Origin of the sequence: Lyngbya confervoides BDU141951 (assembly GCF_000817775.3) — a bacterium.
GTDB lineage: Bacteria > Cyanobacteriota > Cyanobacteriia > Thermosynechococcales > Thermosynechococcaceae > Lyngbya > Lyngbya confervoides.
In genome coordinates this window covers 1-48,530 of the sequence record NZ_JTHE03000045.1, presented here as the reverse complement: position 1 = coordinate 48,530, position 48,530 = coordinate 1, and the positions used below count along the sequence as shown (strand labels likewise).

The following is a 48,530-nucleotide window of genomic DNA, read 5'->3' as shown; positions in this document are numbered from 1 at the left end:
TAGAACTCGGATTCAATTTGACAGAGTGCTGGCCTTCTAAGCTCTTTAGCTACCTTCGACTTTTCTGCACCACTAAGGAAGGCACCCTGAAACAGCCGGTGATGATTCGCTTCCAACTTTTTGCAAGTGCTGAGGAGAACTTCCACGAATCGTTACGTTGTTTGAAGTTTCCAGACTCGGTTGTGCTGTAGGTAAAAACACTGCTGTACACTTAATCTCGATATAGCACCTAGACATTCCGTCACCCTTGAAAGCATCCAACGGTGACAGTTAGCCGTTTCATCTCAGATTGGAGCTTTTATTAATGTCTCATTCTGTCAAAATTTACGATACTTGCATTGGCTGTACGAACTGCGTTCGTGCTTGCCCAACGGATGTTCTAGAAATGGTTCCTTGGGATGGCTGCAAAGCTGGCCAAATCGCATCTTCACCGCGGACGGAAGATTGCGTGGGTTGCAAACGATGCGAGACTGCCTGTCCCACTGACTTCCTGAGCATTCGAGTTTATCTGGGTGCTGAGACGACTCGCAGTATGGGTCTAGCTTACTAGGCCAGTGAACCCGCGTCCCGACTGCTGACCCTGACGTCATTGATCCATCAAAAAATCACCTTTGAGCGTGCTGAAGTCTTGAGGATTTCAGCCTTAGTAGAGGGCTAACTCAAGGGTGATTTTTTGTGAATTCACGTTGCCAGAATTTTGATTGCTCGAGGAGGTCGTTCTAAACTGGAGGAATCGAACTGCACGTGGTGTAACCGCACCAAGGGAGAAAAAGATGGCACCGTCCGGAACGATTTGGGTCAACGAGCAGCTAGATCCCTCAGGGTTACTCTACGCCTGCATCGCCTGTCATGATCAATCCCAAGCCCAGGATTGTCATCAGTCCTTTGTAAATAATCTCACCGATAGTCAGAGAGCGGCAGGGTGGACCGTCCGCATGCGCACCGTTGAGTCTTGGGACGAGGTACCCGTGAGCGCTCTCAAACTTAGCTTCTAGGAAAATCGAACCCTACAGGATCCAGGCAAAAGGATAGAATCGGTACGTTGCTTCTTGCGATCGCTGTTCCTATGCCTGCTGATCCTGATTTTTTGAGTCATCTCAACCCCTCTCAGCGCCGATCTGTGGAGCATTTCTGCGGTCCGCTGCTGGTGGTCGCTGGGGCAGGGTCAGGCAAGACCCGAGCGCTCACCTTTCGCATTGCCAACCTGGTGCTCACCCATCGGGTTGCACCAGAAAACATTCTTGCGGTTACCTTTACCAATAAGGCCGCCAAGGAAATGAAGGAGCGCATTGAGCGACTGTTCGCAGAAAGACTAGCCTTGGAGGACGGCGGAAAGGCGCTGGATTTGCTATCGCCCTACGAGCAAACCAAGCTGCGATCGCGGGTTTACAAAACCATTACCAAACACCTGTGGATTGGCACCTTCCACAGCCTTTGCGCCCGGATTTTGCGGCTGGATATTGAAAAGTTTAAGGACGGCCAGGGACGACAGTGGCAACGCAATTTTTCTATTTTTGATGAATCGGATGTCCAGGGGCTGATGAAGGACATTATTGTCAAGCAGCTGAACCTAGACGATCGTAAATTTCAGCCGCGATCGGTTCGATTTGCGATCAGCAACGCCAAAAATCAGGGATTAGGCCCCGAAGACTACGAAGCCAGTCAGCCTAATTATCGAGGCCGGGTCATTGCCAATGTCTACAATCTCTATCAGGATGCCTTAGCGGCCAATAATGCCCTCGATTTTGATGATCTGATCCGGATTCTGGTAGATCTGTTGCGGCAGAACGACGCTATTTTGGATTACTGGCATCGACAGTTCCATCATTTGCTCGTGGATGAATATCAAGACACCAATCGCACGCAGTATGAGCTGATTCAGATGCTGGCCACTAACGGGGTGCATCCCCAACAGTTCCAGGGTTGGAACTATCGCTCGGTGTTCGTCGTTGGAGATGCGGATCAGTCCATTTATTCCTTCCGGGCCGCAGACTTCACAATTCTGATGGATTTCCAGAAGGACTTTGGCGATGGGCTCCCGGATGACGACACTCGCACCATGGTCAAGCTAGAGGACAATTACCGATCTACGGAAACCATCCTGCAAACGGCAAACGAACTGATTGAAAACAATACCGAGCGCATTGACAAAATTTTGAAGCCGACGCGGGGAGCCGGGGAGCCGATTACCTGCTTCCGCGCCGATGATGAGCTTCACGAGGCAGAATTTGTAGTCGAGCAGATCCGCAACCTGGAGATGCAGCATCCCGAGATCACCTGGGGCGATTTTGCGATCTTGTACCGGACCAATGCCCAATCCCGTGCCTTTGAAGACATGCTGGTGCGCTGGAACATTCCCTACACGGTGGTGGGGGGCCTCAAGTTTTACGATCGCCGTGAAATTAAGGATGTGCTGTCCTATCTCCGCCTGGTGATGAATCCTGCTGATTCGGTGAGTCTGCAGCGAATTATCAACGTTCCCCGCCGCGGCATTGGCAAAACCACCCTGGACCGCCTCAGTAGCGCCGCCCAGGAGTTGGGGGTGCCCCTGTGGGAAATTATTCGCGATGACACCTCGGTCAAGACCCTCGCGGGTCGCAGTGCCAAATCAATTTTAAACTTCGCCCAGATGATTCAGCACTGGCACACAGCCCACGAAACCCAGGCTGGAGCGGAGATTATTCAGGGCATCCTAGAGCAGTCGGGCTACGTGGATAGCTTGAAAGCCCAGGGTACAGAGGAGGCCGACGATCGCCTGCGGAACGTCCAGGAGCTGTACAACGCCTCAATCCAGTTTGCGGAGGAAAACGGAGACCCTTCCCTGACGGCCTTTTTAGCAAGCACCGCCCTGGCCTCGGACCTTGACAACCTGGAGGAATCCTCCACGGTGTCACTGATGACCCTCCATTCCGCCAAGGGTTTAGAGTTTCCCATTGTGTTTCTCGTGGGCCTGGAACAGGGGCTGTTCCCGAATTTTCGATCCCTTGACGATGCTGCGGCCCTGGAAGAGGAACGACGGCTGTGCTACGTTGGCATCACCCGCGCCCAGGATCAGCTGTTTATTTCCCATGCCAGGGAACGACGACTCTATGGATCTCGCGAACCTGCCATGCCCTCGCTGTTCCTGTCAGAGTTGCCCAAGGAACAACTTGAGGCTCGATCTCCCTTAGCCATTCCCAAGCGGCCCCCGAACATGGCGGCGCCATCGCCACCGGTGTCTCCCCACCCCAATACCCACGCTCAGGATTGGGGGGTGGGCGATCGCCTTCTACACAAGGGTTTTGGCCTGGGGGAGGTCACCCACGTCTTTGGGGCTGGCAATAAGATTTGTTTGGCGGTAAAGTTTGCGGGAGTCGGGCAAAAGATTCTCGATCCGAAGGTCACACGCCTCGATCGCGTTGATTGACATCCTCTCCCTCTGACCTGTCAGGTTGAACTTTCCGGTATAGAGAGAGATTCCTGGGGTCGCCCCAAAGATTTCCTGCTTCAACAGGTGACAGCCAGACGGAGTAACCCCAGTCCCCGCCCCAGTCCCCGCCCCATCCCCTCCACGCGCCATCGAGCTTCCTGAGACCTTGCTGAAGCACCTGAGCATTCACGGTCTTGAGCCTAGGGAAATCGGCCGTTGCTGCGGTTAACGACTTGCACTGCCGAGCACACCTAGGGAAGGGCGCATCCGCTGACCAGATAAACGCTTGCTGAATCAAACAAGCATTCACGGGTGACTTGCGAGAATCGAGCCAGTCTTTGCACTCCCGCAGGGCAAAGTTCCAGACATTGCGGCCCAGACATTGCGGCCCCCATCCAGAATGTGCTCAACTCTGAAATCTGCTCAGCGGTTGGTTCTAGCTTGAATTTCCAGGTCATGTTTAGCATGTCTACACTATACAAAAACCATGTAGACTGCTCTTTGTGGTCGCGCTCCGCTACACCCCCAGCTAAGTTTGCAGTGCTGGCTGGTGTACTGCGAAGAATTTCGATAGAGTCAGATCATGATCCATTCCTCCACGGTCCCAGCCGCTTCGCCCCAAGCGATTTTAGACTTTTGGTTTGGTGATCCAGGATCACCCGATTACGGCCAGCCCCGTAAATTCTGGTTTATGAAGAATCCAGATTTTGACCAAAGCATCCGCGATCGCTTTCTGGCCGTTCACCATCAAGCCATGGCGGGGCAACTGGATTTCTGGGGCGATCACCCTGAGGGATCTCTAGCCCTCCTGATTGTCTTAGACCAGTTTTCGCGCAATCTCTACCGGGGCCAGCCCCAGGCCTTTACCGCAGACTCCAAGGCCCGAGCGATCGCGCAACAGGCCCTCGAACAGCAGTTTGATCAACGGCTGCTGCCCGTGCAGCGCTGGTTTATTTACCTGCCCTTTGAGCACAGTGAGGCCTGGAGCGACCAGCAATTGAGCCTCCAGCTCTGGCAAGGACTTAAGAATCATCTGCCAAGCAGCGATGCCCTTCGCTATGCCCAAAAACATGCCGAGGTCATCCGGCGATTTGGTCGCTTTCCCCATCGCAACTCCATCCTGGGACGCCCCAATACACCAGCAGAGCAAGACTTTTTGCAGCAGCCAGGATCTGGGTTCTAGAAGGCGTCCGCCAGAAAAATTAAGCTCCTCATACCCGCATAAAACAGAAATAACATCAGCCAGACTGTTTATATTTTCACATAGAAAAATAGGCCACCGTTTTACTTTACAAAAAAATAAATTACCCCCCAGCTTAGGAGACAACCCATTGCCTGGGCTGATAGGTGTGCTGCTTAAAAAACTGGGTAAACTAAACACTAAAACCTCGTGCTCTAGAGACGGAAGCGTCGGAATGGGCATCCCCCCTGAAACAGGGTTAGAGTCCCTCAAGATCAACCGCCTAGAGGTCAACGTTTGGATGAGTTTTGGGCAGGATTTATCTCAGTGACGCGAAGTAAAATTAGACGCGAATAAACTTAAAAGCTCTACATTTTAACCGCCTAAGGATAGCTGCTCCGAGCTCGCCATGCTTCACCCAGGAACTACGCTGTTATGTCCGCCTCCGCAACTTTCAAAAGAAGAAGCCGCCTGTTCCTTTGGGGATTATTTTGTTTTTGCTGGTTGTCTTCGCTAGCTATTGGCGCAACGCTGGCTTGGGGTCAGCCATCGAGCCCGGCTGAGATTAGCGCAGCCATTGTGCAAAATCCTCCCCCCCAGTCTCAAGTCACCACAGAACAGGCTCCTCAGAGTTTTGCCATTGAGGTGATGAACGCCATTGCAGAACGGACAGACCTCCAGGTCACCTACGTAACGAAGCAAAGCTGGGCCGAGGTGATTGAAGCGCTCCGTTCTGGGGAGGTCGATGTGATCCCTAACCTTGGGATTACCGAGACACGGGCCGCAGAATTCAGCTTTAGTGCCCCCCTGGAAACCTTTCAGGTTGTTCCCTTTGTCCGAGAGTCCAGCAAGCTAGAGCGCTTTCAAGACTTGGACAACCTGTCCATCGCGGTTGTGCGGGAAAGTGCGGGACTGCAGCTGCTCCAAAACCAGCCGCTGAACCTGGTGATTTATGATCAGGCTGAATCAGCGCTGTTTGCGCTGCTCTCCGGCGAAGTGGATGCCCTGGTTTATGCTGAACCCAGGTTGAAGGCCATTGCCCGCGGTATGGGCCTTGAAGATCGCCTTAAAACCCTGGAACCGCCGCTCCAGGAAATCAAGCAAGCCATCGCCGTTCGCCCAGACAACCCAGCCTTAGTGAATCGCTTAAACCAAGGCGTCAGGGAATTTCTAGCGTCGCCGGAATACCGCCGTCTCTATCTGCAATGGTACGGCGCTGAGCACAGCCATTGGGTCTATGAATGGATAATTTCTGGGCTGTTAGTGGCGCTGATCCTGGGATTGATGGTGGTTTCAGTGTGGCGCCTGTATATCCGTCGACAAATTCAGGCAATGCGTCAAATCCAGGCGCAGTTGCGAGATCGGGAAACTCAGTATCGAACCCTAGTAGAAGCCAGTCAGGACCTAATCTGGAGCGTTAATCGAGAGGGCAAGATCACCTTCATAAATTCCGCCTGCAGCGAAATTTATGGTCAGACTCCCGAAGCGCTGATGGGTCAGTCCTTTCTAGAGTTTCAACCCGAGTCCATCGCCCTGCAAATGCAGCAGTTTTTGAAGCGAGTGATGGCGGCAGAGTCCTATCAGCAGCTTAAGATTAGCCATAAAGGGAGACAGGGACGGATGGTCTGGCTCCAATTCAGGGCGGTGCGGATTCAGGATGAGGCTGGAAGCGTGCTCGGCGTCACGGGTACCGCAGCGGATGTGACTCAAATTCAAGATTTAATGCGACAGAGCGAGCAGTTCTTTTCAGAGTCCCCGGACCTGAACTGCATTGCCGGGTTTGATGGCATGTTCAAGCGCGTGAATCCAGCCTGGACCCTTGCCCTGGGATATGAAACCCATGAGCTGCTCGGACGCCCCTTTATCGAGTTTGTACAGAGTCAAGATCACGCCTCAACGCTAGCTGCAGCTCAAGCCCTGAGACAAGGTGAGCGGGTTAAGGAATTTGAAAATCGGTATCGGAGCAAGGATGGTCAGATTCGCTGGTTTCTCTGGAATGCGATCGCTTCGGTGGAGGATGAGCTGATCTATGCCACCGCCCATGATATTACGGAAAGAAAGCAGCTCGAACTGGAGCGACAGCAGCTCAATCGGTACCTGGAGCGCCAGGTTCGCAAACGCACCCTGGAGCTCTCTCAGACCAACCACAAACTGCGGCTAGAAATTACCGAGCGGCAACAGCAGACCCAGGAGCTGACCCAAACCCAGGCCTTCCTGGAGGGAATTATTGAGCATCTCCCCATGGCACTTTTTATCAAGGATGCCAGCGCGGAACGTTTTGGCCAGCTGACCCTGGTTAACCCGGCCTGCGAGGGGCTCTTTGGGCTTCCCAGAGAGCAGCTCATTGGAAAAAGCGGTTGGGATCTTTTTCCCCCGGAGCAGGCCAGGGTTTACGAACAAAAAGATCGTGAGGCCATGGCCCAGGGACAGATTATTGACATTCCCGAGGAGAAAATTCTGAGCCACAGCCTGGGACCTCGCAGTCTCCACACCCTCAAGGTTCCTATTCCCGGAAATACCCATCATCCACCCTTTCTTCTGTGCCTGGCCGAAGATATTACAGAACGGGTGCAGGCTGTGGCTGCCTTAAAGAAGAGTGAAGCGAAGTTTAGCTCCCTGACCAACGATGTGCTGGAAAAATCCACCGTTGGCATGTTTATTCTAGATGCAAGCTTCCGGATTGTTTGGATGAATCAGGCCCTGGAGACCTTTTTTGGACTGGAGCGCCGAGCGCTGATTGGCAAACCCAAAAAGGATCTGATTCAAACTCAACTGTGTCATCTCTTCGCCAATCCACAGCGGTTCCAAGAGAAGGTCCTGGCCACCTACGAGAATAACACCTACATCGAAAACTTTGAGTGCCACGTGCTGGCCGGAGACCATCGTCAGGAGCGCTGGCTGGAGCACCTGAGCCAGCCCATTGAGTCAGGCCTCTACGCCGGGGGGCGCATTGAATATTACTCTGACATCACCGCGCGCAAGGTTGCGAGTGAATCCATTGAACAGTTGGGAATTGCTGTTGAAAATGCCATGAGCGGCATCTCCAAGCTCGACACCGAGGGAAACTTTGTCATGGTTCGTCAGGACTATGCCCGGCTGCTTGGCTATGAGCCGGAGGAGCTCGTGGGCCGCCCCTGGACCCAGACGGTGCCCCAGGGAGATTATGCCCTGGCCCTGGCGACCTACCGACAGATGCTGGAAACGGGGCGGGCAGAAAAGGAACTGCAGGCGCTGCGTAAAGATGGCACCCGCTTCTATAAGCAGATTCTGCTGGTGAAATCGGTGAATGCGGATGGAGCATGGGACGGGCACTATTGCTTTATGCGGGACATTACCGACCGCAAGCGCACCGATGAGCGGCTGCGGCTGCTAGAAGCGGCGATTGCCAATGCCAGCGATGCGGTGCTGATCACGGCAGCAGAACCCATTGATGAAACCGGACCTGAGATTGTTTACGTCAATGAAGCCTTTTGCCAGGCGACCGGGTACAGTTTGGCGGAGGTGAAGGGTAAAACCCCAAGAATCCTCCAGGGACCCCGGTCAGATCGCGCCACGCTCAATCAGCTGCGTCAAGCCCTGGAGCATTGGCAACCCTTTCGCGGTGAGCTGCTGAACTACCGCAAGGATGGGTCAGAATACTGGGTAGAGCTAAACATTAGTCCGGTGGCCAACGAATCCAACTGGTATACCCATTGGGTGGCGATTCAACGAGATATCAGCGATCGCAAGCGGGCCGAGCAGGAGATTCTCGAAACCCGCAACTTTCTAGATAACGTCATTAACCACCTGCCGGTGGCGGTGTTTGTCAAAGATGCCACACCGGATCGGTTTGGGCAATTTATGCTGTGGAACCAAACCAGCGAAACTCTGTTTGGTCTCCCGGCCTCCCAGACGCTGGGCAAAACCGTCCATGATTTGTTCCCGCAGCCCGAGGCAGACTTTTTTGAGCAAGAGGATCGGACGGCAGTCACCTCTCAACAAATTGTCAGCGTGCCCGTGGAAGCTATCGAAAGCCCTCACCTGGGCCAGCGCTATCTGTATACGGTTAAGGTTCCGGTCTTTAGCGATTCCGGGGATCCGAAATACTTGCTGTGCTTCTCTGAGGATATTACGGAACGTCGAACCGCAGAGAGGGTTCTTCGCGATAGCGAAGCCACCAATCGCGCCCTACTTCAGGCTATCCCTGATCTGCTCCTCCGCATTCAAGCCGATGGGACCTATAAACAGGTGTTCTCCTTCATGGACAGCCCCAGTGAGCCAGGAATCGGGGGCCGGGGAGGCAAAATTCAGGATGTGCTGCCCCCGGAAAAAGTGGCGGAGCGCTTGTTTTACATTCAGCGGGCCCTGACCACCCGTCAGCTTCAGGTCTACGAATATCAAATCGAACTCCAAGGGAAAGTGATCGAGGAAGAGGCCCGCATCATTGCCATTGGCGATCAAGAGGTGCTAATGATGATCCGAGATATCTCCGATCGCAAGCAGGCCGAACGTCAGCTCCGCTTTGCAGCACTTCACGACGAACTGACCGGGCTGCTGAATCGCAGCGCCTTTTTCAACCGGGTCGATCACTGTCTGAAGCGACTCAAGCGCCATGAAGACCATAGGTTTGCCCTGCTGTTTATTGACCTGGATCGCTTTAAGGTGGTTAACGACAGCCTAGGGCATCAGGTGGGAGATCAACTCCTCATTGCGATCGCAACTATTCTCCGCAATGCTGTGCGAGAAACCGATACCGTTGCCCGTCTCGGCGGCGATGAGTTCACGGTTCTCGTGGAGGAGTTTCAGGCCCTAGAAGAGGTGATCCAGGTGGTGGAACGGCTGCTGGATCAGTTAAATCTACCCATTCAGCTGGAATCCCATCAGCTGTATACCAGCGCCAGCATTGGCGTGGTCCTGGGCAACCCAGACTACGAGTCCAGTGAGGATTTGATTCGGGACGCGGACATTGCCCTGTATCGGGCCAAGGATAATGGGCGATCGCGCTACGAAATTTTTAATCGCGCCATGTATCAAGCCGCATCCCGCCGTCTCTCCCTGGAAAATGACCTGCGGCAGGCGATACAAAACCAGGAGTTTGAGGTTTACTACCAGCCCATTATCTGCTTGCGCCAGGGCCATATTGTGGGCTTTGAAGCCCTGGTGCGCTGGCACCATCCTCAAAAAGGTATGATTTCTCCAGGAGACTTTATCCCCATTGCAGAAGAGACAGGGCTGATTGTCCCCCTGGGATATTGGGTACTCAGAACCGCTTGCCACCAGATGAAAACCTGGCAAAGCGACTATCCCCAGGCCACAACAGCGCAGATATGCGTCAATTTGTCGCCCCAACAGCTCCGCGATCCGCAGATCCAGGAACACATTCGGCTTAGCCTCAGCGAAACGGGCTTAGCCCCTCAATGCCTGGAGCTGGAAATTACGGAAAGCATGCTGATTGAATATACCGATCTGGCAGTTGATCTGATCCAGTCCCTACGAAATCAGGGCATTGGCTTTAGTTTAGATGACTTTGGGACCGGGTACTCCTCCCTGAGCTACCTCCACCGCTTTCCCGTGGATACCCTCAAAGTGGATCGATCCTTTGTGCAGAGGCTGCAGCCCAACAGCGAGAACTATGAGATTATTCAAGCAATGATCGCCCTGGCCCATACCCTCTCCATTGAGGTTGTTGCAGAGGGGATTGAGTCCCCTGAGCATGTGGAGCTCTTGCAAAATTTGGGGTGCGAATTTGGTCAAGGATTTCTATTTTCTCGACCGGTAACGGCTGACCGAGCGGGAGAATTGCTTGGGCAATATCGTTTGCTGAGGGCCGATGGACGCGACACCGTTTCCAGCGATAATGATCCCCAGCGATAGCTATTTCCAGCAATAGTCCGCCTGCCCTTGTCCGCTTCCCAGGCTTCAGTCCGGTGGAGCTTGTTTTAGTTTTGACCCTCATTACCCTACTCACCGATTTTGGATTGCACGATAGCTACGTGGGCATTATGAAGGGCGTGATTGCCCAAATCAGCCCAGCGGCATCGGTGATTGATCTCAGCCACGATGTTTCCCCCCAGGATATTCAAGGCGCCAGCTTTCAGCTGGCCATGGCCTACGCCCATTTCCCCCAAGGGACCATCCACGTGGTGGTGGTCGATCCCGGCGTGGGAAGCAGCCGGCGGGCAATTGCCCTGCGCCATCAAGGCTATGGGTTTGTGGGACCCGACAACGGCGTGTTTAGCCCCCTGCTGAAGACCCTCTCTCAGGTGCAGGCGGTGGAGCTGAATAACCCAACCTACTGGTATCAGTCCCAGCCGAGCCGCACCTTTCATGGGAGGGATATTTTTGCCCCCGTTGCGGCCCATCTCAGTGCGGGAATTGATCTGTCCTGCCTGGGTCAACCGGTGCTACCCCAAAGCCTGTGCCGTTCTCTTCTCCTGTCTTGGACACGCCAGCCTCAGGGCGCAAGGGGCCAGGTTCAAGCCGTTGATCGGTTTGGCAATTTAATTACAAACTTGCCAGCCGCACTCCTGGAGGATCTGCCCCCCACCCAACCCTGGACCTTGGAGATTCAGCACCGATCCATTCCGGGTCATCCTGCCTACAGTACCGTTAAGGTGGGCGATCTGCTAGCCCTGGGGGGAAGCCACGGCTGGCTGGAGATTGCCGTGAATCAGGGTAGTGCCCAATCACGGCTGCAGGCGAAGGTGGGCGATCGCGTGGACTGGGTCTTTGATCCCCTGAAGGAAGAGAAGCGCTAAAGTAATCCTAGGCTTGTTAACAGCTTTAGAAAAAAATTCCCATGCTGCAATTTCTTGAACCCACCGGAGAAATTTACGAAGGACAGTTTGGATCCTTTACCGTGGACCGGAGCGATCGCCTTAGCGTGGTGGTGTATCGCGGGGGCATAGTCCTCAGCGCGGTGGCCCTGGTAAGCGGAACGCTACTCTGGTTTCTCCTGGGGACTGCAAGCCTCACCCTGCTGGGGCTGCTCTACGGCCTCTTTTGCCTGGGATTGGGCCTCAGCCTGTTTACCATTCACATCTATTTGAAACCGCTGCATCGTGCCCTCCAACTCTGTTGGGGCATCGGCTGCCTGGGCTCTGTGTGGGTGGCCACCCACAGTTCAACGCCCTTCCTGCAATCCCTTTACGATCGCCCCGAAGCGCTGCTGCTGAGCGGCTGGGTGTTTGTGGCCCTGACGGGTATTTTCTTCAAAGAGGCATTTTGCTTTAATCGTTGGGAGACTAAGTTTCTCACGTTCCTATTACCGCTGCTTCTGGGCGGGCACTGGCTTAACCTCCTCCCTGCGCCCCTTGAAGGGGGACTGTTAGGAGCATGGTGCATGCTGATGCTGATTTTTGCCCTCCGCAAGTTAATCCAGCCCATTCCCCCAGACCTCGGCGATAAATCTGTGTTTGAATATTTAGCCCAACAGTCCTAGGCAGTTATCGGTCCGTTTTGTGGCATCTCAAAAATATGGAATCCTTGCCCCATCCAGAGTTCACCCCGCCTCTCCCGCACAAAAATCGGACCGGCCAGGAGATGATGGAGGAGGGAAGGCGACGAGATCCCCTCTAGATCACGCCAACAATTTAAAAAACTACGATATACTAATCCAGATTTCAGGGAAATCATCTTTTACGAATTACCTTGTGAGGAGAAAATCATGAAAAAGCTATTGGCTCTTTTTTTGGCATTGAGCTTCACCACCATCCTGGGTGCATGCTCCGGATCTGAGACCACGGACCCGGCAACTGAAGAGTCTCCGGCGACCACTGAGTCCCCGGCTGCGACCGAGTCCCCAACTACGCCGTAGATCTTGGCCTTTCGCCGCTGACCTTAGGGCGGCTGAGTTCAAAGAAGTGGGATAGAGGCTATCCCACTTTTTTTACGCCTGCACCAGATAATAAGGAGTTGAGGACTTTTTCTGCCCGTCAGATGTTTTCACCAAATCCGCGCCAGCACTGGGGAATCCTTTTAGGACTGAGCGGACTGTTCACCCGCTTCAATGCCGTCGCACTCGCCCAATCCTTGAACGCATCGCCCCACCCCACCCCCGATATTCCCGAAGAGATTTTACAAACGCAAGTCATCCTGGAGGCGCGATCGCCCCTGGATGGAAGCCCCATGACAGCGGCCAGCTATGCTCAATTGCAGGAGGCGCTGGGGCCACCGCGGGAGGAGATTCCGGCTCGCCTGTCTCCCAAGCTACATCGTGCCGCAACCCTCCTGCGCCTTCGCAAGATCCTTCGCACCATCCTTCCTGTTTTCTTACTCCTCCTCCATGCGCCAGTTTGAGAATTTTCAGCCGCTCATTGCGATCGCAACCACAGCACAGGCGGCTCGAACTCTCACCCCCCTGAGTCAAAATGGCCTTTTGACCCTCTGGGTTCCCGCCAGCCTCGGGCCGCTTCCCCACACCCAAGCCTATCGCGGGTCCCTGCGAGATCATTTGCAAGCCCAATGGCCCCAAGTACGCGGGGTAATTTTTGGGCTTGCCCTGGGGGCCACGGTGCGGCTCATTGCCCCGCTCCTGCGCGATAAGGCCACCGACCCAGCCGTTTTAGTGGTAGATGCCCAGGGCCGCCACGTCCTCAGCGTGTGTGGAGGACACCAGGGCGGGGCCGATCAGCTAGCGCAAACGGTGGGCGCCCTGCTCCAGGCACAGCCCATCCTCACCGGCGCTTCGGCCTGTGCCCAATGGCCCGGCCTAGATACCCTGGGACGGCCCTTTGGATGGCATCGCGGAGAAGGAGATTGGCTTGAGGTCAGTGCGGCCATTGCGAGAGGACAACCGGTCCAAGTGCAGCAACTGGCCGGATCGCAACTGTGGAGATCCACCTTGCCCACGTCCCATCCCCTAAACGACCCAGGCGATCCCGACGCTTCTGCGACCCCGGCCGCCATTGTGTGGATCCACTGCCAACCCGCCCCGCCTTTGCCCGGTCCCACAGTCGCCTGGTACCCTCGGGTGCTGTGGATTGGAGTCGGCTGCGAACGGGGCAGTTCCGCCGCCCTGATTCACCAGGCCATGGAATCTGTCCTGGCCGATCACCGGCTGCATCCCCAGGCGATCGCCGGGGTTGCAAGCCTGGATCTCAAACAAGATGAGGCGGGGTTACAGCAGGTCTGCGCAGATCATCACTGGCCGTTGCAATGCTTCAGCGCCGACACCCTAGCCGCCATCGCCGTCCCCAATCCCTCCCCCATCGTCACCCAAGCCGTGGGAACCCCCAGCGTTGCTGAGGCCGCAGCCCTCCAGGCCGCCCAGCAAGCTTCCCAGGGATTGACGGATCCCCCCCCCCGTCTGCTTGCCCCTAAGCAAATCTTTCGACAACCTGGGGAATCTGGCGCGGTGACCGTAGCCATTGCCCAGGCCAGCCGAGAATGGATTGGACGCCCAGGCCAGCTTTGGCTCGTGGGCTGCGGACCCGGCCAGATCGATCAAATGACCCCCGCCGCCCAGAGCGCCATTACCCAAGCAGACGTGGTCATCGGCTACACCCTCTACCTGGATTTAGTGCGATCGCGGTTTCGCCCCGGGCAAATTATTGAAGGCTCGGCGATCACCCAGGAACAGGCCCGAGCAAAACGAGCCGTGACCCTTGCCCAGTGGGGACTGCAGGTAGCTGTGGTTTCCTCCGGAGACGCAGGGATTTACGGCATGGCCGGCCTGGTCATGGAGGAGTTAGAAACTCAGCGATGGGACGGCCAGGCGCCAGGGCTGGAAATCTTCCCAGGCATATCCGCCCTTCAGGCCGCTGCGGCTCGGGTGGGAACCCCACTCATGCATGACTTCTGCGCCATTAGCCTCAGTGACCTGCTGACGCCCTGGCCGGTGATCGAGCAGCGCCTGGAAGCAGCTGCCACCGCCGACTTTGTCACCGCGCTCTACAACCCCAAATCCAAAACCCGCCAGACCCAGCTTCAGCAAGCCCAGAATATTTTCCTGGCGCACCGGGATCCAGACACCCCAGTGGCTGCCGTGCGGGCAGCCTATCGAGATCAGGAATCCCAGCAATATTCAACCCTCAGCCAACTCCACACCTTGGATGTCGATATGCTAACGCTGGTGCTCATTGGCAATCAAAGCACCCGACGCTATGGAGATTGGATAATTACACCTAGAGGGTATTCCGGATTTCAGTAAACTAGACCTGAAAACATCGGAGATTTCAGGATGGCTGGCCATAGTAAATGGGCAAATATCAAACGACAAAAGGCAAGGGTCGATGCCAAAAAAGGCCAGGTTTTCGCACGGCTATCACGGGCCATCATTGTGGCGGCTCGTCACGGATTGCCCGATCCCGATGCTAACTTTCAACTGCGCTCCGCCATCGAAAAGGCTAAGGCAGCGGGCATCCCTAACGAAAACATTGATCGAGCCATCGCGAAAGGCTCTGGACAGTGGGGGCAAGACGGCGATGACTGGGAAGAAATTCGCTACGAAGGATACGGTCCGGGCGGGGTCGCGGTCCTGATTGAAGCCATGACGGATAACCGCAATCGCACGGCTGCGGATTTGCGATCCGCCTTCAGCAAGCAGTCAGGGAACCTGGGGGAAACGGGTTGCGTTAGCTGGATGTTTAACCAGATGGGAGTGGTGACCCTACAAAGCCCCCCCCCAGAAGAGGCCCTACTGGAGCTACTGTTAGAAGTGGGTGCCAGCTCCTACGAATTTTTCGCTACGGAAGCAACCGCGGAAGTTTACACTGAGGTGAACCAGCTAGACACAGTAGCCCAAACGCTCAAGCAGACGGGATGCCTGGTTGAAAACGCCGAACTGCGCTGGATTCCGCAGTCAACGGTCACCCTGGAGGACCCAGAGACGGCCCAGCAGTTTGTACGCCTGATGGAGGCCCTGGAAGATCTAGACGATGTTCAAACCGTCACGGCCAACGCCGAGCTGGATCAAGATTGGATTGAGGCATCGGATTCGCTTAATTTCAAGGGCTGACAGGGCAGATGCCCCTTAGGTTCCGTGAGTTATGCCAAGATTCATTTCGCCTTCACGCTGCACAATAGTTTCTTTACAAGACCCATGCCTGACTACGCCACACTCCTCAAACAGGGTTCTAAGGTCTGGAATGAATGGAGAATGGACCATTTAGACCTGTATCCCGACTTATCAGGACTGGATCTGCAAGGTTTAAACCTGGAATTTATTGACCTGCACGGTCTTAACCTCAGCCACAGTCGTCTGGACGGGACAAACCTGCGCAATGCCAATCTTCGCCAGGTTAAGCTGACCGGAGCCAGTCTTAGCCTGGTGGATTTAATTGGGGCTACCCTTGAAGGCGCTGATCTCTTGGAGGCCAATCTGGAAGGGGCCGACCTTTACAAAACCAACTTTCACCAAGCCAACTTCCAGGGAGCCCAGCTCTCCAAAGCCATTGTGCGTCGGTCGGATTTATCCGAGACAAATTTGACCGGTGCCACCTGTCGGCAAACAGATTTTCTCCAATCCAACCTGATGCGTAGCTCCCTGCATCAGGCCAATCTTCACAAGGCCAATCTCAAGGGCGCCAATCTGATCGAAGCAACCCTTACCCAGGCCAATCTTCGGGAAGCAAACCTGAACAAGGCCAATCTGTGCCGGGCGAATCTTCAAGAGGCGAATCTCACCCGGACCAATCTTTATGAGGCACTCCTCAACGGCGCCTTAATGCCCGACGGGAGCGTGGGACTCTAGGCTCATGGGCTGCCCTAGGCTGTGAAATGTTAAGGTAAAACTCTTTAATGTTGCGGGACGCGGCATTTTTGCGGGACACTTTTTTCAAAATTCCTCGTCATAGCCTGCATGGAAGAATCCACTGCAGAGACCGAGATGATTTTCTGCCTGCTTAGCTTAAAGTTGAATTGGGGTCAATCCATTCTAGGAATTGTCACAACTTTTCAGGCGAAGATATCCACGCGTTGCTAGGATACTGTTTAACTCCACGCTTTTAATCTTTGGCTGTTTGCTTATGTCTCCGACTCACACTTCAGTTCGCAAGGCGCTGTCTGCCCTTCTTTTCTCGGGGCTTTTGATTGGAGCGGTGCCCGTTATTTCAACTGCGCAAACGAATCCAGGGTTTAGCTTGATCTGGGGTGGAAGCGATCGCCAGCCCCAAAAGCAGCTGAGCTACGTGCTTCAGTACGGGACCCCCAAACACTTAAAAGAGCGCTGGCGGCTCAGTCTGGGACGGCAAGAGGTAGCCATGTCCATGATTCGCATTACCCTTCCCAGCTATTTTGACGGAAAAATTCACGCCGAGAATATTGAACTGCGCCAGGCTCCCAAGAGCCGCATCTTCAGTCTTAAGAAAGGCAAGGAGATTGAAGTTGCTGATGTTTCCGTCGACCCCGATAACGGAGTCATTGAAATCATTCCTGCTGCTCCCATTCCCGCTGGCCTAAAGGCAGAGGTTGTAATCGACAACGTGACGAACCCCAGCAGCGGCATGTATTTTGTGAACTGTAGCATCATGTCTCCTGGAGATGAGGTCCCCCTTCCGAAAAACGTGGGCACCTGGGTGATGAGCTTTTTTAGAAGCTAGGGGAGATCTCGACCCCCAGCCTCTTGGCATCCTATATGGATTCAAGTCCGTGTTTGATTGCAGAAGCCTTGCTGACTCAAGGCTTTTTTACTGGTTGGCTGAGCAGGCTGTGCTCCCGCGGCGTTAAAACAGTCAAGTTATTAAAATTGTGACAGTTGTTTTTCTGTCTATTGGGGCGCGGGCGAGTTTTCACCCCCTTTTAGAGTGAAAAAGACGCGGACAGAAAACTTATTTTCCGGGTTTGATTCTGTCATCAACATCGCTGTAACGTCTCTTTGTGAACTTCAAGCCTTCATGATGACCGTCCCTGCGCCTCCCCAGATTGACTGCGCCTCTGAGATATCGCCGATTTTAACCTCTCTGCTTTACCCGCTTGGGAACCGGGTAGTCCTACCCAGTTTTTTTAAGTCCCTGTCCATCCAGGGACAGTCCCATTTTCCCGCCTCCGGACCCTTGATTATTGCTCCCACCCATCGGTCACGCTGGGATGGCTTAGTGGTGGGTCACTGCATGGGGAGACCCGCCACGGGTCGAGATTTACGGTACATGGTCAGCTGTAACGAAATGCAGGGACTTCAAGGCTGGTTGATTCGTCAATTCGGCGGGTTTGCCATTGATCCCGATGAACCCTCAGTGAAGGTATTGCGCCATGGCGTTGAGCTGTTGCTCAATCACGAAGCGTTGGTTATTTTTGGGGAAGGAGATATTTTCCAACATCGCCAGGTTAACTGGATTAAGCCTGGCTTAGCGCGGATCGCGCTCCAGGCGCAGCGACAGCTTCTGCGTCGATCTTCAGAGGCTCCTGCCGTGAAGATTCTACCCGTGGGACTCTACTACAGTGACCTCGTACCTAGACGAGGCAGCTGGGTGGAGGTCCGAATCGGTGCACCCATGTCCATGGATCACTATTTGCAAAGGCCCATGAAGGACGCGGCCCAAGCCATTACCCAGGATCTCAAGAGTCGTCTCAATCAACTCATGCTGCGTTCCCGACGCGCTCCTCTGCCAGAAATTTCTGCCCAGGCGGGTTAGCTGCAACCCTGAGGTTTGGGGCTAGATCAAATCCGAACGGGCGGGTAGGCAGCCCGATTCTCCGCCAGCCACCCACACAGATCCAGCTCGGCCAGAAATGTTGGGGGTTCGCCTCCAGGAGGGAGATTGCTATATGATGGTGGGGCAATGCCGCCCTTGATCGACTTGAGAGTTCATGTGCCCCTCTGCTTTTGACCACGCCACCTCCTCAGAATCCACAGAGCCAGTCACGGTCACGGTGCCTGCGGAGTTTTGGTCATCGGTGCAGTCCTTGGCCCAATCAGCGAATGTATCCCCGGAAGCCGTCATTGCCGCCGGAACTTCGCTCTATTCCCTGGCCCTAAAAGCCAAGCAGCAGGGGCGGAAGCTGGCAGTCATTGAATGGGACCAGCCCTGCATCATGGAAGTGACGGGATTATAAAGCGGGATTCCACAGCCTTGATCCTATTTCATCTTGCGGAGCTAGACTCATGATGGAGCGGATTCCTGAACCTGAACTCATGGACGATCATGATCAGGCTATGGCCTATTCAGCGGCGGATTTTGCGGCACCGCACCAGGCCTTTATTGAGCAATTGTGTTGCTGCTTCCCGGAACTGCCTCCCCGGGGGCTGGCCTTGGATTTGGGCTGTGGGCCCGGCGATATCGCGCGGCGGTTTGCCCTGGCCTATCCTGGCTGGACCCTGGATGCTATTGATGGAGCAGAGGCGATGCTGAACTGTGGCCGCCAACAGATCCAGAGCGAGGATCTAAAGCGTCGCATTCGCTTTTCGAAGGTGTTTCTTCCCCAAGACTGTCCGCCCCACAATGGCTACGACTTTATTTTTTCCAACAGCTTGCTGCACCATCTTGCCAATCCGCTGGATCTATGGCGATCGCTCCAGCGCTGGAGTCATGCCGCCACCCCTGTGTTTGTGATGGACCTATTGCGGCCCGAGTCGGTGGAGGCAGCTCAATCCCTGGTGGAGCAATATACGGCGGGGGAACCCGACCTTCTCCGTCGGGATTTTTATCATTCGCTGCTGGCAGCTTATCGCTTGGAGGAGGTGGAGTCTCAGCTCCAAGCTGTAGGCCTGAGCAGATTGCAGCGATCCATTATTAGCGATCGCCATTGGATTGCTTGGGGATACCTCACCCATAACTCCGCCAAGGATCTAGGCTAAGGGACGGAGTTTAGCCTCTAGGTCTGCCGGAGCAACTACCCCATGTTCAGTGATAATGCCCGCGATCAGATCGGCAGGGGTAACATCGAAGGCAGGATTATAAAATTCCACCCCCTCTGGACAGAGGCGAACGGACCCCACCTGAAAAATTTCCGCCGGGTCCCGTTCCTCAATGGGAATTTGACTGCCATCGGTCAGGGAAAAGTCAATGGTAGAGAGGGGCGCTGCCACAAAAAACGGAATGTGATGGGCCTGGGCACAAATAGCCACACTATAGGTACCAATCTTATTGGCAGCATCTCCATTGGCTGCGATTCGATCGGCTCCCACCACCACCGCATCAATCAGTCCCCGCTGCATACAGTGGGCGGCCATATTGTCGGTAATGAGGGTTACCGGAATCTCCTCCTGCACACATTCCCAGGTGGTCAGCTTTGCCCCTTGGAGACGCGGTCGAGTTTCATCGGCAAAGACCCGTTCCAGGCGACCGGCACTCCAGGCAGAGCGAACCACTCCCAGAGCAGTGCCATAGCCTGCCGTTGCCAGGGCCCCGGCATTACAGTGGGTTAGCAGACGCAGCCTCTCAGGGGTAGGGGGCAGAGCGCTCAGTCCGTGGTCTCCAATCGCTTGACAGGTACGCAAATCATCCGCAGCAATCCTCTGGGCTGTTTCCAGCAGCAGCTGCCGGATCTGGTCCACAGCTGCGCCACTCGTTTGGGCTGCTGAGCGCATTTTCTGAATCGCCCAAAACAAATTGACAGCCGTGGGACGGGTAGCAGCCAGCCGATCCCCCACGCGATCCAGGGCCTCCAGAAACGCCTCGCGATCGACCGCCGAAATTTCTAACGCCCCCAGATACATCCCGTAGGCTGCCGCAACGCCAATGGCCGGAGCCCCCCTCACAATCATGGTTTGGATGGCTAAGGCCATATCCTCGGAACGACGAATTTCCACGTAGGTAAACTCACCGGGTAAGCGAGTTTGATCAATGAGCCGAACGTGATCACCATGCCAGGTGACGGGATAAACAGGATTCAACGCAATACTCCTCTAAGGAACAACCCCCATCATCCCATAGGAGAAGAACTCAGCCCTTTCAACGCCCCAAAAAGGAGATTAATGGGTTAGCGAAGGCTGCGGTTTATTCAGAACGCTCAAAATTCGCTCACTAATCTGAGGAGCCGTCAACCCTAAACTCTGCTTCGCTTGATCTGGAGTAGCATGCTCCACCAGCTGATCGGGCACGCCAATGCGGGTGACTGGAACCACCACCTGATGATCCATGAGCGCCTCTAACACGGCCGACCCAAAGCCCCCAGGTAAACAGCCCTCTTCCAAGGTGACCACATGGCCCGTATGCTGGGCAAGGGGGGCGATGGTATCCAGATCTAGGGGCTTAACAAACCGCGCGTTCACCACCGCCGCGCTTAAACCATGCTCCGTGAGCAGATCAGCGGCCTGAAGCGCTGGGTTAACCATGGTGCCATAGGCAAGAAGCAGGACATCATCACCGTGGCGCAGCACCTCTGATTGACCAATTTCTAAGGGTTCCCATCCCTCCTCAAGCAGGGGAACCCCGTATCCACTGCCGCGGGGGTAGCGCATTGCAATGGGACCGTCGATGTAGTTAATCCCAGTAACCAACATCCGCTGCATCTCAGCTTCATCCTTCGGTGCCATAATCACCATGTTGGGAAGACAGCGCAGATAGGCGATGTCGTACATCCCCTGATGAGTAGGCCCATCGGCTCCGACAATTCCAGCCCGATCCATGCAGAAAAAGACCGGTAAATTTTGAATACAGATGTCGTGAATAATTTGATCGTAGGCACGCTGGAGAAAGGTGGAATAAATCGCGACCACCGGCCGCATTCCCTCACAGGCAAGCCCTGCGGCCAGGGTCACCGCATGCTGCTCGGCAATACCGACATCAATGTACTGCTTAGGCAGCTTTGCCTGCAGTTTATCCAGGCCGGTTCCCGTTGCCATGGCAGCGGTAATTCCCAGCACGCGCGGGTCGTTTTCAGCAATTTTAACCAGGGTGTGGGCAAAAACCTTGGCATAGCTGGGCGGCTTTGGCTTACTGGCTGGGATAGCCTTTCCCGTCGCCAGGTTAAACGGCGACTGCGCATGGTAACCCACCTGATCCTGTTCGGCGATCGCATAGCCCTTCCCCTTAGTGGTCGCCACGTGCACGAGCACCGGTCCAGGATGCTTATGGGCCGACTCAAAGGTGGTGATGAGCTCCTCCAGGTTATGGCCGTCCACCGGGCCAATGTAGGTAAAGCCCAGCTCCTCAAACACAGCTCCCACCTTTGAAACCGCCAGTCGCTTCATGCCCCCCTTCAGGTTCACCAGCTCCTGGGGAATCTTGTCATTCATGAAGGGCAGATGCTTAATTTGCTCCTCCAAATTGTCCGACAGAAACTGCATCGGCGGACTCAGGCGAATCTTATTGAGATAGCTAGAAAGGGCACCCACATTGGGTGAGATTGACATATCGTTGTCGTTCAAAACCACCAAGAGACGGGTATTTGGCAAATGGCCCGCATGGTTAATGGCCTCTAGGGCCATGCCACCTGTTAACGCACCGTCTCCAATGACGGCAGCCACCTTAAAGCTTTCACCCTTGAGATCTCGCGCCAGAGCCATTCCCAAGGCTGCGGAGATGCTAGTGGACGCATGACCCGCCCCAAAATGATCAAAATGACTCTCGCGTCGGTTTAGGTACCCAGCTATCCCGTCCTTCTGACGAAGGGTGTGGAAGCGATCAAAGCGCCCGGTAATCAGTTTATGGGGATAGGCTTGGTGCCCTACATCCCAGATCACCTTGTCTCGGTCAAGATCTAAGGTCTGGTACAGGGCCAAAGTCAGTTCTACAACTCCCAAACCAGGACCCAAATGTCCCCCGCTAGCTGCCACCGTCTCCAGATGTTTATCACGAATCTGGCGAGCAATTTGATTGAGCTGATGGATGGATAATCCGTGCAGTTGGTTCGGATGAGTAATTTCGCTCAGGTGCATAGCGCCGGCAACCTACCAGTGACGACTTGGTTAAGTACCCTCCACTGTATACTCTTTTTCTTAACCATTGCTATAAATCTTGACGGTTCAGCCTCAGTCCTGAAGTTTCTTTAAGTAATTCCACCATTGTCGCAGGGGCCAAAAGAGGGCAGGGGTCCAGATCGCGCTCAACAGGGGAGAAATCCAAAAAACGGAGGCCTGTTGATCCCAAATCACCAGGGGCGATTGCCTCAGAAAGAGGGAAAACTGGAGCAGCAAGATCGCTTGGGTCAAACCCACCATCGCCACCACAATGACGGGCGTGGCTATTAAGTCGGTCTTCCAAAAGCGCCGACTGTAGAGTTGGGCGCAGACTCCACCGACCAAGGCAAGCCCCAGAGCATGACTGGGCCAGTGGGCGGTTAATCCATCTTGAAGCCAGCCCAGGGCTATCCCCGCTATCCCCCCCTGGAGCACAGTTCGATCAATGGACCAGATGACCAGCCAGATGACAAACCACTCTGGCCCTGTGCCGTTGAGAGACATGCCCGGCAGGCGAGTCATGGAAAGCCATGCAACGACGCAAACCGTGCCCACAATCACCAGTGGGTTGTAAATCCTAAGGGCAGGCTGACGTTGCAGCCTGCGAACCTGTCTGCGTTTTCTCATACTGATACAGTCTCACCCATTCCAACTGTGCAAGGGGAACGTTAAAGTCTACTGTTGCTTCCAGTGCAGCCTTTTTAGATCGGTCAATGGACTTCACCGTCCCCACAGGAATCCCTGGCGGAAACAAGCAGCTGAGCGGCGAGGTGACCACCGCATCCCCCACTTTGACATCTGGATCTGGGTCAAAGAACTCCAGGGTGCCACCGAACTGTCGCGCCCCACGCAAAATGCCGACGCTGCGACTGCGCGTGAGCAGTACCGCCAATCGACTGCTCGGATCGCTAATTAAGAGCACCTGACTGGTGGAGGGGGTAACCTTGACCACCCGTCCCACCAAGCCCCCTTCGGCTTCGACAACGGCGTCAATCCCTAGGTCCCGCAGGGAGCCCTGGTTGACCTGAAGATGCTGCCACCATTGATCGGCACTGCGCCCGATCACCGTCGCTGCGATCGCCTCACCCCTTTGAATTTTGGGAAGCTTGAGCAACGCCGCCATGTCTTGATTCCGCTGCTCTAATTCTTGCAGGCGCTGCTGGGTCTCCAGAGTACTGGCGCGCTGCTGCTGCTGTTGCTCAGCCAGCGTGGGCTGAAAGGGAAGCCGGATCCAACGGTACAGCTCTCGAATGGGCAACACGTCGAAGGATCTGAGCGCAGCGAGGGCAGCCAAGGTGAGGCCGCCAACGATAACCGTAAGCCGGTGGCGGACCCACCATCGATTAAAAGTATGCATGGACTAGCAAGGATGGGCAAAGTTAGTAAGCATCGGAATTTTGCTGAAAAATTCGGCTGTATTCAGCAAACTGTTCTAGCCCTCGGCCCATACCCAGTGCGGTGGCATTCATGGGATCATCAGCAACATGAACCACCAGCCCTGTATCTTTACTAATGAGCTGATCGATCCCCTTGAGCAGCGCACCACCGCCCGTGAGCATCAGCCCTCGCTCATAAATATCCGAAGACAGCTCCGGGGGCATCCGCTCCAGGGTCCGCTTGACCACTTCCAAAATGACCGACAACGGCTCCATCATGCTCTCGCGCACCTCGGCACCGCGCAACATGACCGTGCGGGGTAATCCCGAGAGGGTATGAAGTCCCCGAACCTCCATGCTGACCTCATCATTCGCCTTGCTGGGATAGGCAGAGCCTATTTTAATCTTGATCTCCTCCGCCGTGCGCTCGCCCACCTCCAGTTTATGCACGTTTTTCAGGTAAAACAGGATTGCTTCCGAAAGTTCGTTGCCAGCCACGCGGGCTGAATCGGCAAATACAATCCCATAGAGACTCAGTACCGCTGCCTCTGTGGTCCCGCCGCCAATATCTACAACCATACTGCCCGTGGGCGCATCAATGGGGAGGTTCGCCCCAATGCCTGCTGCTAGCGGTTCATCAATGGTTAACACCTCCCTGGCTCCGGACTGCTTGGCTGCCTCCCGAATCGAGCGCTTCTCCACCCCAGCGGTGTTGACGGGAGTTCCCACCACCAAGCGAGGCGCCATCAGGTTTTGTCCACCATGAACCTGCTGCATAAAGCGCTTGAGGATTAGCTCGGCACTCTCCACATCTGCAATCACACCATCTTTACGAGGACAGATTGAGGCCACGTTACCTGGCGTTCGACCCAGCATTTGTTTAGCCTCTTCCCCCACCGCTAGCGCCTGCTGGGTCAGCTTGTCCATGACCACCACCGAAGGCTGATTGAGCACAATTCCTTTGTGAGCCATGTAGGCCAAGGTATTAGAGGTCCCTAAATCAATAGCAATATCTTTAGAAAATCGACTAAATAAGCCCACAAAACTCACCCTTTCTGCATAAAAATAAACAACGAATTCGCAAAAACGCGAGACTTAGTCCTGTCCCAGCTAGCTCAATCCTACCCATATTTGTGTGGGTTATATGCGCCGACGCAACCAGAGATTGAGGACCGAGAGGCTGAAGATAATCAAGTAAAGCACCAAACCCATGGCACAGGCATAGCTGATGTCTAAATTCGGACCGAAGGCCTGTTCGTAGAGGTAGTAAACAATCGTTTTTGAGGAATTGAGCGGCTCCCCCCGCGTCATAATATAAATTTCCTCAAATACCTTGGTGGCGGAAATGGCTGAAATGACAGCCACCAGCATCAGGTAGGGCGTCATGAGCGGCACAGTGATGTCCCAGTGACGCTGCCAGCCCTGGGATCCGTCAATGGCGGCGGCCTCGTAAAGATCCACGGGGATAGCCTGCAATCCCGCCAGGTAAATCACCATGTAGTACCCCAAGCCTTTCCAAATGGTCACCGCCATCACGCAAAACAGCGCCAGATTAGGATTCGTCAACCAGGGAATCCCCTCTTCAGAAAGATTGAGCCAGCCCAAAAAGGCTTGAAAGGCGGCGCTATTCTCGGCCAACCAGTTCAAGATCGGGGCCATGCCAGGGATATGACCGTAGCCCCAGCGTCCCAGTTGATTCAGTAGACCATTCTGGGTATAGAGCCACTTCCAGGCAATGCCCGCCACCACCATTGAAATGACCACGGGGGTATAGTAGGCGGTACGAAACCACTGAATGCCTCGCAGCTTTTGATTGACCAGGATGGCCAGGCCCAAAGGGGCCACCACCAGAATCGGAACGGCAAAGATCAGATAGAGAACTGTATTGGCGAGGGTTTTCCAAAACACCGGATCGCCCCACAAACGCCGGAAGTTTTTCAGACCCACCCATTCCGGCGCCGCGGTTATATCGTAGCCAAACTCAGAAAAGCTGAGAATAAAGGCCTGGATTGCTGGCCAAAACACCGCAAGTCCCAGGACCGTCAAGGCTGGCAGTAGGAATAAATAGGGGGTGATCTGACCTTTGAACTGGCTCCATTGGGTGGAACTTGAGGCTTTCAGGAGAGGTTGAGCCATAGATGTATTGCGCGATTCGACGTGTCCTCGGAGGAAAACTAACTGGGCTTGAAAGACAACCGACAACCACTAAACCTACAGCAGATATCGGCCGTTGCGGGATCACCCATTGTCCTGGATTTGTGCCCCAGGACCGGAAATTTTCCTGGAAAGGCTGAGCTAGAATAGCAACCTGGGCTAAGGGCGATCGCCGTTTAGCCCGGCTGGATTGAAAATTGCAAATACCTCTCGGCAGATGCGCTTGAGTTTATCTTGAAACTCGGGGGCTGGGGGAGAGCTACCCAGAAACCTCCAGCTTCCAATGGTGGAAAACTTCCAGCGCTCGTCTCCAAACGGACCAAAGCAGGAGGCGTCCACTCCGATCAGCCGCTGCCCCTGCAAGCGCAGCTGGAGCAGGGTGTGTCCCGGTGGCAGGTTAAAGCCCATGTCAATGGACTCTGGATCCATCCATTCCAGGGTCTCTGGATCATTAATCCAGGGCCGCAGATTGACCTTCACGCCAGGAAATTCACGCTTCATCAAGTTCACAAGGGCAGCAATTTTGTTGGCAGTCTCTAAACTTGTCGCTTGGTCCGCTGCATTCATCCGATATACTCCTGACCCAAGGCTCGATATTGGTATATCACAAACCCTAAAACTATGGGATATCGCAATCGCCCCAGCCCTGGCGGCACCCCCTGGGACCCCCATCAACACTCCTGGCCTGTGAGGCATGGCAAGCAGCCGCCCCTCCCTCTGCGATCGCCACAAACTCATCAGCCCTGGGGACGATGGCTGCTCCTGAGCCTATTATTGGGCCAAGGGCTGTTGGCAATCCCCAGTTCTGCGCAGGTGCCGCAAATTCCACGGGCTATTATTCGCGTTCCGGACCTAGTACAGCGTCTTCTCCAGGGACCCCGCCAACCCCCCGCCGTCTCATCCAGTCAACCATCCCAGAGGGGATTGACGCCGCCCAGCCTCTGGTGGGTTGACCAACAATTTGGCGATCAGGCGCTGATCAAGTGGGTTGCCTATCCCAGTGCAAACCTGGCAGATCAGCAAGTGCACCTGTATCTCCGTCCGAGCACCTGGCGGGAGATGACTTACCTGAAGCGATATGCCTTTGCGACCCATTTTGGAGCCGTTGCCCGCACCTACGGCTACCAAACCCTGGTGCTGGACAACAAGGGCTATCCCCTGGGCGCTTATCTGTGCGACTTTAGCCAGGCCACGCCGAGACTCGTTGGGGGCACCCAAGACTACCAGCAGCAACCGGTGTTATTCTTCGACCAACCCGAACAGCTAACCTGCGATCTATGGCTAAATCCCGCCTATCCCAGAACAGCCTTTTAGGCCGCGCTGCGCATCTGCTGCCAAAGCTGTCCATACTGGGCCAGGGTAGCTGGCGGCAGCGGATATAGGGGATCGCTCTGGGCCAAACCCCTGGCCTGGGCAGCCAGCAACTCCTGGGTGGGGCCAGCCGGATCGCGGATCTCCTGGGGAATGACCGATAGGGCAAAGGTGAAGGAGGAGAGTGCCTTACCAATCTCCGGTTGCCACCAAAAGTTTACCCAGTCTGTGACCCAATCCGTAGCAGGAGACTGACGGGCCTGAACCCAACAATCGGCCCAAACGGCGGTTCCTGACTCGGGAAAAACCACCGCTAAATTGGCGTCCCGATCCAGGGCCGCCAGCCCATCGGTGGACCAGCCCATCGCCACCCAGGTATCCCCCAACAACAGGGGCTGGAGATAATGATTGGAACTGTAGAAACGCACCTGCTGATCCAGCAATCGCAGCTGAGTTTCGAGGTTTTGCACTGCCCCAAGATCTACGTGGTTATAGGAATAGCCCAGGGTTTTCAGAACCATACCAATCACCTCTCGGGGCTGATTCAGCAGGCTAATGCGTCCTTGCAGTTGGGGGTGCCACAAATCACGCCAATCCCGCAGGGTCAAGTTGAGATCCTGCAATTTATCCCGCCGATAGACGAGCACCGTCGCACCCCAGCGGTAGGGTGCGGCCCAAAGCGGCCCCTGGGAATCCGGCAAACCCCGATCATTGCGCCTGACCAACTGCTGCCAGGGATCCCCAAGGGGCCACGCAGCCTCGGTCTGCGGGGAGACCAGCGGATCAATGAGCCCCTCCCGAATAGCCTGGGTGAGCCAATAATCCCCCAAGCTGACCAGGCGAGGATGGTCCGGAGCTAGGCCATCCTGTTGCCAGCGCTGAAGCAGACCAAAAAGTCGAGCCGGACTTGTTTCTAGAGCCAGATCCACATTCACGGGCTCCGTTTCCTGCTGAAAGCGTCGAAGTAGTTGGGGGGGCAAAACCTGACGCATCGCGTAGATCTGCAATCGCGGTCCTGGGGAAGACTGGCAACCCGCCAACAGCGAACTGACGGTGACGCCCCCGAGGGCGCGCAAAAAAGTGCGTCGATTCATTACAAAAACAGAGCTTCATTAAAACAGTCGATCCTGGCGAACGGCGTTTGTGATTCCTTTAGGTCCGCCATTAGTTCACCAACCGGTGTTGTTCAGCATTTTTCCGGCCAATATCTCGATCTTGAACCATTGTTTTTTCCAGTATCCCCAATACCCCAATATATAGTTGTCTGTTGACCTCGTTGGTTGATTTCCCCCAAGGACACCCCCAGACCCAGGCTTCGTGTGGGGCCAAGGAGAACCTTCCAAAGAATCTGCATGATTGAGCAGGCCGCTTCGGCAAAATATTTAGACTTTTTTAAAGCTTCTAAAAAGAAACGGAATTTTAAGGTTTAATTCAGGTTTATGGGCAATTCACCCCCTGCGTTTTAGGTAGAAATTCGTACTATGGAACAAAGTATCTCATTCCCTAAGACACCATCGTGAGTTCACTCGATCAACAAAGTTCACTCGATCAACAATTGTTAGCCCTATCCCACAAAGTGGATCAGCTATATACAACGGTTCAGGGATTAAGCACCCATCTTGGGGATATGCTCATGTCCCAGCGTCAGGCCTCCAACAGCAGTGGGGGGTCTAACGGCCATTATCAAGCGTTTAATCAAGACCTCTCCAACCATAAGGACGTGATCTCCGATGATTCGGAGGGAATGCCGGGGCAGTCGGAGAAGTCCGCCCATCTGGGTTCAGAAATTCAGATTCAGCGCCTGACAGCTCAGCTAACTGCCGCTTACAGCCGCATTGCAGCCCTGGAGGAGCAGTTAATGACCAAACGAGAACGGCAGCGTCAACATTTAGATCTCTAGGAGCGGCCACGAGATCTCCAGGAGCCTCCCCTCACATGCGAGCCGATCAGGTTTTAGACATGTTTGACGGAAGAAATGTTTGACAAAAGCTGCATCGGTCTGCACAATAGAAGTCGCACTTGCAAGGGACTGTAGTTCAACTGGTTAGAGCACCGCCCTGTCACGGCGGAAGTTGCGGGTTCGAATCCCGTCAGTCCCGTTCTTCTGGAATTTAAACGCTTAGGGTTCTAGATCAAACCGAGCGAATTCACCGCTATACTTGTTGGGTTTGGATTTAGCAATAGGAATAGACATTCAGTGACCGTTCGAGTTCGGCTGGCACCCAGCCCCACGGGGAACCTTCATATCGGCACGGCCCGTACTGCTGTATTCAACTGGCTTTTCGCCCGCCATCACCAAGGAAGCTATGTGCTTCGGATTGAAGATACGGATCTAGCGCGATCGCGGCCGGAGTTTACGGAAAATATTCTAGAGGGGCTGAAATGGTTAGGACTGGACTGGGATGAAGGCCCTTTTTTTCAATCCCAACGCATGGCACTGTACCAACAAGCCATTCAGTCTCTTCTTGAGCGCGGATTGGCCTATCACTGCTACTGCACTCCCCAAGAGCTAGAGGAGATGCGAGCCTCCCAGAAGGCCCAGGGCAAGGCGCCTCGCTATGACAATCGCCATCGACATTTAACCCCCGAAGCACGGGCAGCCTTTGAAGCCGAGGGGCGATCAGCAGTGATTCGGTTCAAAATCGAGGAGGAACGCGAAATCACCTGGAAGGATATGGTGCGTGGCCCGGTCACCTGGCAGGGGAAGGACCTGGGGGGAGACATGGTGATTGCCCGTGCCGCCTCCAGCACAGACATTGGGCAACCCCTCTACAATCTGGTGGTGGTGGTCGATGACATCGACATGCAAATTTCCCACGTAATTCGGGGCGAGGATCACATTGGCAACACGCCAAAGCAAATTTTGCTCTATGAAGCGCTCGGGCAGTCGCTTCCCACCTTTGCCCATACCCCCCTCATCCTCAACGAAGCCGGCCAAAAGCTCTCGAAACGAGATGGTGTCACCTCCATCTCTGAGTTCCGCAGCTTGGGGTTTGTGGCGCCGGCCCTGGCAAACTACATGACCCTACTGGGATGGTCTGCCCCGGATGCCACCCAGGAGATCTTTTCCTTGTCGGAGGCCGCCGAGATTTTTGGATTCGATCGCGTTAACCGCGCCGGGGCTAAATTTGACTGGGCCAAGCTCGACTGGTTAAATAGCCAGTATCTACACGGGTTACCGGTGCCGGACCTGACAGATCTGCTGATCCCCTTCTGGCAAGAAGCGGGTTACGCCTTTGATGCCCAGGGCGATCGCTCCTGGTTAGAGGCCTTAACTGCCCTAGTGGGACCCAGTCTAGTGCGCTTAACCGATGCCGTCCCCATGTGTGAATTCTTCTTCGTGACCCCTCCCCACTGGACCGATGAAGCCACTGCCCTATTGAAACAGGAGGGGGTTTTGCAGGCGCTGAACAGGATCCTAGCGGGGGTAGAAGCTCAATCCGATTTCTCCCCAGCCTTGGCCCAAACTCTCATTCAAGAGGTGGTCAAGACCCAAGGAATCAAGAAAGGATTGGTGATGCGCGCTCTACGTGCCGCCTTGACAGGCGATCTCAAGGGGCCAGATCTGATGGAATCTTGGAATCTCCTGCATCAGCGCGGTCAAGATACCCTGCGTCTGCGCCTAGTCCAGGACATTGCCTAAGATCTCGTTTCCCTTTCTTGCCGTTCCTGCGGTTGTCTCGACCCTAGTTTGCCCATGCATGACGATATTCCGGAGGCTCGTCGCCAGGCGGTTGCTCCCTCCCCATCTCAGCCTCCGCTGAAACGTTCCCTCGGAGGACTGATCCTTGGAACAACGGTGCTGATTTTAGGAGGAGTACTGCTCTTTAGCCTTTGGACCGGGCGTAAGCCAGCGGCCAATCCGCCCCGTGAGCCATCGCTTCCAGCCGCAAGGTCCGATGGAACCGTGCTGGGACATTTTCCCTACGATGAGGCGCCCCCCACGACCCTGGTTCCCCTGGCAGACAACCCAGAGGTCCAGCTGCGACAAGCCGCTGCCCAAGCCTACGAGGACATGGCCGCTGCGGCTCGCGGGGATGGTATTCGCCTGGTGCCTCTTTCGGGCTTTCGATCGCGCGAAGATCAAGAGTACCTGTTCTTCGAGGTGAAAAAAAAGCGCAACCAGCCCACCCAAGAGCGCGCCGAAGTGAGTGCACCGCCCGGCCACAGTGAACATCACACGGGCTATGCCATTGATATTGGAGATGCCACTGCACCCGAGACCCACGTGGAAGTGTCCTTTGAATCCACCCCCGGCTTCCTGTGGCTGCAGGAGAACGCAGCTCGATTTAGTTTCGAACTCTCCTTTCCCAAGGACAATCCCCAAGGAGTGAGCTATGAACCCTGGCACTGGCGTTTTGTTGGCGACCAAGAGAGCCTGGAAACCTTTTTTAAGGGGCGAGAAAACGCCCGTCCATCGCCAAATCCCTAGGAGAGTGGCATACTGCCTACAGGCTATATTTTCTCCCTATGTCTAAGGTCGCCCTCAATACCGCTGCCCTGTTTATCTTTGCAATTACCTGCATGATTCTGGTGGGTCCCCTGGTTCATTTACCCAGCCAGGTCCCGGTTCTCTGTGTTTTAGCAGCATTAACCATTACCACCCTGGACACCCTAAGTTTTCAAGGCAAAGGGGCCAACCTTTTTTTAGACTGGTTTGCCCAGCAATCCTCTGCCTATCGGGATCGCGTGGTCCATCATGAGGCGGGGCATTTTTTAGTGGCCCACCTGCTGGATATTCCCATTACAGGCTACACCCTGAGCGCCACCGAAGCCTTGAAGGCCGGATATTCGGGCATGGGGGGAGTGCAGTTGAAAGGGGTCGATTTGAACAGCCTCAAGGCAGACCGTCTCGGAGACTACTGCACGGTTTGCGTAGCCGGGCGGGTTGCAGAGCAGCTCTGTTTTCAATCGGTTCAAGGGGGGGCCGACGATCTGGGCTGGCTGCGATCGCAGCTCAGGGCCTTAGGTCTCAAAGTTCAGCCCTACGAACAGCAGGCGACTCTGAAGGCCCGAGGTCTGATTCAAGAGCAGTGGGAGGCCTATCTTGCCCTGGTTGAGCAAATGAAACAGCACACCCCAATTCAGGACTGTGCTCAGGTCATTGAAGCCCATCGAGTCGCTTCCCAAGGGTGAGCAGCCGGTCCCAGGGCTGACCCCACCCACCCACTTTCGCGTAAGCCGCGGCTCCAGACTGATTCCTAGCCCAAGAGAGGAGAGAGGACAGCTGTGACATCTATCACGGCTCAGGGCGATGGAAATCCGTAAAATCAATGACATCCCACCCTGGGACAAGTGTCAAATACCCCGATGCCCATGAACGATGCCCATGATTCGATTACTGTCCTGCAGCTATCGGATATTCATCTTTTTGAAAGCGCGGAGCAAGATCTTCTTGGCCTAAATACATACCAGTCCTTAGAGACTGTTCTCGAAAAGATCCAGCAACAGCACCCCACCCCAGATCTCTTTTTACTCACGGGAGACTTGGCCCAGGATAAGTCCTTAGGCGCCTATCATCTGCTCTATCACAAGCTATCTCCCCTCTCGAGTCCCATTTACTGGATTCCAGGCAATCATGACGATCCAGCGGCCATGCTCAAGGTTTTAAATCAGGACCCCTTTGACAAATCTCGCAGCTTTCGTCAGGGCAACTGGCAGTTCATCTTGCTGGATTCCTCTGTTCCCAACCAAGTTCCAGGCATCCTCAGTGATCACGAATTAAACCGCCTAGAGCAGGAACTCACCGCCACCGCTCCCGCTCCCACTGTCGTCGCGCTCCACCATCCGCCTCACTCAATTTCTTCGGACTGGCTCGATCCGCTATGCCTGCAAAATCGGGAGGATCTCTGGGCAGTCTTAGACCCGCATCCCCAGGTTAAGCTGGTGCTGTGTGGTCATATTCACCAGGACTTTTGCTATGAACGCCAGGGGGTGCAGTATCTCAGCACCCCCTCTACCTGCGTGCAGTTTACCCCTCGCAGTCACTCCTTTGCCCTGGATGAGCGTCATCCAGGATATCGTGTCCTGCAGCTGGAAAAGTCTGGGCAATTTAAAACCTGGATTGAACGGGTGCCCGTGAAACCCACGATGGATCTGGCGGCCCAGGGCTATTAACCCAGGACCAGTCGGGCCCCTTGATCCAAATCGCGACACTGACCGTTCTTGCTGCCCTTTTATCGCCCATTCTTCTCCATGCCCCCACCTTGGTGTCCCCTTGTCCTCCCGCGCCGCTATCGCCGCGCCCTGCTCCTGGGACTGATGAGCGTTGCCTGTTTGTTCTATGCGGCGGTCCTTGAACCCAACTGGCTTGAGATCAAGGCCTTAGAGGTGACGCTTCCCCACCTGCCCGCCGCCTTTGAAGGCTATCGACTGGTGCACCTGACGGATATTCACGCTGATGCCTGGATGACACCGAAGCGCCTGGAAAAACTTGTGCAGCAGGTTAATCACCAAAATCCAGATTTAGTGGTGCTCACGGGAGATTTTGTCACCAATCAGGCAGAGGTGTATGGACCCACCCTAATGCAGCTTGCCGCACTCCGGGCAACCGATAAGGCGATCGCGGTGTTGGGCAATCACGATGTTTGGTCCAATCGGCCCCTCGTGGCCCAAACCCTGCAAGCAGCGGGAGTCAAGGTCTTAGAAAATTCTCTGGTGGTCATTGAGCATCAGGGGCAATCCCTGGTGGTGGGAGGCATAGGGGATGTGTGGACCGGGCGCGATCGCCTGGAGGATCTGCTGCAGCAACTTCCCACAGCGGGGTGCCAAATTTTATTGGTGCATGAACCCGATTTTGCCCACCAAAGTGCCCCCACAGAGAAGTTTGACCTTCAGCTTTCGGGGCATTCCCACGGTGGGCAGGTCAAGATCCCTCTGCTGGGGGCACCCAAGCTGCCCCCCTACGGTCAGGACTATCCCTTTGGGCGCTATCAGGTGGGAACCATGATTCAATACACTGGACGCGGAGTGGGCATGGTTCGGCCACGCGTGCGGTTGAATGCCAGACCAGAACTGACGGTTTTAACGCTCCATGCCGGTGCTTCCCCCACTGAAGGATAACAGATGAGTTTCATGCGGCGGCAATCTTGGGCGATGGCCAGCTGGGCACTAATGGCCATCGCTATCCTACCGGCCCAAGCCGCATTTCGCCGTTTAGAAATTACCGAGGTTGAACCTTGTAATTTGAAGCTGGCCCGCCTCAAGGATGTCCCCTACACCTGCTGGCAATTTCAGGACCGGCAGGCCCGACTCCCCCTGTGGAAGACCGCCATCGGATTTTCCTTGGGTCAGATCAGCCTCGACCAATGGCAACGGATCGCTGCGGCCTACTCCGGAGACTGGAGAGCATCCTTACCAGAACATGATCCGACCCAGCACTACTGGCTTATGGATTTTATGCCACCGTTGATGCAGGCGCTCAATCGCCATCGTTTTGAGAGTCAGCAGCGCTGGACCAAGCCCCGTTTGTCCGGCCCCTTAGATCCCGCGGTTCCCCCTCCACAGGAAGTGGTGGCCAACTGCTGGGGAACGCTCTACGAACTGTTGCGCCTGCGGCAATCTTCGGATCAAGATCAGCCATTTTTATTCATGGTGGACGCCCATCAAATGCTGGCCAAATTTCAGCAGATCTCTGATCCGGTGAAGTCAGCCCAACCGGGAGACTTTCTGCTCATTTCCCACCGCCATGGCGATCGCGTCTATTTAGACCATGGGGTTTGGATGATTGATGAGGGGCTCGTCTTTGAAAAAGCTGGATCTGGCGATGCGGTTCCCTATCGCGTCACCGACCTAGCCACCCTAGAGAAAATTTGGCGCCCTGGGGTCTTTGACTACGAGTTGCGGCGCCTCAAGCCAGGAATCGTCCTGGATCACCCTGCCCAGTTTGGAGCAAAGCAAACCTCCATCTCAGCGTCGCCGGAACGATGGACCGAGATTGACCTGAGCAGCCGTCCCTCCAAAACCCGAAAGCAGTATTTTTCAATTTTTCCCTTGCCCTTGATTGAACGGACGGAAGACCGCTTTCACTTACCCGCAGCCGCCTACGATCGGGGACATTTTCAGAAATCACCCATCCCCACAGGGGTTGTGGAACAGTGAACCTGGGCGGGAGGAGTCACACCTGCAGGACCCTTTATTGCGAAAGCTGAGTAATCTGATTTTGGGCTTTTTGATACCATTCCTCATTGCCCTGGGATTGATAACGCGTAGCCGCCGCCCTAAAGTTAGAAAGGGAGGCTTGAACATTTCCAAGGGACTTGTAAGCAAGGCCTCGATTGTAGTAGGCATCTGCATCATCGGGCGTAATTTCAAGGGCCTTGTCGTAGTCTGCAATGGCGCCAGCATAATCCCCAGAATCTTGACGCGCTAGCGCCCGATTGAAGTAAGCATCAGAATCCTTGGGATCGAGTTCGATGGCTTTATTATAGTCGGCGATCGCGCTGGAGTAATCCTTTTCAACCTGCCGCGCCAGCCCTCGGACGTAGTATGCATAGGCATAGTCTGGCTTGATCTGAATCGCTTGATCATAGTCGGCAATGGCGCCGGAATGATCACCCGTGGCTCGTCGAGCCACTCCCCGGTTAGTATGGGCGACCCAAGGCCCCAGCGATCCCCAGTCTTTGTTAATCTCAAGCGCTTTGTTATAGTCCGCGATCGCACCCACATTATCGCTCGATAGGCGTCGCGCAAAGCCTCGGTTGTTGTAGACCAAGGAAGAGTCTGGATTGAGATCAAGGGCTTTGGTGTAGTCTACAATGGCCCCGCTGTAGTCGCGAGCGAGACGTCGCGCAAAACCTCGGTTAATATAAGCCGACGTCCAGGATGGGTTGAGCTCGATGGCCTTGGTGTAGTCGGCGATCGCGCCTTCGTAGTCTTCCTGGTCAGCCTTCTCGTTCGCCTGATCAAACCAGTCTTGGGCGGTTCGCTCCGGCGTAATTTCCGCCGTGGGCAGGGGAGGGGGATCCGCCTTAGCAGTGGTGCTATCGGTGGTGATCCATCTAACCACGACACGAGTCACCATAGCACCGCCCACGACAAACCCTAGGGCCGCGATCGCCACCACGGTGATCATGGCGATCATCTTCGTTTTGGGTCTTTGCCAAAGATCTCTCCATTTCCCGCGATGGGGCGATGGTCTGGGGGCCAGTTTGGCAAGTTCGGCCTGTTTTTGGTGCCAATGTCGATATCTTCCCCACCAGGCTTGAACGTTCTGGGGACGATCGCCCACCTCAAGCCGCAGGGCATCGTTGACCATAGAGCACCAGGGTTCGCAGAGGGAACAATGCCAGGGATCAACGGGATGGAGCACCCGATGAATAGAGGAGGGCGGCAATGTGCCGGTCAAGAGCTCGTGGAGCATCATTGCCAGCTCAAAAATATCAGTGGCGCTGTTTAATCCCTCTGCTGCCATCAATTCAGGCGGAGCATAGTTTTCCGATAGGGCTAAAGAGCTGTATTTTGACTGCCCTCTAGTTCTAGACACCTCCTGACGCGCTGCCCCAAAATCTAAGAGCACAATGCGCCCATCCTGGGTCACCATGACATTGGCAGGCTTGATATCCAGGTGAAAGAGATTGCGCTGATGCACCACGGAGAGGGCAGCGGTGAGGGCATCCATAATGGCAACCACCCGTTGTTCAGGCAACCCCCGGCCCCCGAAACTGCTCAGTTCCTCCCCCAGGGTTCGACCGGTAAGCAGTTCCATGACCAAATACACAGTATTTCGCTCCTCGAACAGGTTCTGTACCCGCACAATATTGGGATGGCTGAGGTCGAATAAAATTTGACCCTCCCGTTTAAATCGGGCAAGCCAGCGTTCATAGGAGTCGTGTCCCGTGGTCGGCGTAATCAGACTCCCTGAACTCCCCTCCCGGTGCGCAAAGTCCTGGGGAAAGTATTCCTTAATGGCAACACTGCGGCTAAACCCCTGGTGGTATGCTCGATAGGTAATGCCAAATCCACCCCGACCCAGGGCATATTCAATGCGATATTTGCCCCCATCCAGTTCAGTTCCTGGGGCTAGTAAATCCCGAAATAGACCCGGCAAATAGACCCCGCAGGTGGGGCAAACCACCAAATTATCGGGGAGATCTCGGGTTCCACATTTGATACATAGCATAGGTCCCGATCCTTCACGCTCCTACCGTGGCTTGGGAGATTGTCCTTTGCAGATACATCAAGGTTCGCTTAAAGTGCTCTGCCCTGGCACGAAAGTCTTCCCCTTTCCCCAGTTCAAAGGCCAGGCCTTTTCGGCCCTGAAACAGCTGCAGATAAACCTGACTGGCGTCTTCCTGGGTATGGATTACCGGATAAAACTGGTGAATTCCAGCGTGATCAAAGGCCTGAAGAACCTGATCCAGGGTCTGCACCTGTCGATCAGGAAGGTGTGGTGGCGCATCGGTAATAAGGACAATCACCTTTTTAGCCTCTGGGTCAAAGGGCTGCTGGGTGGCATAGAGCAGCGCGTCTAGGCTGCTTTCTGGGCGATCGCCGCCGCCGCCAGCCTGAATCTGAGCAATCTGCGCCTGGAATGCTTGTGCCTGCCGCGTAAACACCTCACCATTAATTAGCGCCCGATGATCTTCCCCGCAGAAGCGATCGCGAAACTCAATCAGGCCAACCCGCGACTGCACCCCATCCTGTGCAATGGCCTCCACCACACTCACAATGGCCTCGCGAATGGCGTCAATCTCGCCCTGCATACTGCCGGTACAGTCGAGAACAAACAAAATATCGGCTTTGGCCTGGGATCGCTGGGCAACAAAGGCCGCCATTTTAGCGCTGAGCTTGTCTGTAATGGATTGGCCGGTTTGCTGGAGGGGAACGGCCGCGTCCTGGGGAAATTTCAGGCCGCATTGGCTGCAAAACCTGGCAGCCTGGGCATTCGCCGCCCCACAGTCTGGACAGTTTTTCATCATGGTGGGCTATCCTCCCTAAACTCAACGCGCAAAAATACATCTCCGAGTTTCAGGTGATCGCCATGCTTGATCCACACACTTTGGCCCTTCGCAAGGATGCGGCCATTATGCAGGGTGCCATTGGTGCTGCCATGATCTCCTGCGCAGTACTGAGTCCCATAGCGGCGGACAAACAGATGTTTCCGGCTGATACTGACATCATTACCGGCAATCTCACCTCGACCGATGCTGCGGGTTTCACCATCGGCGAGGTTGATCGGCAGGCAAGCATCGCGGTTACTGCCCGATTCAACCCGCAGCAGGGGAAAGCCAAGCCGAACCTTTGTATCCCGGATCTCAGTGGGATCAGGGTCATGGAGACCCAGCAGGGTCAAAATGGCCTCCACAGAGTCAATACGCTGCGCCACCTGGGTCTTGACCATTAAGGCGATCGCCTCGCGACTGTTGGGATACATCTGCCCTCTAAAGTCGCGTAGATCAATGGCCTCGGTGGGTTCTGGAGTCTGGTGCAAATATTGGGTAAAGAAATGTTCCAACCGGCTCCAGCCCTGTCGTCGCCAAAAATGCTGGCCCATTTCTAGCTCATAAAGGATGTGGCCAATTGCGTAGATATCAGTGCGAGCATCGGCCAGAAGCGATCCCTGCAGGAAAGCCTCGGGGGGAAGATAGGGGGGAGTGCCCATCACTTCGCCGGTGCGGGTCATGCCTTTCCCGTAAAACTTGGAGATACCAAAGTCAATGATTTTCACCGCATGGGCAGAATTGACCAGCACATTGCTGGGCTTGAGATCTCGGTGGATAATGTTATGGCGGTGGGCATCGCGCACTCCCCAAAGAATTTGCTGAAAAATGAGTCGCTTTTGCTCCCAGGTCAACAGAGCCCCTGCAATCCACTGATCCAGGGAATGGGCCTGATAGTAGTCAAACACGATCAAAAAGGTGGACGCATCCCACTGACGCAGCCCCACTGAGGGAATGATGTAGGGCGATTCAATCCTGACCTCGGCCTCCAGTTTGACGCGATCGCACAGCACGCTACCGGGTTCGAGATCCTGAATAACCTTCAGGGCATAGAGCCGATGGGTCCTTGGATCACGAGCTTTCCAGACGCTCGCGAAGGCTCCGGTCCCCAGCAGTTCCAGCAGATCCAATTCAGGAATATTTCCCAACTCCACCGGAATGCGGCCCGAGGGCATGAGCTGAAGCGAGTCGGTCATAGTGTCTCCTTTCACCAGCGGGGCTGCACAAGGGTGTTTCGGGACAACGGGGTTTGGCTGAACTCAAGAACCGTTGTTAGCGCTGATGAAGCCAGATCAGGGGTCGGCGCCGGATGCTGCCATAAAATTAGGGTTTGATTATCGGTACTCTCCGCAGCAAGGGAGGCCTGAATTAAATCTTCAGCCAAGGCCTCCAGGGGCAAGGGCCGGGACAGAATGGACTGGAGAGTGGCAAGGCTCAAGCCACCGCTCACCCCATCGGAGCACAACAGAAGGCGGTCACCCTCCCGCAGGTGCCGTTCATAGAAGGGCAGCGGGTCCGGCAGCCTATCGCAACCTAGATAAAGCTCCAACACGTTCTTATAGGCATGGTGATCGGCCATTGCTGGGCTGATTTGACCGCTCCTGAGCAGGGCATGCGTCACGGTGTGGTCCTCAGTGACCTGGGTCAGTTCACCGGTGCTAGAGTGCCAGTGAAACAGAGGGCTATCCCCCAAATTGGCCACCCAGGCGCGATCGCAGCCAATCAGAGCCAACACTAGCGTGGCCCCCGCCACCCCCCAATGATTTTTCTTCATCATGGCATGGAGATAGAGGTTAGCCTGACAAATGGCAAGCTGAATGGCGCTTTGAACCTCATGGGACGTGTGCGGAGGAAAACACCCGACAGGATTAATGCTAGGCGCCACCAGCAATTCCTCCAGAAGACAGGTGCTCATTTTCCGCAGCCCTTCCCGGCTCACATCTTCTCCATGGGCGTGGCCCCCCATGCCATCGGCAATCATTAACAGATAGAGGGGCCCCCTCCCCCCCTGACCTGGAATCACTAAAGCCTGAAAGCTATCTTCGTTCCTTGGACGCTGATTGACTTCACTGCGAATCACACATTGAACTCGCTCGTCTAGGCGCAACGTTGTCATAATCCCTCCAGCCTGAAGCAGGGGATGCTCGCATTTTAGCAAAGTTGCCCTGCTCCACCGACGGATGAATCAACCTTACTGCGGATCAATCTCCTCTGGCGGGAAAGCGGCCTTCATAAGGCTTCACGCTTCCCCGGACCTGCTAAGACGGCCATACAGAATGCTTTTGAATGTTTTAATTTGGCGACAGCCCTCCCCCACAATCCGAGCGTAACCGCCTCACGCAGCTTAAGCATTTCCTCTGAACAATCCCTCGCAAAATGCAAGGAGATTCCAGCCCACTGCGCCATTGACAGGTGCGTTAAAATTTTGACTTGGATCATTTTTCAGGGACTTTACCTTCCGAGGACGCCATGGCTCCACAAGTTACCGCAACCTACAACCGATCCCCCGCCCCTGCCGTCGAACCCATGATCTCTATTACTGGGCTAAACGTCTATTACGGAGAAAGTCATATCCTGCGCGAGGTTGATCTGAGCGTTGCGCCGGGAAAAATGGTTTGCTTAATTGGCCGCAACGGGGTGGGCAAAACCACCCTGCTGAAAACCATTATGGGGCTGCTCCCACCGAGATCTGGAGAGATGACCCTAGAGGGCGTTCCCATCCTGAAGCAGTCTACCGACCAGCGGGCACGGCTTGGAATTGGCTATGTTCCTCAGGGTCGCGAGATTATTCCGCGCCTGTCGGTGCAAGATAACCTGATCTTGGGGCTAGAGGCACTGGGAAAAAACAAGCCCAAACATCCAGTCATTCCTGAGGAAATTTTTGAGCTGTTTCCGGTTCTAAAAACAATGCTTTCGCGAATGGGCGGGGATTTATCGGGAGGGCAACAGCAGCAGCTCGCCATCGCCCGTGCCTTGATGGGCAACCCTCGCCTGCTGCTGCTCGATGAGCCCACCGAAGGCATCCAGCCCTCGATTATCCTGGAAATTGAAGCTGCTGTGCAGAAAATTGTCAAAACTCGCGGTATATCTGTACTTTTAGTTGAGCAACACCTGCATTTTGTGCGACAGGCCGACTGGTACTATGCCATGCAAAAAGGAGGGATCGTTGCCGCAGGCCCCACCCAAGACCTCAGCAATGAAGTTATCCAAAACTTCCTGGCGGTGTAGAAGGCCATGACTCAATGGCAAGGATGCGTCAAGCTGAACTATGCAGTTGATCACCAACAAACGCATTTAAGGTCCGCCTACAGCAGAGCCCCTCTGCGGATTCAGCGTCCCTTTTATCCAGAGTCGCCGCAGGTCTGCCACAGCGTACTGGTGCATACCGCTGGCGGCATGGTGGGAGGCGATCGCCTAGATCTCGACGTCACCTTACAGCCCCAGGCCCACACCCTGCTGACCACCTCAGCGGCCGGCAAGGTCTATCGCACGCAGGGTCAAACCGTCCAGCAGAGTCTGCGGGTCACCCTGGAGGAACAATCCATTCTGGAGTGGCTCCCCCAGGAAACCATTGTGTTCGAGGGCGCTCAGTTTGATCAACAGACCCATGTGGACCTGGGATCGGGGGCGCTGTGGGTGGGGATGGATCTATTCCGCTTTGGGCGGACAGCCCGCGGTGAGGGGTTCACCACCGGCCATTGGCGATCGCGCACAGAGGTTTGGCAGCAGGGCCATCCCCTCTGGATTGACCGCGCCCAGTTTTCGCCAGCCATGGTCCAAAGCCCAACGGTCCTGGCCAACTATTGCGTCATGGGCAGCTTGGCGGTGGTGGGGACAGTCTTTGCCAAGGAGGCCATCAATCAGATTCGGGAGGCCTGTTTGCCGCAGCTGCCGGTGGATCACCAAATTGGGATGACCCGGCTACAGGCGGGGGTCATCTGCCGCTACCTGGGACATTCTACCCACCAGGGACGCAGCTACTTCCTTAAAATCTGGGAAAACCTGCGCCAGAGTTACGCCGGCCGTGGTATTTGTATTCCCAGGGTTTGGCAAGTATTGGTGAGTTAATTTAAAGATGCAACTGTCCCCCCAGGAAAAAGACAAGCTATTGGTATTTACCGCGGCGCTCCTCGCCGAACGGCGGCGCGATCGCGGCCTAAAGCTGAACTATCCGGAGGCCATCGCCCTGATTACAGCGGGCATCCTGGAAGGGGCCAGAGACGGTATGTCTGTGGCTGACCTGATGAGTCATGGCGCCACCCTCCTCGGACGCGATGATGTGATGGAGGGCATCGCCGAGATGATTCCTGAGGTTCAAGTTGAGGCCACCTTTCCCGACGGCACCAAGCTGGTGACAGTTCACCAGCCGATTCGTTAGGCCTCAGGCCCTGCAGCAAGACTAGTGCATCTCTCGCACACAGGGCTGCCCCTCGACAATCTCACCAATTAAAATCAAATCGGCAAGCCCCACAAACAGCCCATTTTCCAAGACGCCAGGAATATTATTAATGGTCGATTCCAGGGTAGCTGGATCGGCAATCGCCTCAAAGGTGACATCCAGGATCATGTTTCCCTGATCCGTAATAACCGGCCCGTCCTTTTTAACCCCCATGCGCAACTCCGGCTCACCCCCCAGCTTTTTGAGGGCGTCGGTCACCGGGGCAATGGCCATGGGCAGTACCTCCACCGGCAGCGCAAAGGTGGTGCCCAATGCCTCCACCAGCTTGGATTGGTCCACCACCACAATAAACTGATCAGCCAGGGCATCCACCACCTTTTCACGGGTGTGGGCCGCACCGCCTCCTTTGATCAAATTCTTGTGGGGGTCGACTTCATCTGCCCCGTCAATGGCGATGTCAATTTTGCTAACTTCATCGAGGGTGGTCAGGGGAATGCCATACTGCTTGGCCAATACCGATGCCTGAAACGAGGTGGGAATCCCCTTAATATTGTTGAGATCGCCTGACTTGAGGCGATCGCCCAGATGCTGAATCGCATAGGCCGTCGTGGATCCCGTTCCCAGGCCCACGATGGAATCTGAGGAGACCCGATTGGCCGCCGCAATTCCCACCTGCTGCTTCATGACCTTAATCGTTTCATCGGCACTGTTTTTCGCCATCGTAAAATTCATTCCATAGAGTCCGGTTAATAGCATGCCCCAAAGTGGAACCTCTGCCTAGTCAGTCCATCGCGCGATAATGGAAATGTTTTATCTGGGTTTCCATGCGCGTTATTGTTCAACGAGTGAAACGATCGTCCGTCCAGGTCGCGGGCCACACCCTGGGGCAGATTGGTCCAGGCTTGAATTTGCTGGTGGGCATTGCAGCCAGGGATACGGAACAGGAAATGATTTGGATGGCCCAAAAGTGCCTTGATCTGCGGATTTTTCCCGATGAACAGGGACGGATGGCCCACTCTGTCCGGGATATCGGGGGAGATCTGCTGGTGGTCAGTCAATTTACCCTCTACGGCGACTGTCGAAAGGGGCGTCGACCCTCCTATGAGGCCGCTGCCGCCCCCGAGGTGGCCAAAGATCTCTACGATCACTTTGTATCTCTGCTAACCAGCAGCGGCCTGCGAATTGAAACCGGACAATTTGGTGCCATGATGCAGGTATCCATTGAAAATGATGGACCTGTGACGTTGATCCTGGAACGAGAAGCACCATGACCACCATTCTGGCCGGAGATATTGGCGGCACCAAGACCATTCTCCACTTGGCCCTGGCCCATGCCTCCGGCACCCAAACCCTGGCGGAGAAAACCTATTCCAGCCAGGACTACGATCATCTGGTTCCGATGGTTAAGCAGTTCTTGGCAGACCAGGAAGATCACCCGCAGGCGGCCTGCTTTGCCATTGCCGGTCCGGTGCAGAATAACTGTAGCCAGCTCACCAACTTGGACTGGGAGTTGGAAAGTGGATCCCTGGCCCAGGCACTGGGACTAGCCCAGGTCAAGCTGATGAATGATTTTGCCGCCGTTGGCTACGGGATCTTAAATCTGCGGTCCGCCGACCAGGTACTGATTCAAGATCGTCCGGCTCAGCCCCAGGCTCCCATTGCGGTGATTGGGGCCGGGACGGGGCTGGGGGAAGCGCTGCTCATTTGGTCGGGCCAGCAGTACGATGTGGTTCCCCTGGAAGGAGGCCATGCTGATTTTGCCGCCCGCACCGACCTAGAAATTGGGTTGCTCAAATACCTGCGCGATCGCCATGGCCATGTTTCGGCGGAGCGGGTCGTGTCTGGTCAGGGCATCCCGGTCATCTACGAATACCTGCGCCAAGCCCAGATTCATCCAGAATCGGAACAGGTGCGATCGCAGATGAACCATGAAGATCCCGCCGCCGTCATTGCCGAATTTGGCCTCGATCACCGCGACCGGCTTTGTGAAAAAACCCTGGACCTATTTGTGGCGGCCTACGGCGCAGAGGCCGGAAACCTGGCCCTAAAAAGTCTGCCCTTTGGAGGGGTATACATTGCGGGGGGCATCGGCCCCAAGCTTCAATCAAAAATGGAAGCCCCGATCTTTATCGAAAGCTTTTTGGATAAAGGACGGATGCGCCCCCTCCTGGAACAAATGCGCGTCAGCCTTATTCTCAATCCCAAGGTAGGCCTAATGGGGGCCACCTACTATGCTCAGCGACTGGTTAGTACCTCCTAATCCCGATGCCTGAGCCAATCCAAGAATTCCTCCAATTTTTAAGCCAGGCGATCCCCGCCGATCTCCAAAGGCAGGGCCAGGTATTGGGTCTGATGATTTTGGTACTCTGGGGGCTAGAACTGTTGGATGAACTGTTTTTAAACCATGCCCTGAATCGCCTGGGGATTCGGCCGCGCACCCTCAGAGGGCTCCAAGGAGTCCTCTGGGCACCGCTGCTCCATGGCGACTTCCAGCATTTAGCCGCCAATACCATGCCCTTACTGATCCTGGGCTGGTTTGTATTGCTAAGCGGCCTAGAGCCCTTTGTGATCGTCACCCTCACCATTTGGCTCTTTAGCGGTCTGGGCGTTTGGCTGGTGGGTCGTCCGCGATCAAATCACATTGGGGCCAGCAGCATTGTGTTCGGCTACCTGGGGTTTTTACTCCTGCGAGGCTACCTGGATCGCAGCCCCATGGCCGTGAGCCTGGCCGCGATGGCAGGGCTGCTCTACGGCGGGATGATTTGGGGCGTGCTCCCCTTGCAGCGAGGCAGTTCCTGGGAAGGTCACCTGTGCGGCTTTCTGGGGGGGGCCCTCGCAGCCTATTATTTTGCTGAACTGAGCCAATTGCCCCGGTTCAATCTCTAAAAAGATCGCGCCAATTCCTTTGGGAGATCCTTCTATGGGATTAAGACACCCACATCCCCCTGGCCTAGAGTAACAATCAGGCCTCCCTCGGTTCTCCAGCCTTACCCCCAAGGCCGAGGCCTGTTCTACAACGCCTCAGGGTTGGGCACGGCCCTGGACCTTTCCCGAATCGCGATGCTATGTCTGACCTCATTCACGCCTACAATTCTCAGATCTATGACCTGGTCTCGGCCCATGCCACCCTCCACAAGCTTGCCAGCAATGCACAGCACAGTGAAGGTCCTGTGTATGTTCCAGCCGATAACAGCGTAATTTGGAGCGATGTCAGCGGGAATCGGCTGTTGCGCTGGAGTCCTGAGGATGGAGTCCGCACTATTCGCACCCCATCCCATTATCAAAACGGCAACGCCCTAGATCGAGAGGGACGATTGGTGAGCTGCTCCCACGGGCAGCGGGCCATCCTTCGCCGCGAGCCCTCGGGAGAGTGGAAAGTTTTAGTGGATCGATATCAAGGCAACCGCTTAAACAGCCCGAACGATCTGGTGGTGAAGCAAGATGGCAGCATCTGGTTTAGCGATCCGCCCTTCGGCCTGACCCAACCCAAGGAGGGCTATGGCGGAGCCCAGGAACAGGCCGGGAGTTTTGTCTACCGCTTTGATCCTGAAACTGGATCAATTACCGCCGTGATTCAGGAAATGGAGCGGCCCAATGGACTGGCCTTTTCCCCCGATGAGAAAACGCTCTACGTCTCGGACACCTCCCAGGTCAACTATCCCCAGGGGCATCACTATATTCGAGCCTACGAGGTGATCGAGGGGAAGTCCGTGGGTAACGCTCACGTCTTTGCGGTCATTAATCCTGGCCAACCGGATGGAATTAAGGTTCATCGGTGGGGCCATTTGTTTACCACCTCAGCCGATAGCATTCAGATCTACACTCCCACGGGCCTCTGTCTGGGAAAAATTCGCGTCCCGGAGGTTTGCACCAATCTGACCTTTGGAGGGACCGAGGGCAAACATCTGTTTATCACCGCTGGCCGATCGCTCTACGCCATAGAAATGAGGGGCTGAGATACCGTGGCGAGAGAGCTGATACTCTAGATCAAACAACCCTGGACCGAGTGCGGCCATGTTTCATCTCACCCTAGACCAGGCCTATCGATGGTTTGATCACTACAATCAGACTTTGTTTGCCCAGCGCCTTCCCAAAACGAAGATTGAGCTGTCTCAATCCATGACCTCCACCGCCGGAAAGGTTCTCGGTCAGTTGCAACCCGTGATTCGTCTGTCTGTCCCGATCCTCACACAAGAGCAAGCCTTTCATGAGACGCTGGTCCATGAAATGATCCATGTTTGTCAACGCCATGTGGCTCAGGAAACAGAACGTCCCCACGGCCCCTATTTTTCGGCCTGGATGTATAGCATTAATCAGGCCTACGAGTACAGCAGCGGGTACGTTCGCAGCCCCTTCGGCAAGATTCAGTGTTTGGGCAAGGCCAAGCTCAGGCTCAAGATTACGGTGACGCATCATTACATCCAGGATCAGGGGGCGGAGCGTCAGAGTTTGGTGGGCAAAATCAAGAAGCTGTTGGCACTCTCGGAGTCACCCTATGAGCATGAGGCCCAATCGGCTTTGCTGAAGGCGCAACAGCTCATGCAGTCCCATGCGGTGTCTGATGAGGAGATTGATCGCAGCGAGGAAGGATCCGAACTCGATATGCCCATCGTGCGGGAGTTATTGGTGAAGGGGAAGCGGGTTCCGGTCTATTGGAAGCGATCGCTGTTGATGGTGATCGCCAAATATTACAAGTGCCAATATATTGAGGCATCGGGGCAGGGCATTGGGGTCTATGGCCATCGAACCTATGTGGAGATTGTGCGGCATTTGTTTCATTACTACGAGGAGGTGATTGAGCAAATGGCGCGGCAACACCAAGGCCAAGGGGCGGTGTTTTTAAATAATTTTCGCAGTGGGATGGTGGAGCGATTGACGGAGAAGCTGGCCCAACGGCAGACGGAGCCGTGTTTAACGGATTTGGCTCAAGGGGAGGAAGACCTGCCCATGAATCAAACAGAAACTGGGTTAGTGCAACTGCGGCAGGAGGCGATGGAGCTACGGGATTACATTGGGTTGATTAATCCTGGGTTTTATACGCGGCGGGGCAATGTGAGTTATGTGCGTTTGAATCCGAAGGCTCGAAAGAAGGGCTATGAAACGGGCAAACACTTATCGGTGAATGATCAGATTACCCCCAGGCAGAAAAAGTTGAAGGCGTCTAAAAACAAGGGATTTGGGTAAACTTGGAGGCGATCGCCTAACGGTGAAGTTGTGCGGCGGCAGATAAGCTCAAACTCTTACCGATAACCTCTATACCGTCCGCACCAACGAAGGGTTAGGCGGTTGGCAACTTCGATCACTTGCGGCTTTTCCAGTAACCAGGCTCACGACTACAATGCATGACTGCCAAAATCAAAATGTAGTCTTGCTCAATTGTATAGAGAACACCATAAGGAAACTTACGCACCATACACCGCCGAACATCTTCATCAATCGCAGCATAGCGGGTTGGGGCTTCCCTGATTCGATAGACTGTATCCTCGATCGCGATTATGAACGCTTGAGCAACCCTAACCCTCTGCCCTGTATAGTATTGAACTGCTTCAGCATACTCATTCAAAGCTTCAGGATGAAATACATACCTCATGGCTCAATCAGCCGTCTGACCTGCGCTAAAGCATCTTCGCCTGAAATTGGTTGAATAGAACCATCTCGCACCTCATCTCGTCGGCGCTTGGCTTCAGTTACCCAAACTGCTTGTATTGTCGAGTCGGAATCGAACTCTAAGCTTTCCACTAACTTGTCTGCTAAGAGTGCTCTTGACTCACCAGGCAGGGATAATATTTCCTCAGTCAGTTGCTCAATTGACCGCATAATACCCATCCTTTGTAGAAAGCAATTAAATAAATAATTATAGCAAGATTTGACATAAGAAGAACTTTAAGGGGGAGCCGTTCTAATTCAATGCTTAATGTTACTGGTTTAATTTAATTTGTGTTTCCTAGGGCGTCCCGTCCCCCGCGCATTGAGAGATGAGGCGATGAGTAGGTTGCGCAACCA

47 protein-coding genes, 1 tRNA gene and 1 pseudogene are annotated in these 48,530 nt (G+C 54.9%); 33 read left to right on the top strand and 16 right to left on the bottom strand.

Translation table 11 applies throughout. The annotated features are described in order from the left end of the window. The 4 genes from QQ91_RS08570 to pcrA form a co-directional block, all read left to right on the top strand. A partial coding sequence (locus tag QQ91_RS08570; RefSeq protein ID WP_236096119.1) for a hypothetical protein occupies positions 1-191 on the top strand: 191 nt, incomplete at its 5' end. A gap of 113 nt (positions 192-304) precedes the next feature. Beyond that, positions 305-550 carry a photosystem I iron-sulfur center protein PsaC gene (gene psaC / locus QQ91_RS08565; RefSeq protein ID WP_166281556.1) on the top strand — a complete coding sequence of 82 codons (246 nt, stop codon included), beginning with the start codon at positions 305-307 and terminating at the stop codon, positions 548-550. A gap of 223 nt (positions 551-773) precedes the next feature. Continuing rightward, positions 774-995, top strand: coding sequence for a glycogen debranching protein (locus QQ91_RS08560; RefSeq protein WP_166281555.1), 222 nt, complete (start codon positions 774-776; stop codon positions 993-995). Between the two features lie 71 nt (positions 996-1,066). Then, positions 1,067-3,406, top strand: a complete 2,340-nt coding sequence (gene pcrA, locus QQ91_RS08555; RefSeq protein WP_166281553.1) for a DNA helicase PcrA — start codon at positions 1,067-1,069, stop codon at positions 3,404-3,406. Between the two features lie 133 nt (positions 3,407-3,539). Here the strand turns inward: pcrA and QQ91_RS08550 are convergent. Continuing rightward, a pseudogene (locus tag QQ91_RS08550) lies at positions 3,540-3,876 on the bottom strand (helix-turn-helix domain-containing protein); the annotation flags it as partial. Positions 3,877-3,992: 116 nt separating this feature from the next. Between QQ91_RS08550 and QQ91_RS08545 the strand changes: the two are divergent. The 12 genes from QQ91_RS08545 to QQ91_RS08490 all read left to right on the top strand — a co-directional run bounded on the left by QQ91_RS08545 (position 3,993) and on the right by QQ91_RS08490 (position 19,302). Beyond that, positions 3,993-4,592, top strand: a complete 600-nt coding sequence (locus QQ91_RS08545) for a DUF924 family protein (RefSeq protein ID WP_166281551.1) — start codon at positions 3,993-3,995, stop codon at positions 4,590-4,592. A gap of 501 nt (positions 4,593-5,093) precedes the next feature. Next, positions 5,094-10,442 carry a PAS domain S-box protein gene (locus QQ91_RS08540; RefSeq protein ID WP_166281549.1) on the top strand — a complete coding sequence of 1,783 codons (5,349 nt, stop codon included), beginning with the start codon at positions 5,094-5,096 and terminating at the stop codon, positions 10,440-10,442. A gap of 53 nt (positions 10,443-10,495) precedes the next feature. Continuing rightward, positions 10,496-11,326: an SAM hydrolase/SAM-dependent halogenase family protein gene (locus QQ91_RS08535; protein ID WP_166281547.1), complete on the top strand. Its 831-nt coding sequence runs from the start codon at positions 10,496-10,498 to the stop codon at positions 11,324-11,326. Positions 11,327-11,367: 41 nt separating this feature from the next. Next, entirely contained in the window at positions 11,368-12,009 is a 642-nt protein-coding gene (locus tag QQ91_RS08530; RefSeq protein WP_166281545.1) for a DUF2301 domain-containing membrane protein, read from the top strand. A gap of 497 nt (positions 12,010-12,506) precedes the next feature. Continuing rightward, positions 12,507-12,866, top strand: a complete 360-nt coding sequence (locus QQ91_RS08525) for a hypothetical protein (RefSeq protein ID WP_166281543.1) — start codon at positions 12,507-12,509, stop codon at positions 12,864-12,866. Next, positions 12,853-14,718 (top strand): precorrin-3B C(17)-methyltransferase, encoded by a 1,866-nt coding sequence (cobJ, locus tag QQ91_RS08520; RefSeq protein WP_166281541.1) that lies wholly within the window; start codon positions 12,853-12,855, stop codon positions 14,716-14,718. The genes QQ91_RS08525 and cobJ overlap by 14 nt, the downstream gene beginning before the upstream one ends. 30 nt (positions 14,719-14,748) lie before the next feature. Then, positions 14,749-15,525: a YebC/PmpR family DNA-binding transcriptional regulator gene (locus QQ91_RS08515; protein WP_166281539.1), complete on the top strand. Its 777-nt coding sequence runs from the start codon at positions 14,749-14,751 to the stop codon at positions 15,523-15,525. Positions 15,526-15,666: 141 nt separating this feature from the next. Then, positions 15,667-16,260, top strand: a complete 594-nt coding sequence (locus tag QQ91_RS08510) for a pentapeptide repeat-containing protein (RefSeq protein ID WP_250833301.1) — start codon at positions 15,667-15,669, stop codon at positions 16,258-16,260. 274 nt (positions 16,261-16,534) lie between these two features. Then, positions 16,535-17,107 (top strand): DUF2808 domain-containing protein, encoded by a 573-nt coding sequence (locus QQ91_RS08505; protein WP_166281535.1) that lies wholly within the window; start codon positions 16,535-16,537, stop codon positions 17,105-17,107. Between the two features lie 294 nt (positions 17,108-17,401). Next, positions 17,402-18,139, top strand: a complete 738-nt coding sequence (locus QQ91_RS08500) for a lysophospholipid acyltransferase family protein (RefSeq protein WP_236096118.1) — start codon at positions 17,402-17,404, stop codon at positions 18,137-18,139. Positions 18,140-18,314: 175 nt separating this feature from the next. Then, positions 18,315-18,560, top strand: coding sequence for a hypothetical protein (locus tag QQ91_RS08495; protein WP_166281533.1), 246 nt, complete (start codon positions 18,315-18,317; stop codon positions 18,558-18,560). A gap of 49 nt (positions 18,561-18,609) precedes the next feature. After that, the gene (locus QQ91_RS08490; RefSeq protein ID WP_201277380.1) at positions 18,610-19,302 is read left to right on the top strand and encodes a class I SAM-dependent methyltransferase; all 693 of its coding nucleotides are present in this window, start codon (positions 18,610-18,612) and stop codon (positions 19,300-19,302) included. Here QQ91_RS08490 and mtnA read toward each other — a convergent pair. From mtnA to QQ91_RS08455, 7 genes are all read right to left on the bottom strand, one after another. Continuing rightward, positions 19,294-20,340 (bottom strand): S-methyl-5-thioribose-1-phosphate isomerase, encoded by a 1,047-nt coding sequence (gene mtnA, locus QQ91_RS08485; RefSeq protein WP_166281531.1) that lies wholly within the window; start codon positions 20,338-20,340, stop codon positions 19,294-19,296. The genes QQ91_RS08490 and mtnA overlap by 9 nt on opposite strands. 78 nt (positions 20,341-20,418) lie before the next feature. After that, positions 20,419-22,326, bottom strand: coding sequence for a 1-deoxy-D-xylulose-5-phosphate synthase (gene dxs / locus QQ91_RS08480; protein WP_166281529.1), 1,908 nt, complete (start codon positions 22,324-22,326; stop codon positions 20,419-20,421). A gap of 93 nt (positions 22,327-22,419) precedes the next feature. Continuing rightward, on the bottom strand, positions 22,420-22,974 hold the full coding sequence (mreD, locus tag QQ91_RS08475; protein ID WP_166281527.1) for a rod shape-determining protein MreD: 555 nt from the start codon (positions 22,972-22,974) through the stop codon (positions 22,420-22,422). Further along, complete coding sequence (gene mreC, locus QQ91_RS08470; RefSeq protein WP_166281525.1) at positions 22,925-23,704, bottom strand: rod shape-determining protein MreC; 780 nt, start codon at positions 23,702-23,704, stop codon at positions 22,925-22,927. The genes mreD and mreC overlap by 50 nt, the downstream gene beginning before the upstream one ends. A gap of 22 nt (positions 23,705-23,726) precedes the next feature. Further along, positions 23,727-24,764 (bottom strand): rod shape-determining protein, encoded by a 1,038-nt coding sequence (locus QQ91_RS08465; protein ID WP_166281523.1) that lies wholly within the window; start codon positions 24,762-24,764, stop codon positions 23,727-23,729. Between the two features lie 99 nt (positions 24,765-24,863). Beyond that, positions 24,864-25,859, bottom strand: coding sequence for a carbohydrate ABC transporter permease (locus tag QQ91_RS08460; RefSeq protein ID WP_166281521.1), 996 nt, complete (start codon positions 25,857-25,859; stop codon positions 24,864-24,866). Between the two features lie 177 nt (positions 25,860-26,036). Then, on the bottom strand, positions 26,037-26,444 hold the full coding sequence (locus QQ91_RS08455; protein ID WP_166281519.1) for a Tery_1686 family protein: 408 nt from the start codon (positions 26,442-26,444) through the stop codon (positions 26,037-26,039). A gap of 54 nt (positions 26,445-26,498) precedes the next feature. On the opposite strand from QQ91_RS08455, the gene QQ91_RS08450 reads away from it, so the two are divergent. Next, a complete protein-coding gene (locus QQ91_RS08450) occupies positions 26,499-27,191 on the top strand; it encodes a hypothetical protein (RefSeq protein ID WP_166281517.1) in 693 nt (230 codons plus the stop codon). Here QQ91_RS08450 and QQ91_RS08445 read toward each other — a convergent pair. After that, positions 27,188-28,282: an extracellular solute-binding protein gene (locus QQ91_RS08445; protein ID WP_166281515.1), complete on the bottom strand. Its 1,095-nt coding sequence runs from the start codon at positions 28,280-28,282 to the stop codon at positions 27,188-27,190. The two genes, QQ91_RS08450 and QQ91_RS08445, sit on opposite strands and share 4 nt — an antisense overlap. Positions 28,283-28,704: 422 nt before the next feature. Here QQ91_RS08445 and QQ91_RS08440 point away from each other — a divergent pair, with 422 nt between their 5' ends. From QQ91_RS08440 to QQ91_RS08405, 8 genes are all read left to right on the top strand, one after another. After that, positions 28,705-29,088: a hypothetical protein gene (locus QQ91_RS08440; RefSeq protein WP_166281513.1), complete on the top strand. Its 384-nt coding sequence runs from the start codon at positions 28,705-28,707 to the stop codon at positions 29,086-29,088. A gap of 125 nt (positions 29,089-29,213) precedes the next feature. Then, a tRNA-Asp gene (locus tag QQ91_RS08435) sits at positions 29,214-29,287 on the top strand. Positions 29,288-29,385: 98 nt separating this feature from the next. Continuing rightward, positions 29,386-30,831: a glutamate--tRNA ligase gene (gltX, locus tag QQ91_RS08430; RefSeq protein ID WP_166281511.1), complete on the top strand. Its 1,446-nt coding sequence runs from the start codon at positions 29,386-29,388 to the stop codon at positions 30,829-30,831. A 54-nt stretch (positions 30,832-30,885) separates the two neighbouring features. Next, positions 30,886-31,620 (top strand): M15 family metallopeptidase, encoded by a 735-nt coding sequence (locus QQ91_RS08425; RefSeq protein ID WP_166281509.1) that lies wholly within the window; start codon positions 30,886-30,888, stop codon positions 31,618-31,620. A gap of 38 nt (positions 31,621-31,658) precedes the next feature. Next, positions 31,659-32,324, top strand: a complete 666-nt coding sequence (locus tag QQ91_RS08420; protein WP_166281507.1) for an ATP-dependent Zn protease — start codon at positions 31,659-31,661, stop codon at positions 32,322-32,324. Between the two features lie 159 nt (positions 32,325-32,483). Continuing rightward, the gene (gene cpdA, locus QQ91_RS08415) at positions 32,484-33,305 is read left to right on the top strand and encodes a 3',5'-cyclic-AMP phosphodiesterase (protein WP_250833299.1); all 822 of its coding nucleotides are present in this window, start codon (positions 32,484-32,486) and stop codon (positions 33,303-33,305) included. 78 nt (positions 33,306-33,383) lie between these two features. After that, the gene (locus tag QQ91_RS08410; RefSeq protein WP_166281503.1) at positions 33,384-34,250 is read left to right on the top strand and encodes a metallophosphoesterase; all 867 of its coding nucleotides are present in this window, start codon (positions 33,384-33,386) and stop codon (positions 34,248-34,250) included. A gap of 3 nt (positions 34,251-34,253) precedes the next feature. Then, positions 34,254-35,288 (top strand): hypothetical protein, encoded by a 1,035-nt coding sequence (locus QQ91_RS08405; protein ID WP_166281501.1) that lies wholly within the window; start codon positions 34,254-34,256, stop codon positions 35,286-35,288. A 34-nt stretch (positions 35,289-35,322) separates the two neighbouring features. Here the strand turns inward: QQ91_RS08405 and QQ91_RS08400 are convergent, their stop codons facing one another. The 4 genes from QQ91_RS08400 to QQ91_RS08385 are packed head-to-tail and all read right to left on the bottom strand — an operon-like array spanning position 35,323 to position 40,244. Further along, positions 35,323-37,308 carry a serine/threonine-protein kinase gene (locus tag QQ91_RS08400; RefSeq protein WP_166281499.1) on the bottom strand — a complete coding sequence of 662 codons (1,986 nt, stop codon included), beginning with the start codon at positions 37,306-37,308 and terminating at the stop codon, positions 35,323-35,325. A gap of 13 nt (positions 37,309-37,321) precedes the next feature. Further along, positions 37,322-38,107 carry a VWA domain-containing protein gene (locus QQ91_RS08395; RefSeq protein ID WP_201277379.1) on the bottom strand — a complete coding sequence of 262 codons (786 nt, stop codon included), beginning with the start codon at positions 38,105-38,107 and terminating at the stop codon, positions 37,322-37,324. Further along, complete coding sequence (locus tag QQ91_RS08390) at positions 38,104-39,324, bottom strand: FHA domain-containing serine/threonine-protein kinase (protein WP_166281497.1); 1,221 nt, start codon at positions 39,322-39,324, stop codon at positions 38,104-38,106. Before QQ91_RS08390 ends, QQ91_RS08395 begins: the two co-directional genes overlap by 4 nt. 11 nt (positions 39,325-39,335) lie before the next feature. Continuing rightward, a complete protein-coding gene (locus QQ91_RS08385; protein WP_166281495.1) occupies positions 39,336-40,244 on the bottom strand; it encodes a PP2C family protein-serine/threonine phosphatase in 909 nt (302 codons plus the stop codon). A gap of 410 nt (positions 40,245-40,654) precedes the next feature. On the opposite strand from QQ91_RS08385, the gene urtE reads away from it, so the two are divergent. Genes urtE through QQ91_RS08370 form a run of 3 tightly spaced genes read left to right on the top strand, consistent with a single transcriptional unit; the run spans position 40,655 to position 42,506 of the window. Beyond that, positions 40,655-41,356: an urea ABC transporter ATP-binding subunit UrtE gene (gene urtE / locus QQ91_RS08380; RefSeq protein WP_250833302.1), complete on the top strand. Its 702-nt coding sequence runs from the start codon at positions 40,655-40,657 to the stop codon at positions 41,354-41,356. A gap of 6 nt (positions 41,357-41,362) precedes the next feature. Beyond that, positions 41,363-42,196: an urease accessory protein UreD gene (locus QQ91_RS08375; protein ID WP_166281491.1), complete on the top strand. Its 834-nt coding sequence runs from the start codon at positions 41,363-41,365 to the stop codon at positions 42,194-42,196. 7 nt (positions 42,197-42,203) lie between these two features. Beyond that, positions 42,204-42,506, top strand: coding sequence for an urease subunit gamma (locus QQ91_RS08370; RefSeq protein ID WP_166281489.1), 303 nt, complete (start codon positions 42,204-42,206; stop codon positions 42,504-42,506). Positions 42,507-42,527: 21 nt separating this feature from the next. Here QQ91_RS08370 and rpiA read toward each other — a convergent pair whose 3' ends face one another. Next, positions 42,528-43,247 carry a ribose-5-phosphate isomerase RpiA gene (gene rpiA / locus QQ91_RS08365; RefSeq protein ID WP_166281487.1) on the bottom strand — a complete coding sequence of 240 codons (720 nt, stop codon included), beginning with the start codon at positions 43,245-43,247 and terminating at the stop codon, positions 42,528-42,530. 104 nt (positions 43,248-43,351) lie between these two features. Here rpiA and dtd point away from each other — a divergent pair, with 104 nt between their 5' ends. The 5 genes from dtd (at position 43,352) to QQ91_RS08340 (ending at position 47,711) form a co-directional block, all read left to right on the top strand. Continuing rightward, complete coding sequence (dtd, locus tag QQ91_RS08360; RefSeq protein ID WP_166281485.1) at positions 43,352-43,798, top strand: D-aminoacyl-tRNA deacylase; 447 nt, start codon at positions 43,352-43,354, stop codon at positions 43,796-43,798. Then, the gene (locus QQ91_RS08355; protein ID WP_166281483.1) at positions 43,795-44,787 is read left to right on the top strand and encodes a glucokinase; all 993 of its coding nucleotides are present in this window, start codon (positions 43,795-43,797) and stop codon (positions 44,785-44,787) included. The genes dtd and QQ91_RS08355 overlap by 4 nt, the downstream gene beginning before the upstream one ends. A gap of 5 nt (positions 44,788-44,792) precedes the next feature. Then, positions 44,793-45,413, top strand: coding sequence for a rhomboid family intramembrane serine protease (locus QQ91_RS08350; protein ID WP_166281481.1), 621 nt, complete (start codon positions 44,793-44,795; stop codon positions 45,411-45,413). Between the two features lie 179 nt (positions 45,414-45,592). Beyond that, positions 45,593-46,483: an SMP-30/gluconolactonase/LRE family protein gene (locus tag QQ91_RS08345; protein ID WP_166281479.1), complete on the top strand. Its 891-nt coding sequence runs from the start codon at positions 45,593-45,595 to the stop codon at positions 46,481-46,483. Between the two features lie 58 nt (positions 46,484-46,541). Continuing rightward, positions 46,542-47,711, top strand: a complete 1,170-nt coding sequence (locus QQ91_RS08340) for a SprT-like domain-containing protein (protein WP_166281477.1) — start codon at positions 46,542-46,544, stop codon at positions 47,709-47,711. Between the two features lie 115 nt (positions 47,712-47,826). On the opposite strand, the gene QQ91_RS08335 is transcribed toward QQ91_RS08340, so the two are convergent. Then, positions 47,827-48,117, bottom strand: coding sequence for a type II toxin-antitoxin system RelE/ParE family toxin (locus QQ91_RS08335; protein ID WP_166281475.1), 291 nt, complete (start codon positions 48,115-48,117; stop codon positions 47,827-47,829). Then, positions 48,114-48,344, bottom strand: coding sequence for an addiction module protein (locus tag QQ91_RS08330; protein ID WP_166281473.1), 231 nt, complete (start codon positions 48,342-48,344; stop codon positions 48,114-48,116). The genes QQ91_RS08335 and QQ91_RS08330 overlap by 4 nt, the downstream gene beginning before the upstream one ends. Between the last annotated feature and the right edge of the window lie 186 nt (positions 48,345-48,530).

Bases quoted from the DNA above. Each gene is read 5' to 3' on its own strand.
- psaC (WP_166281556.1), top strand. From the start codon at position 305: ATGTCTCATTCTGTCAAAATTTACGATACTTGCATTGGCTGTACGAAC.
- QQ91_RS08560 (WP_166281555.1), top strand. From the start codon at position 774: ATGGCACCGTCCGGAACGATTTGGGTCAACGAGCAGCTAGATCCCTCA.
- pcrA (WP_166281553.1), top strand. From the start codon at position 1,067: ATGCCTGCTGATCCTGATTTTTTGAGTCATCTCAACCCCTCTCAGCGC.
- QQ91_RS08545 (WP_166281551.1), top strand. From the start codon at position 3,993: ATGATCCATTCCTCCACGGTCCCAGCCGCTTCGCCCCAAGCGATTTTA.
- QQ91_RS08530 (WP_166281545.1), top strand. From the start codon at position 11,368: ATGCTGCAATTTCTTGAACCCACCGGAGAAATTTACGAAGGACAGTTT.
- QQ91_RS08525 (WP_166281543.1), top strand. From the start codon at position 12,507: ATGTTTTCACCAAATCCGCGCCAGCACTGGGGAATCCTTTTAGGACTG.
- cobJ (WP_166281541.1), top strand. From the start codon at position 12,853: ATGCGCCAGTTTGAGAATTTTCAGCCGCTCATTGCGATCGCAACCACA.
- QQ91_RS08515 (WP_166281539.1), top strand. From the start codon at position 14,749: ATGGCTGGCCATAGTAAATGGGCAAATATCAAACGACAAAAGGCAAGG.
- QQ91_RS08510 (WP_250833301.1), top strand. From the start codon at position 15,667: ATGGACCATTTAGACCTGTATCCCGACTTATCAGGACTGGATCTGCAA.
- QQ91_RS08505 (WP_166281535.1), top strand. From the start codon at position 16,535: ATGTCTCCGACTCACACTTCAGTTCGCAAGGCGCTGTCTGCCCTTCTT.
- QQ91_RS08500 (WP_236096118.1), top strand. From the start codon at position 17,402: ATGATGACCGTCCCTGCGCCTCCCCAGATTGACTGCGCCTCTGAGATA.
- QQ91_RS08495 (WP_166281533.1), top strand. From the start codon at position 18,315: ATGTGCCCCTCTGCTTTTGACCACGCCACCTCCTCAGAATCCACAGAG.
- QQ91_RS08490 (WP_201277380.1), top strand. From the start codon at position 18,610: ATGATGGAGCGGATTCCTGAACCTGAACTCATGGACGATCATGATCAG.
- dxs (WP_166281529.1), bottom strand. From the start codon at position 22,326: ATGCACCTGAGCGAAATTACTCATCCGAACCAACTGCACGGATTATCC.
- mreD (WP_166281527.1), bottom strand. From the start codon at position 22,974: ATGAGAAAACGCAGACAGGTTCGCAGGCTGCAACGTCAGCCTGCCCTT.
- mreC (WP_166281525.1), bottom strand. From the start codon at position 23,704: ATGCATACTTTTAATCGATGGTGGGTCCGCCACCGGCTTACGGTTATC.
- QQ91_RS08460 (WP_166281521.1), bottom strand. From the start codon at position 25,859: ATGGCTCAACCTCTCCTGAAAGCCTCAAGTTCCACCCAATGGAGCCAG.
- QQ91_RS08455 (WP_166281519.1), bottom strand. From the start codon at position 26,444: ATGAATGCAGCGGACCAAGCGACAAGTTTAGAGACTGCCAACAAAATT.
- QQ91_RS08450 (WP_166281517.1), top strand. From the start codon at position 26,499: ATGGGATATCGCAATCGCCCCAGCCCTGGCGGCACCCCCTGGGACCCC.
- QQ91_RS08445 (WP_166281515.1), bottom strand. From the start codon at position 28,282: ATGAATCGACGCACTTTTTTGCGCGCCCTCGGGGGCGTCACCGTCAGT.
- QQ91_RS08425 (WP_166281509.1), top strand. From the start codon at position 30,886: ATGCATGACGATATTCCGGAGGCTCGTCGCCAGGCGGTTGCTCCCTCC.
- QQ91_RS08420 (WP_166281507.1), top strand. From the start codon at position 31,659: ATGTCTAAGGTCGCCCTCAATACCGCTGCCCTGTTTATCTTTGCAATT.
- QQ91_RS08410 (WP_166281503.1), top strand. From the start codon at position 33,384: ATGCCCCCACCTTGGTGTCCCCTTGTCCTCCCGCGCCGCTATCGCCGC.
- QQ91_RS08405 (WP_166281501.1), top strand. From the start codon at position 34,254: ATGAGTTTCATGCGGCGGCAATCTTGGGCGATGGCCAGCTGGGCACTA.
- QQ91_RS08400 (WP_166281499.1), bottom strand. From the start codon at position 37,308: ATGCTATGTATCAAATGTGGAACCCGAGATCTCCCCGATAATTTGGTG.
- QQ91_RS08395 (WP_201277379.1), bottom strand. From the start codon at position 38,107: ATGATGAAAAACTGTCCAGACTGTGGGGCGGCGAATGCCCAGGCTGCC.
- QQ91_RS08390 (WP_166281497.1), bottom strand. From the start codon at position 39,324: ATGACCGACTCGCTTCAGCTCATGCCCTCGGGCCGCATTCCGGTGGAG.
- QQ91_RS08385 (WP_166281495.1), bottom strand. From the start codon at position 40,244: ATGACAACGTTGCGCCTAGACGAGCGAGTTCAATGTGTGATTCGCAGT.
- urtE (WP_250833302.1), top strand. From the start codon at position 40,655: ATGATCTCTATTACTGGGCTAAACGTCTATTACGGAGAAAGTCATATC.
- QQ91_RS08375 (WP_166281491.1), top strand. From the start codon at position 41,363: ATGACTCAATGGCAAGGATGCGTCAAGCTGAACTATGCAGTTGATCAC.
- QQ91_RS08370 (WP_166281489.1), top strand. From the start codon at position 42,204: ATGCAACTGTCCCCCCAGGAAAAAGACAAGCTATTGGTATTTACCGCG.
- rpiA (WP_166281487.1), bottom strand. From the start codon at position 43,247: ATGGCGAAAAACAGTGCCGATGAAACGATTAAGGTCATGAAGCAGCAG.
- dtd (WP_166281485.1), top strand. From the start codon at position 43,352: ATGCGCGTTATTGTTCAACGAGTGAAACGATCGTCCGTCCAGGTCGCG.
- QQ91_RS08355 (WP_166281483.1), top strand. From the start codon at position 43,795: ATGACCACCATTCTGGCCGGAGATATTGGCGGCACCAAGACCATTCTC.
- QQ91_RS08350 (WP_166281481.1), top strand. From the start codon at position 44,793: ATGCCTGAGCCAATCCAAGAATTCCTCCAATTTTTAAGCCAGGCGATC.
- QQ91_RS08345 (WP_166281479.1), top strand. From the start codon at position 45,593: ATGTCTGACCTCATTCACGCCTACAATTCTCAGATCTATGACCTGGTC.
- QQ91_RS08340 (WP_166281477.1), top strand. From the start codon at position 46,542: ATGTTTCATCTCACCCTAGACCAGGCCTATCGATGGTTTGATCACTAC.
- QQ91_RS08335 (WP_166281475.1), bottom strand. From the start codon at position 48,117: ATGAGGTATGTATTTCATCCTGAAGCTTTGAATGAGTATGCTGAAGCA.
- QQ91_RS08330 (WP_166281473.1), bottom strand. From the start codon at position 48,344: ATGCGGTCAATTGAGCAACTGACTGAGGAAATATTATCCCTGCCTGGT.